This window comes from Mucilaginibacter sp. A3364 (assembly GCF_059690715.1).
The window spans coordinates 1-46,037 of sequence record NZ_JCAWED010000005.1 but is presented as its reverse complement, the minus strand read 5'-3'; the positions used below and the strand labels follow the sequence as shown (position 1 = coordinate 46,037).

35 protein-coding genes are annotated in these 46,037 nt (G+C 44.7%); 21 read left to right on the top strand and 14 right to left on the bottom strand.

Annotated elements, in window-relative coordinates; all coding sequences use genetic code 11:
• Positions 1-644: 644 nt before the first annotated feature.
• Entirely contained in the window at positions 645-3,515 is a 2,871-nt protein-coding gene (locus AC59JT_RS20450; RefSeq protein ID WP_497402682.1) for a M16 family metallopeptidase, read from the bottom strand.
• 307 nt (positions 3,516-3,822) lie between these two features.
• Positions 3,823-5,766, bottom strand: a complete 1,944-nt coding sequence (gene nagB / locus AC59JT_RS20445) for a glucosamine-6-phosphate deaminase (protein ID WP_497402688.1) — start codon at positions 5,764-5,766, stop codon at positions 3,823-3,825.
• A 76-nt stretch (positions 5,767-5,842) separates the two neighbouring features.
• Here nagB and AC59JT_RS20440 point away from each other — a divergent pair, with 76 nt between their 5' ends.
• The 6 genes from AC59JT_RS20440 to hflX all read left to right on the top strand — a co-directional run bounded on the left by AC59JT_RS20440 (position 5,843) and on the right by hflX (position 12,109).
• A complete protein-coding gene (locus AC59JT_RS20440) occupies positions 5,843-7,033 on the top strand; it encodes an anhydro-N-acetylmuramic acid kinase (protein ID WP_497402680.1) in 1,191 nt (396 codons plus the stop codon).
• A 93-nt stretch (positions 7,034-7,126) separates the two neighbouring features.
• Positions 7,127-7,564: a cytochrome B gene (locus tag AC59JT_RS20435; protein ID WP_497402678.1), complete on the top strand. Its 438-nt coding sequence runs from the start codon at positions 7,127-7,129 to the stop codon at positions 7,562-7,564.
• 222 nt (positions 7,565-7,786) lie between these two features.
• Positions 7,787-9,196, top strand: a complete 1,410-nt coding sequence (locus tag AC59JT_RS20430) for an anthranilate synthase component I family protein (protein WP_497402676.1) — start codon at positions 7,787-7,789, stop codon at positions 9,194-9,196.
• A 109-nt stretch (positions 9,197-9,305) separates the two neighbouring features.
• Entirely contained in the window at positions 9,306-9,929 is a 624-nt protein-coding gene (locus AC59JT_RS20425) for an anthranilate synthase component II (RefSeq protein WP_497402674.1), read from the top strand.
• 56 nt (positions 9,930-9,985) lie between these two features.
• Positions 9,986-10,771 carry an indole-3-glycerol phosphate synthase TrpC gene (trpC, locus tag AC59JT_RS20420; protein WP_497402672.1) on the top strand — a complete coding sequence of 262 codons (786 nt, stop codon included), beginning with the start codon at positions 9,986-9,988 and terminating at the stop codon, positions 10,769-10,771.
• A 153-nt stretch (positions 10,772-10,924) separates the two neighbouring features.
• Positions 10,925-12,109 carry a GTPase HflX gene (gene hflX / locus AC59JT_RS20415; protein WP_497402670.1) on the top strand — a complete coding sequence of 395 codons (1,185 nt, stop codon included), beginning with the start codon at positions 10,925-10,927 and terminating at the stop codon, positions 12,107-12,109.
• 112 nt (positions 12,110-12,221) lie between these two features.
• On the opposite strand, the gene AC59JT_RS20410 is transcribed toward hflX, so the two are convergent.
• Complete coding sequence (locus AC59JT_RS20410) at positions 12,222-13,070, bottom strand: menaquinone biosynthesis family protein (RefSeq protein ID WP_497402668.1); 849 nt, start codon at positions 13,068-13,070, stop codon at positions 12,222-12,224.
• Positions 13,071-13,148: 78 nt separating this feature from the next.
• Positions 13,149-13,817, bottom strand: a complete 669-nt coding sequence (mqnB, locus tag AC59JT_RS20405; protein WP_497402666.1) for a futalosine hydrolase — start codon at positions 13,815-13,817, stop codon at positions 13,149-13,151.
• A gap of 147 nt (positions 13,818-13,964) precedes the next feature.
• Between mqnB and AC59JT_RS20400 the strand changes: the two genes are divergently transcribed.
• The 8 genes from AC59JT_RS20400 to AC59JT_RS20365 all read left to right on the top strand — a co-directional run bounded on the left by AC59JT_RS20400 (position 13,965) and on the right by AC59JT_RS20365 (position 25,696).
• Positions 13,965-14,381, top strand: a complete 417-nt coding sequence (locus tag AC59JT_RS20400) for a 6-pyruvoyl trahydropterin synthase family protein (protein WP_497402686.1) — start codon at positions 13,965-13,967, stop codon at positions 14,379-14,381.
• 9 nt (positions 14,382-14,390) lie between these two features.
• Positions 14,391-15,035, top strand: coding sequence for a GTP cyclohydrolase I FolE (folE, locus tag AC59JT_RS20395; RefSeq protein ID WP_497402664.1), 645 nt, complete (start codon positions 14,391-14,393; stop codon positions 15,033-15,035).
• A 123-nt stretch (positions 15,036-15,158) separates the two neighbouring features.
• Positions 15,159-16,043 carry an ACP S-malonyltransferase gene (gene fabD, locus AC59JT_RS20390; protein WP_497402662.1) on the top strand — a complete coding sequence of 295 codons (885 nt, stop codon included), beginning with the start codon at positions 15,159-15,161 and terminating at the stop codon, positions 16,041-16,043.
• A 78-nt stretch (positions 16,044-16,121) separates the two neighbouring features.
• Positions 16,122-19,859 (top strand): sensor histidine kinase, encoded by a 3,738-nt coding sequence (locus AC59JT_RS20385; RefSeq protein WP_497402660.1) that lies wholly within the window; start codon positions 16,122-16,124, stop codon positions 19,857-19,859.
• A gap of 112 nt (positions 19,860-19,971) precedes the next feature.
• Positions 19,972-20,595, top strand: a complete 624-nt coding sequence (locus AC59JT_RS20380; RefSeq protein ID WP_497402658.1) for a hypothetical protein — start codon at positions 19,972-19,974, stop codon at positions 20,593-20,595.
• A gap of 201 nt (positions 20,596-20,796) precedes the next feature.
• Positions 20,797-22,926, top strand: a complete 2,130-nt coding sequence (locus AC59JT_RS20375; protein ID WP_497402656.1) for a carboxy terminal-processing peptidase — start codon at positions 20,797-20,799, stop codon at positions 22,924-22,926.
• Positions 22,927-23,027: 101 nt separating this feature from the next.
• Positions 23,028-24,080: a ligase-associated DNA damage response exonuclease gene (locus AC59JT_RS20370; protein ID WP_497402654.1), complete on the top strand. Its 1,053-nt coding sequence runs from the start codon at positions 23,028-23,030 to the stop codon at positions 24,078-24,080.
• Complete coding sequence (locus AC59JT_RS20365; protein ID WP_497402652.1) at positions 24,077-25,696, top strand: ATP-dependent DNA ligase; 1,620 nt, start codon at positions 24,077-24,079, stop codon at positions 25,694-25,696. Before AC59JT_RS20370 ends, AC59JT_RS20365 begins: the two co-directional genes overlap by 4 nt.
• 529 nt (positions 25,697-26,225) lie before the next feature.
• Here the strand turns inward: AC59JT_RS20365 and AC59JT_RS20360 are convergent.
• From AC59JT_RS20360 to AC59JT_RS20335, 6 genes are read right to left on the bottom strand one after another with little or no spacing between them, the layout of a single operon-like run.
• Positions 26,226-27,077, bottom strand: a complete 852-nt coding sequence (locus tag AC59JT_RS20360) for a 4-hydroxy-3-methylbut-2-enyl diphosphate reductase (RefSeq protein ID WP_497402648.1) — start codon at positions 27,075-27,077, stop codon at positions 26,226-26,228.
• Between the two features lie 35 nt (positions 27,078-27,112).
• Complete coding sequence (locus tag AC59JT_RS20355) at positions 27,113-27,772, bottom strand: carotenoid biosynthesis protein (RefSeq protein ID WP_497402644.1); 660 nt, start codon at positions 27,770-27,772, stop codon at positions 27,113-27,115.
• Positions 27,751-28,839 (bottom strand): glycosyltransferase family 2 protein, encoded by a 1,089-nt coding sequence (locus AC59JT_RS20350; RefSeq protein ID WP_497402640.1) that lies wholly within the window; start codon positions 28,837-28,839, stop codon positions 27,751-27,753. Before AC59JT_RS20350 ends, AC59JT_RS20355 begins: the two co-directional genes overlap by 22 nt.
• The gene (locus tag AC59JT_RS20345; RefSeq protein WP_497402636.1) at positions 28,839-29,459 is read right to left on the bottom strand and encodes a lysophospholipid acyltransferase family protein; all 621 of its coding nucleotides are present in this window, start codon (positions 29,457-29,459) and stop codon (positions 28,839-28,841) included. Before AC59JT_RS20345 ends, AC59JT_RS20350 begins: the two co-directional genes overlap by 1 nt.
• 1 nt (position 29,460) lies before the next feature.
• Positions 29,461-30,084: a lysophospholipid acyltransferase family protein gene (locus AC59JT_RS20340; protein ID WP_497402632.1), complete on the bottom strand. Its 624-nt coding sequence runs from the start codon at positions 30,082-30,084 to the stop codon at positions 29,461-29,463.
• Positions 30,081-30,899, bottom strand: coding sequence for an alpha/beta fold hydrolase (locus AC59JT_RS20335; RefSeq protein ID WP_497402629.1), 819 nt, complete (start codon positions 30,897-30,899; stop codon positions 30,081-30,083). Before AC59JT_RS20335 ends, AC59JT_RS20340 begins: the two co-directional genes overlap by 4 nt.
• Before the next feature lie 1,029 nt (positions 30,900-31,928).
• Here AC59JT_RS20335 and hemH point away from each other — a divergent pair.
• Positions 31,929-32,945: a ferrochelatase gene (gene hemH, locus AC59JT_RS20330; protein ID WP_497402684.1), complete on the top strand. Its 1,017-nt coding sequence runs from the start codon at positions 31,929-31,931 to the stop codon at positions 32,943-32,945.
• Positions 32,946-33,052: 107 nt separating this feature from the next.
• Here the strand turns inward: hemH and AC59JT_RS20325 are convergent, their stop codons facing one another.
• Positions 33,053-34,075: an aldo/keto reductase gene (locus tag AC59JT_RS20325; RefSeq protein ID WP_497402627.1), complete on the bottom strand. Its 1,023-nt coding sequence runs from the start codon at positions 34,073-34,075 to the stop codon at positions 33,053-33,055.
• Between the two features lie 137 nt (positions 34,076-34,212).
• On the opposite strand from AC59JT_RS20325, the gene AC59JT_RS20320 reads away from it, so the two are divergent.
• Positions 34,213-34,542: a hypothetical protein gene (locus tag AC59JT_RS20320; protein ID WP_497402625.1), complete on the top strand. Its 330-nt coding sequence runs from the start codon at positions 34,213-34,215 to the stop codon at positions 34,540-34,542.
• 59 nt (positions 34,543-34,601) lie between these two features.
• On the opposite strand, the gene AC59JT_RS20315 is transcribed toward AC59JT_RS20320, so the two are convergent.
• Both AC59JT_RS20315 and AC59JT_RS20310 read right to left on the bottom strand, forming a co-directional pair.
• Entirely contained in the window at positions 34,602-35,582 is a 981-nt protein-coding gene (locus tag AC59JT_RS20315; protein WP_497402623.1) for an acyl-ACP desaturase, read from the bottom strand.
• 52 nt (positions 35,583-35,634) lie between these two features.
• Positions 35,635-36,705: a glycoside hydrolase family 5 protein gene (locus tag AC59JT_RS20310; RefSeq protein WP_497402620.1), complete on the bottom strand. Its 1,071-nt coding sequence runs from the start codon at positions 36,703-36,705 to the stop codon at positions 35,635-35,637.
• A gap of 133 nt (positions 36,706-36,838) precedes the next feature.
• On the opposite strand from AC59JT_RS20310, the gene AC59JT_RS20305 reads away from it, so the two are divergent.
• The 5 genes from AC59JT_RS20305 to AC59JT_RS20285 all read left to right on the top strand — a co-directional run bounded on the left by AC59JT_RS20305 (position 36,839) and on the right by AC59JT_RS20285 (position 44,746).
• Positions 36,839-38,185: a sensor histidine kinase gene (locus AC59JT_RS20305; protein ID WP_497402618.1), complete on the top strand. Its 1,347-nt coding sequence runs from the start codon at positions 36,839-36,841 to the stop codon at positions 38,183-38,185.
• A gap of 15 nt (positions 38,186-38,200) precedes the next feature.
• Positions 38,201-40,282, top strand: coding sequence for a cellulose biosynthesis cyclic di-GMP-binding regulatory protein BcsB (locus AC59JT_RS20300; protein ID WP_497402615.1), 2,082 nt, complete (start codon positions 38,201-38,203; stop codon positions 40,280-40,282).
• 96 nt (positions 40,283-40,378) lie between these two features.
• On the top strand, positions 40,379-42,223 hold the full coding sequence (locus tag AC59JT_RS20295; protein WP_497402613.1) for a glycosyltransferase family 2 protein: 1,845 nt from the start codon (positions 40,379-40,381) through the stop codon (positions 42,221-42,223).
• Positions 42,210-43,784, top strand: coding sequence for a hypothetical protein (locus AC59JT_RS20290; protein WP_497402610.1), 1,575 nt, complete (start codon positions 42,210-42,212; stop codon positions 43,782-43,784). The genes AC59JT_RS20295 and AC59JT_RS20290 overlap by 14 nt, the downstream gene beginning before the upstream one ends.
• 134 nt (positions 43,785-43,918) lie before the next feature.
• Positions 43,919-44,746 carry a DUF3667 domain-containing protein gene (locus AC59JT_RS20285; protein ID WP_497402607.1) on the top strand — a complete coding sequence of 276 codons (828 nt, stop codon included), beginning with the start codon at positions 43,919-43,921 and terminating at the stop codon, positions 44,744-44,746.
• A 59-nt stretch (positions 44,747-44,805) separates the two neighbouring features.
• On the opposite strand, the gene AC59JT_RS20280 is transcribed toward AC59JT_RS20285, so the two are convergent.
• Positions 44,806-45,813, bottom strand: coding sequence for a DUF2167 domain-containing protein (locus AC59JT_RS20280; protein WP_497402605.1), 1,008 nt, complete (start codon positions 45,811-45,813; stop codon positions 44,806-44,808).
• Positions 45,814-46,037 lie beyond the last annotated feature (224 nt).

Here is a 46,037-nt window from a genome sequence, read left to right as displayed (position 1 = left end):
ATGACGACTACTTGTAACCAAACCTGCTCCCGTTCCTTGTCGCTTGTTATCTTTTACAAACATAGGAGTAACCAAAAGATCAAGCAGCAAAAATCACTTCCGCCCACAAGGCCTGCGCGTTGGCAACGGTTTTGCTGCGGGGCCACTACGCTCTTTTTTTGACTCTCATTATTCTCCTGAATCTCGGGTAGCAACGGAACCGTCAGCCCATAGCTTCGGGCGAAAGCGGGCAGAAGAAGCTGGCCCTGTGCGGTGGGAAGGGCATTGCGTTTTTGGCGTGTGCGAGAGCCTGGTGCGTGCGAAGCGGCAGCCAATAATGCAGCCCGTGCTTCTGACCGATTTGCAGCGTAATGGCCCTGTGCGGCAAAGAAGCATTTGGGCTGACTAGGCCTTTTTGGTTACTTTTGTGGCTATGACAAAAGTAACAGCCGCCGCGGCTACTGAGCGGGGCAAGGTACGTGCGTGAAAGGCCTGTAAAAGCGACAAGTCAACGTGCGACCTGTCCTTCGTAGAGATTATTGATGTATTAATTATTTTCAAAGGAATCAATGAGCTCGCTACCGCTCGGTTGTCTTCGTTCCTCGCAATGACATAAAGAAGAAGGCCATGCAAAATGCACGGCCTTCTTCTATTAATTAAACCTTTTATTTCTTTTCAGGCGTAAATATCAGCTTGATCAGGTTGTTTCCTAAATATTTGTTGGCAGCATCTTTAACCGTAGCTATGGTTACTTTCTCTAACATAGATACGCGACTTAATATCCTGTCGGGATCCTCGCCGTTTTGGGCGGCGGCGCTTAGCAATATGCTCCAGTAAGTATTTTGGCGCAGTTGCGATTGTGTGGCTTTGGCTTCATTAAGCACAAAGGTGTTCACTTCTTTTTGCTCCGGACCGGCTTGCTTCATTTTGTTGATCTCTTCAAGCAACGCTGTTGTCAGTTTATCAACATCAGCCGGCGCACAGGTAAAGCTCAATGTTACTTTGTATTGCCCTTCTGGAAATTTTAAATAGCTAACGCGGGCACCGGGATTAACCATGCCGCTCTTCTCGTCAAACTTAATTCCTAAACGCAGGTTAAGCACCTCTTCCAGGGCGTCCATTTGCAGGTTGTTGGCCTCGTTGTAGGTATAAGCACCGCTGTACACCAGTTGTACGGCACTTTCGGTACCGGTACCTTTTTGTATCACTTTTGTAACCTGACCCGCCAACGGACGTATGCCCAGGTTTTTGAAAGTCTCTTTTTTATTAGTTGATGGCAATGAGCCTAAGTAAACTTCAAGGAAAGGAATGATATCCTCCACCGCGAAAGCACCGGTGAAGGTGAAAGTGAAGTTGCTTGCATCGGCAAAACGTTCTTTATAAAAAGCGTAGGCTTTATCAAAATTGGCAGCGTTTACCTGTGCCAGCGTGGTGGTCATGCCGCGCGGGTTATTACCGCTTAGCACAGCGGCAACGGTGTCCTGGTATAAATTATAAGGTTCGGTAGCACGGGTTACCAGTACGCCTTTGGTTTGTGCTACGGTTTTGTTCCAAACCTCAACATCCTTACGTGGCTGGGTAAAATACAAATGCAGCAGTTGCATAGCTACCTCAAAATCGGTTGCCGAGGCATAGCCCGACAGGCCCTGCGTTACATCGCCAATGTAAGGCGAAATGCTTAATGAACGGCCGCGCAGCATTTTCTCTAACTGCGTTTGGCTAAACCCGGCAACGCCGCTGCTGGTAACTACACCTGTGGCCATGTTTGCCGAAGGGAAGTCAGCATCGCTTGCTAATGAAGTTCCGCCGAAGGCGTAAGCATTGATCAAAATCTGGTTGCTTTGAAATTTGGTAGGCTTTAAAATAACCTTTACACCGTTTGACAGGGTTACGTTGGTAACCAGCAAAGTGCTGTCAACCTTGGTATCAACTACCTTACCCGCAACAGGACCCTTTGTCATTAAAGGCACTGCCGATAGGTTTTCATAAGCCGTTACATTTTTACCGGCTTCGGCTATCCATTGCAATAAAGTAGTTTCGTTTGGTAGCCTGGTTTTATCGGCTTCAGGGCCTTCAACCAGTATTACCCGGTTTTGGTCGGTTATTAAACGGGCCGCGAAGGCGTTCATATCCGCCAGGCTAATTTTGCTTATCTCGTTAATATAATAGTTATACTCGTAATCAATACCCGGTATAGCGTAACCGGTTAAAAAGTTGCGCTTATACTCGGCCGAAGCTTTGAAAGGCGACACATATTGCTTGCGGCTATATTCGTTTGATATTTGGTTCAGGGCATTTTGCTTTGCCGTCTCCAACTCTTCCGACAGGAAACCCAGTTTGCGCAAACGCTCCAACTCGGTAAACAATGTTTTCACGGCAACTTCCAGTCCGTTGTTGTTGGCCACTGCCATTGCCGAAAACACATCCTGCTTACCAATGTAATTAGCGTAGCTGGCTTGCCCGAACAGGATAGGCGCGTTTGACGTTTGCGAAACTTCATCGATACGGTTACCTACCATTTGGTTAAATAAACGTATACGTATGGTTTGCAATATATCCGACGGGCTTTTAACGATCATTTCGGGACGCTTTATCACCACCTCAACCAAATTATACGGCAATTGCGCATCACTAGCCGATTTAAAAACCGTACCCGGTGTAGCTGCAACAGTGTAGCTGCCAACTGGCTTTGGCACAGCCGGACCTTTTATCCCGCCAAATGCCTCTGTTATCTGTTTTAATACATTGGCCACGTCAACATCGCCCACTACAATAATAGCCTGCAGGTCGGGGCGGTACCAATCGGTATAAAAACTTTTTACGTTGGCCGCGGTGGCTGCTTTAATAGCCGCTTCGGTACCAATAGGCAAGCGCTGCGCATAGCGCGAATTGTTTAACAACACCGGCAAAGTTTGCGCCTGCATGCGTTCCTTAGGTGTTTTGCCGCCTTCGGCAATTTCCTTCAAAATAGTATTCTGCTCTTTGGTAAAGGCAGCTGCGTCAAACGTAACGCCGCCGGCAAAGTTGGCAAGCAGTTTAATGCCACGCTCAAACTGGCTTAGGGTATCGGTACGCACCAGCAGTTGGTAGGCGGCTTCGTCATAATTAGTATAGGCATTGCTATCAGCATTTAACGATGCGCCTGTTTGCTTCAGTAAAGTACCAATATCACCCTGGCTAAAATCGCGCGTACCGGCAAAAGCAAGGTGGGTTATCAAATGCGCGTAACCGCGTTGCGCGTCGGTTTCAACGGTCGACCCGGCTTTGTTAACCAAAATAAGCTGCGCCGCTTTAGGCGCCGCGGGGGTACTGCGTATATAATAAGTTAAGCCGTTGGGCAATTTACCGGTAAGCAGGTCAGGGTCAACAGGCAGGCGCTCAATAGAAAGGCTTGGTGTTTTTACCTGCCGGGTGGCTGCCGCGGCCGGTTTAGGTTTAGCCGTAGTAGCAGGTTTTTTCTTTACCTGGGCCATTGCCGCACCACTACCAATCAACAGCGCTGCCGTAGCTAAAGAAATAGTATGTTTAAAATTCATGTTTGGGTTTAAAATAATTATGCTAAGATGCAAAACGAAAAGGCTAGTTAAAAATTATTTTAATTAAGGTTTTAGGTTGTATTTATTTATAATGAGGGCGTTTCCCTGTCGGGCCGGGCTGTACGCTCATACGCCTACAGGCATTACGCACGGGCCGGTATCCGCTCCCATCCCTAACGCATAGTTAAACCATGATTTGTAGGATTTAAAGATTTTCTTGATGCTGCTTTAATAATACATCACATTAAAAATCCTGTAATCCTTAAATCCTATTAATCATGGTTCAAAACAAGGAAGCAACTATTTCCTAGAAATGGTAACGTTTAAAAGCTTCCATTGCCGCGTATTCCGCAAATCCTAGCTGATCATAACTCTCGGCAGTTTCCCTGTTACGATCCTCGGCTCTAACCCAAAACTCCCTTGCATCTTCTCCCGGGAAAACAGCCGGGTCTTTTTGCGATTGGTGTTTGAATATTGCCATACGCTTACGCAGTACTTCCTGCGGCGATAGCGGTACGGCCATTTCAATTTCGTGGGTGGCAAACTCAAACCAGGCGCCGCGGTACATCCACAGCCAGCAATCTTTCACCCATTCTTCCGTAGCTTTTAGGCGGCTTAGCGCGGCTACTATAATATTAAAGCAAACAATGTGCGTACCATGCGGATCGGCAAAATCGCCTGCGGCGAAAACCTGTTGGGGTTTTACTTTTTGCAGTAGTTGCATGGTAAGTTCAATGTCCTCATCACTTACCGAGTTCTTTTTCACCTTACCGGTTTCATAAAATGGCAAGGCCATAAAGTGGATGTGATCATCGTGTAGTCCGGCGTAGCGGGCGCCGGCAATAGCTTCGGTTTTGCGGATAAAACCTTTTACATCGCGTATGGCCTGGGTATCAATTTCGTTAGGTTTCTTTTGTTCGATAAAAGTGCGGGCATCGTGGTAGATGGTTTTCAGTCTGCCGGCATCGCCGCCCATTTTTTGTTCAAAGTCGATAGCAAACTCCATGTAGCGCAGCACATCGTCATCCCACACCGCCGTATTGCCCGATGTTTGGTAGGCCACATGCACATCATGCCCCTGGTCAACCAAACGAATGAACGTACCCCCCATTGATATCACATCATCATCCGGGTGCGGCGAAAATATGATCGACCGCTTTTTAGCCGGCAAGGCCCGCTCAGGTCGCTGGCTGTCATCCGCATCCGGCTTGCCGCCCGGCCAGCCGGTTATGGTATGTTGTATTTGGTTAAATATGTCAATATTGATCTGGTAAACTGGTCCTTGCTCGGTGGCTAGTTGCGCCATACCATTGTTGTTATAATCTTCTTCAACCAGTTTTAGTATAGGTTTATTTACGGCGCGGGATAGCCATATAACAGCTTTCTTTTTTAAATCGTTATCCCACACACAATCCTTCACCAGCCACGGGGTATCAAAGCGGGTAAGTTCTGAAGCGGCGGGAGCATCCAGGATAAACTCCACATTGTCGCTCAATTGCAAAAAGGTGGCGGGTACTTCGCCGGATAGTTCACCCTCTACCGCTTTTTTAATGATGGGTGCTTTTTTACTGCTCCAGGCCATCAACACAATTTCGCGGGCTTTGAATATGGTACCAATGCCCATGGTGATGGCTTTGGTGGGCACATTTTTCTTACCCCCAAAATCGCGCGATGCATCGTTGCGGGTCAGGTCATCCAAAGTAACCAAACGCGTACCCGAGTTTGGCGCCGAGCCCGGCTCATTAAAACCAATGTGACCGGTACGGCCAATGCCTAGTATTTGTAAGTCGAGTCCGCCGAGCATTTCAATCTGCTTTTCATAATTCAAACAAAAAGCGGCAATATCTTCTATCGGCAACGTACCATCAGGTATGTGGATATTCTGGCGCTCAATATCAATATGATCAAACAGGTTTTGATTCATGAACGTAACATAGCTTTGCACCGCGTTGGGCTGCATGGGGTAGTACTCGTCCAGGTTAAAAGTTATTACGTTTTTAAAGCTTAGGCCTTCTTCTTTGTGCATACGCACCAATTCGGCATAAACCGCTATGGGGGTAACGCCCGTGGCCAGGCCAAGCACCGCTTTTTCGCCCGCGGCTTGTTTATCGCGAATGAGTTTGGCTATGCGTTTTGCTACCGCGATGGAGCCTGCGGCCGGGGTTTCGTATACAGTAACGGGAAGTTTTTCGTAGCGGGTTTCTTCTAATAAATTTAATCTGGCCATAGTAGTATGTTTATGATGGGCGATGTATTGGCTTGAACAAATATGAGGATTTATTGCTTTAAGTTTTGTTCATGGCGATGTAAATTGTTACCTTGAAACCATGGCACAGTTCAACCAAAATCTCCAGAAATTATTCAACATTGCTCAAAAAACAACACGTGTGGGCATAGGCTTAATGTCGGGCACATCGTTGGATGGTTTGGATATTGCCCTGTGCGAATTTACCGGCACCGGCCTGCAAACGCGGTTTAAGTTGCTCAACTTCGTTACCATTCCCTACCAGGATAATTTTAAAACGGATGTACGCTCGATATTCTCCCGTCGCCAGGTTGACCTGGAAAAGGTTTGCCTGCTGAACGAACTGATAGGCATCTACCACGCCGAACTGGTGCTGCAAGCCCTGAACGATTGGAACATCAGCCCTTCTGAAGTCGATTTTATAGCTAGCCATGGCCAAACCATATACCATGCCCCCAAACGCCTGCACAAACAGGAGGGCTACCTCAACGCCACCCTGCAAATTGGAGACGGTGACCACCTGGCCGTAAAAAGCGGCATATTCACTATTAGTGATTTCCGCCAGAAAAACATAGCAGCCGGTGGAGAGGGTGCGCCCTTAGCTTTATATGGTGATGTGTTATTCGGCAGCAAACCCGGCGAGGAACGCATACTCGTTAACATGGGTGGCATATCAAACCTTACCTATTTACCTGCTGATGGCGATAACAATAAAGTATTGTGCAGCGATATTGGACCTGGCAACACGCTGATAGACGCCTTCGCGCGCAAGTATTTTGATAAGGCTTTTGATGAGGATTCGGCTATCGCGTTTTCTGGGGAAGTTAATGAGGCGCTGTTAAACTCATTATTAAAGCATCCCTTCTTCGGTGAAACCGCTCCAAAAACCACCGGACCTGAACTGTTTAACGAAGAATATGTCCGCGCGGCGCAAGAGCGCTCGGGGACCAGCCATATAGCGCCTAATGATATCATCGCTACGCTGAGTGCCTTTACAGGCAAAGCCATTGCCGATTTTATTGAAGCATACCTCCCGGCAGGTGCCAAATTATTTGTAAGCGGCGGCGGCGCTAAAAACCCTTTCGTTATTAAATACTTAAAAGACAAACTCCCGCAAACCACTATTGCCGATACGGCGGAGTTAGGTATTAACCCGGATGCTAAAGAGGCCATTCTATTCGCCCTGCTGGGCAATGAAGCCATTGCCGGTAACGCCCTTACCATTGGCAATAGCCCGGCGGTGTTGATGGGGAAATTTTGTTTCGCGGGCTAGCGTATTTATACCATTTCTAAATAACGCAAAACGTTTGGGGCATAGCGTACAACAAAAATCATCTAATCGTATATTGCACAAAATTTTAAACCAATGAGCTTATATAACATTTTTTTACACCTGCACTCGGGGTTCAGGTATATAGTAATGGTGCTGGTTGTGGTGGCTATACTGGTGGCTTTTGCCGGCTGGTTTGGTAAACGCGCCTACACCGAGGGCAACCGTAAACTAAACATGTTTGCCATGATATCGGCACATACGCAGTTTTTGTTTGGTATAGTGCTGTATTTCGTTAGTCCGTTTGTGCAGTTTAGCAGCCAAACCATGAAGGTGGCCGAAACCCGTTACTGGACCATGGAGCATGCGGTAATGATGCTTTTTGCCATCGCTTTATTAACTGTAGGTCATTCACGCTCGAAAAAGATCATTGTACATACCGACAAACACCGCGTAATAGCGATAACGTATTCGTTAGCCTTACTCATTATCGTAGTGGCGATTATGCAAAGCGGCCGTGGCCTGGTAGGCTAATGCGAAAAAGTTTCAGAAAAAATTTGTAAATCCAAATTTCTTTCTAAATTTGTGACCACAATGATCAAAAACAACCATAAAAACTACTGGTGGCACCAATTAAATTTGGCAGCCGGAGTTATTTTTGATCAGCAAGACTAAACAATTGTAAACCTAATACAAAAACCCGGCGACCCTCATTCGCTGGGTTTTTTGTTTTACGGCTATTTTGAAAATATAAAAATGAACACTTATAAAATTACTACCACTTATAAAAAGCTACTTGCCGATACCACTACACCGGTTAGCATTTATTTACGCTTACGCGATGTTTTCCCTAATTCGTTATTGCTGGAAAGCTCAGACTACCACAGTCGCGAAAACAGTGTGAGCTACGTTTGCTGCGACCCGATTGGCGGCCTTACGCTGGATAACGGTGCCTTAAACGTACGCTACCCCGATGGCAAGCAGGAAAACTTTGCCGAAGGCGAGTTTGAACTCATTAGCTATATCAACGACTTTTTGAACAACTTTGAGACCAATAAAGTTGAGCCTAAAATAACCTCGAACGGTTTATTCGGTTACTTTACGCATGAGGCGGTGGAACATTTTGAAACAATCCGTTTAAAAAAGAGCGACGATACCACCCGCAAGATCCCGGTAATGCAGTACAACCTTTATCGCTTCATTATCGCTATCGACCACTTTAAAAACGAACTGTACATATTTCAAAACCAGCCGGAGGGACAGGACGAAGGCAGAGGTATCTCTAAAATAGAAGACCTCATCAAAAACAAGAATTTCCCTGAGTACAGCTTTAAAAGTTCTGCAGCCGAAAAATCAAACCTTACTGACGAAGGCTTTATTGCCATTGTTGAGAAAATGAAGCAGCATATTTACCGTGGCGATGTTTTCCAGATCGTGCCTTCGCGTGCTTTTTCAAAAGAATTTACGGGTGATGAATTTAACGTTTATCGTGCGCTGCGTTCTATTAACCCATCGCCGTATTTGTTTTATTTTGACTACGGCAACTTCCGCATCTTCGGTTCATCGCCCGAGGCACAGATCACTATTAAAGACCGTAAGGCGACCATCTTCCCTATCGCGGGCACGTTTAAACGCAGCGGCGATGATGAGAAGGATGCCGAGATAGCACACAACTTAAAAAACGACCCCAAAGAATCGGCCGAACACGTGATGCTGGTTGACCTGGCTCGTAACGACCTGAGTCGTCATTGTGAGCATGTGGAAGTTAAGGCTTTCAAAGAGGTACAATACTACTCGCACCTCATCCACCTGGTATCTATGGTGAGCGGCAAACTGCTGCCCGGCGTACCAAGTTTTAAAGTAGTGGCCGATACTTTCCCGGCAGGCACCCTGAGCGGCGCGCCAAAATACCGCGCTATGGAAATTATTGACGAGAACGAGAATATTAAACGCAGTTTTTATAGTGGAGCGATAGGCTTCCTGGGTTTTAACGGCGACTTTAATCATGCTATCATGATCCGTTCTTTCCTGAGCAAAAACAACACGTTGCACTACCAGGCCGGTGCCGGTATTGTGGCAGGTTCGGTAGCCGAAAGTGAGTTAAATGAAGTAAATAATAAAATTGCCGCGTTACGCAGGGCATTGGAATTAGCTGAAGAATTGTAGCAAAAGAGCTAATTGGAGTAAAATCGTAACAAAACAGAAACAAACAAATCAAAATAACGTAATAAGCAATTATCCCCTATTAATTTAAAAAGAGGTTGGGAGGTGAAATATGGAAAATAAAGTATTGATTATTGACAACTACGACTCGTTTACGTACAACCTTGTACACCTGGTTAACGAAATTGGCATGCAGTGCGAAGTATGGCGCAATGACCAGTTTAAACTGGAAGATGTAGACGCTTTTGATAAGATCATCCTGTCACCTGGCCCGGGCATACCATCAGAAGCCGGTTTGTTGTTAGACGTGATCAGGAAATATGCCCCCACTAAAAGTATGTTTGGTGTATGCCTTGGTCAGCAAGCTATTGCCGAAGTATTTGGCGGCACGCTGTATAACCTGAAACAACCTATGCACGGCATTGCTACGCCTATAAAAGTTACTGATAGCGAAGAAATATTATTTGCCGGCCTGCCCGAAACCTTTAACGTTGGCCGCTACCACTCATGGGTGGTTGACGAAAAAAGTATTCCAGATACCTTAAAAATTACGGCTATTGACGAAACCGATAATTCGGCCATGGCTTTAAGGCACAAGGAGTATGATGTGCGTGGCGTACAGTTTCACCCGGAATCAATCCTGACCGAATTTGGCAAAGAAATGATGAGAAACTGGTTAGCATCGCAGCCGGCAGAAGGCGCAGCTATTGAAAAATTAGCTACTTTAGCCCACTAATTTATTTTACACATTAAACCATGCGTTTCTTCGCCTTTAGCGGAGACTGAGGGGTTATGAATATACTTGATAAAATTGTCCTCAACAAAAAAGCTGAGGTAGCCGAAGCCAAAAAACGTACATCGCGCCGCGAACTGGAAAAAACCGAGCTTTTTGCCAGCGATTGTTATTCATTTAAAGATTTCCTGCTGGCGCCGGATCGTACCAGTATCATTGCCGAGTTTAAGCGCAAATCGCCCTCAAAAGGCATCATCAACGATAAGGTAAGCGTAGAAGATGTAACTACGGCCTATGCTGCGGCAGGCGCGTCGGCCTTATCGGTATTGACAGACACCGTATTTTTTGGCGGAAGCAAAGTTGATCTGATCAAGGCCCGCAAGGCTAACCAGATCCCGGTTTTGCGTAAGGATTTTATGATAGACGAATTCCAGGTACTGGAAGCAAAATCATTAGGTGCCGATATTATTTTGCTAATAGCAGCCATCCTTACCCCTGCCGAAATACAGAACCTGGCCTCGTTTGCCAAAAGTTTAGGACTAAATGTTTTGTTAGAAGTGCACAACCTGGAAGAACTGCAACGCAGCATAAACCCAAACGTGGATGCCATAGGCGTAAACAACCGCAACCTGGCTGATTTTACCGTTTCGGTACAAACCTCATTTGAACTGGCTAAACATATCCCCGACGAGTTTTTAAAGATCTCTGAAAGCGCCATCAGTAACACTACCGTTATTAACGAGCTTAAGCAAGCCGGCTTCAGCGGCTTTTTAATTGGCGAGAATTTTATGAAGGATCAAGATCCGGGCGCTTCGATCAGGGAGTTTGTGAAGGGGTTGAGGTAGGTTTCACTTCCTTGTCATTGCGAGCGTAGCGTGGCAATCGCGAACTTCGCATATCGCAGACTGTTCTCCGTGCGATTGCTTCGTCGTTCCTCCTCGCAATGACAAAACGGCGACTTTTCGTAACTTGGCACTCTGATTGTTAAATCAATTTTAATGAAGCAAAAATTTTATGATACTGCTGTGAAGCAGGAGCGTGCCGTGTTGGTTGGCGTTATTACCGCTAACGAAACGGAAGAACGCGCCAAAGAATACTTAGAAGAATTACAATTTTTGGTGGATACCGCCGGTGCCGAAACCGTTAAAATTTTCACCCAAAAACTAGCCAAACCGGATAGAGCCACATTTGTGGGTTCGGGTCGTTTGGAGGATATACGCGCGTTTGTTAAGCAGGAAGAAATTGATATTGTGGTGTTTGATGATGAGCTTACGCCATCGCAACTACGCAACATTGAGAATGAATTACAGGTTAAAATATTGGACCGCAATAACCTGATACTGGATATTTTTGCTAACCGCGCGCAAACGGCGCAGGCTAAAACCCAGGTGGAGCTGGCACAACTACAATACCTGCTGCCCCGCCTAACCCGCCTTTGGACCCACTTGGAGCGCCAGAAAGGTGGTATTGGTATGCGCGGCCCGGGTGAGAGCCAGATAGAGACTGACCGTCGGTTGATCCTGAATAAAATTGACTTGCTAAGGGACCGACTTAAAACGATAGATAAGCAAAACGCTACACAACGCAAAAACCGTACAGCCATGGTGCGCGCCGCGCTGGTGGGTTATACCAACGTGGGTAAATCAACCATCATGAACATGATCTCTAAATCAGAAGTGTTTGCGGAGAACAAGTTATTTGCTACGCTGGATACAACGGTGCGTAAAGTGGTGATTGAGAATGTACCGTTTTTGCTATCGGATACGGTAGGATTTATCCGCAAGTTACCGCACGATTTGGTGGAGTGTTTTAAATCGACATTGGATGAAGTGCGTGAGGCAGATCTGTTGATACACGTGGTTGACGTATCGCACCCCAGCTTTGAGGACCACATACGCGCGGTGAACGATACGCTGAAAGATATTGGCGCAAGTGATAAGCAAACCATCACCGTGTTCAACAAAATTGATGCCTTTAAGCCAATGCAAATGAACCCCGATGAAGAAGTTGAACCTGTAACGCTGGAAGATTTTAAAAACAGCTGGATGGCAAAAAACAACAGTCCGGCCATATTTATATCGGCCACTCAAAAAGAAAACATAGACGAGTTTAGGGCGCTGATCTATAAATATGTAATGGAATTACATGTGGATAGGTATCCTTATGATAATTTGTTGTATTAAAGCTAATCATTAAATACATACAAAACAGGGTGTCACCCTGAGGCACTCGAAGGGTGAGCGCAGAGGCCTTTGCCCGCATGGTTCGAGTGCCTCAGCATGACACCCTTTTTACTTACGTCAAAAATATACTATCCTTTATCTCCGGAATTATTCCCTTCTCCAAAGCCGTATCAAATAACAACTGTACCGCTTTACGTCCTTCTTCGCCCAGATCAATCGAGTATTTATTTACGTAAAGCTCAATGTGCTTGTACATCACCTCCTCGCTCATTTCCTGCGCGTGGCTGCGGATGAAGTCCAATCCCGATTTTGGGTTGGCAAAAGCATACTCTACTGATTTACGCAACACCCGGCTTATTTTATGCTGAACATCAACAGGTAAACTACGGTTGGCTACAATACCACCAAGCGGTATAGCACAGCCGGTTTCTTTCTCCCAGTAGTCACCAAGGTCAATTATTTTTTTTAAACCTTTATCTTGGTAGGTGAAACGGTTTTCGTGAATAATAAGTCCGGCGTCAACACGGCCTTCCAGTACGGCATTTTCAATATCTGAAAATACCAGCTCAATTTTATTGGTTGCCTGCGGGAAAGCTAAGCCGAGTAAAAAATTGGCGGTGGTATATTTACCGGGGATGCCGATTTTGAGTTGTGAGTTGTGGGTTGTAAGTTGTAAACGAAGGGCATCAGGATCGCCTTTGCATATCAGCATCGGGCCAACACCGAAACCCAGCGCGCTACCGGCATCCAGCAGCACATATTGATCAACCATATAGGCGTAAGCATGGTAGCTTAGCTTGGTAATATCCAGTTCGCCGCGGAAGGCTTTTTGGTTGAGGGTTTCTACGTCATCATAAAACACCTCAAAGTTCAGACCTTCGGTATCAATTTTATGGTGAATAAGGGCGTCGAAAATAAAAGTGTCGTTAGGGCAGGGCGAAAAGCCGAGAGTCAATTTCATGTTGTACGTTTTACGTTGGACGTTTTACGTGAAGAGAATAACGTGCAACGTAAAACGTATAACGTAAAACCTCACCACCTATAAAGTCCTCACCAGATCCAGCGCAAATGTATTCAGATTTTTTACAGCAAGCCCTATCTCCCAGTTGTCGCGGTTACGTTTTTCAACGTAATTTGACACTGCCCTGATCTGTATGCCCGGCACCTTCAGTTCGCGGCAGGCGTAAAAGAAAGCCGCGCCTTCCATGCTTTCCAGTTGAGGTTTTTTAAAGCGCTCGCTGATAGTGGCTATGGTTGCTTCGTTGCCGTGCACCGTGTTTACAGTGATCGCGGTAGCCTTAGCCAGTTTTGTTTGCGGGGCGAAATGGCTTAAAGTAGTAGTAGGTGCAAATATCCCGGCGCCCAGGCCCAGTTGTTCAATGCTGATGAAGCGGGCATCGTCTTCAGCACCCAGTTCGGAGAAGGTGTCCTGGGTAATTTCCAAAACATCACCCAGTTTAATATCCCGGTCAAAACTGCCCGCGATACCCAGATTAATTACCAGGTTGTACACATTATGCGGCAGGTGCTTACCCAGCGCGAAAGCCGTAGGCACCATACCCGCGCCTGTTACCAGCACCGAGCAATTAGCCACCGAAATATGGCGGGGCACAAACAGGTTTTCGGCCTCGTCGCTAGGCTGCATACCCAGCGCATCCATCAGGGGCTGCACTTCGCCTTGAGTAGCTACTACAATTAATATCCGCATGTCGTCATTTTATTTTATAAACTAAGATAATTAAATAAAGTTTAAGGTTGGCAGTTTACCCAGTACAGGGCAATCATCAAGTTGCGACTTAAACTCAAAACTCCCAACTCAAAACTAGTTTGTATATTTGCCCCACTAAATATTATGATGATACACATAACACGCAAGGAGCATTTTAACGCAGCGCATAAAATGTACCGCGATGAGTGGAGCGCCGAAAAAAACTTCGAAATGTTTGGCAAATGTGCCAACCCAAACTGGCACGGCCATAACTATAACCTGTTTGTAACCGTTAAAGGCGAAGTAACTCATGCAACCGGCTACCTCATTGATCTGAAAGAGCTAAAAACAATCATCCACGAATATGTTATTGAAAAGCTTGATCATAAAAACATCAACCTTGATGTTGAATTTATGAAAGGCAAAATGGCATCAACCGAATTGCTTTGCATTGAGATATTTAACCAGCTAAAAGCCCCTATTGAGGCTTACAAAGGCGTGTTTTTACACTCGGTGCGCCTGCATGAAACCGAAAATAACTCGGCCGAGTATTTTGGCGACTAACTCCTTACCATGATCTACGACGACGACGATAACATCCCCGACAGGAACGACGACATTAACGGCTACGAAAAAATAGACCGCTACAATCCCGAGCTTATTGAAAGCCTATCGGGCCACTATAAACAAGTATTAAAGCAACTGGGCGAAAACCCCGAACGCGAGGGCCTGCTAAAAACCCCCGAGCGTGTTGCCAAAGCCATGTTGTATTTAACACATGGCTATGATCTTAACCCGAAAGAGATCCTAAATTCGGCTTTATTTAAAGAAGAATACAGCCAGATGGTAGTGGTGAAAGACATTGAAGTGTATTCTATGTGCGAGCACCATATGCTGCCTTTCTTCGGTAAGGCGCATATTGCCTATATACCAAACGGCCACGTAGTGGGATTGAGCAAAATACCACGTGTAGTTGACGCTTACGCCCGCCGCCTGCAAGTTCAGGAACGTTTAACCAACGAAATTCGCGACTGTATCCAGGAAGCCCTACAGCCTATTGGCGTGGGTGTAGTTATGGAGTGCCGTCACTTATGTATGTGCATGCGTGGTGTACAAAAACAGAACTCGGTTACTACTACCTCGGCATTCTCGGGCGGTTTCTTCCAGGAGAAAACCAGGGCGGAGTTTTTACATTTAATTTCATCGAAGTTAAGCTAGTGATTAGAGATTAGTTGATCAGAGATTAGTTGGCTATCGGCAAACACAAATCTTTGGTTAACTTGTTATTCTCTAATCGCAATTAACTATTCACTAATTAACCAATCACTAATCTCTAACACAGTGAAAGCATACATTTTTCCGGGACAAGGCGCGCAATTTGTTGGTATGGGTAAAGACCTTTACGAACAATCAGACAAAGCGCGCGAGTTATTTGAGCAAGCCAACGAAATACTGGGCTTCCGCATTACTGATATTATGTTTAACGGTACCGACGAGGACCTGAAACAAACCAGGGTTACCCAACCTGCCATATTTTTACACTCGGTTATTTTAGCCAAAGTACTGCCTGACTTTGCACCGGACATGACCGCCGGTCACTCATTGGGCGAGTTCTCTGCTTTGGTATCAGCCAACGCTTTATCATTTGAGGATGGTTTACGCTTGGTTGCCGCACGTGCCAACGCCATGCAAAAAGCCTGCGAATTGCAGCCATCAACTATGGCGGCTATTTTAGGCTTGGATGATTTTACGGTTGAGGACGTTTGCCAGCGCGTAAGCGATGTGGTAGTTCCGGCTAATTACAATTGCCCGGGCCAGTTGGTTATATCGGGCACTATTGCCGGTATTGACAAGGCTTGCGAGCTGATGACCGAAGCCGGTGCCAAACGCGCTTTAAAATTAAACGTGGGCGGCGCATTCCACTCACCTTTGATGGAATCGGCACGTGTGGAATTGGAGCATGCTATTGTTAATACCGTTATCAATGCGCCTATATGCCCTGTTTACCAAAACATAGATGCCAAACCATATACCGATCCGGAGAAAATTAAGCATAACCTGATATCCCAGCTTACCGGCGCCGTTAGGTGGACACAAACCGTAATGCACATGATTGAAGACGGTGCCACCTCATTTACCGAGGTTGGCCCGGGCAATGTGCTGCAGGGTCTGGTCAAAAAAGTTGACCGCGCCATGCCAACGGCAAGTGCCGCCATCCAGCAATAAAATTTTAAAAGCCGCAAACTAAAGCGGCTTTTTTTTATTGTAGCTTTACGTGATCGACAAATACCATATCTAAAACATTTGAGCTACTCGGGTAAAATACGTTTAATGCTGGCGCTGCTGGCTGCCAGTTTACTGTTAACGGCAGTAATTGTACGTAAAACCTACACCCCGCAAAATAGCCTGCGCCAGGCTGCCCGCTTACTTGAAGATAACCTGCATGAAAAGGAAGAACTGGCTTACAGCCTTTTTGATACCAAGCCCAAGTTTGACCGCTTTAAAAACATGGCCATTTTTGAAATGGCCGGCCTCAAATTTGTCCAGGAAATTACTACCGATAAGCGCATATGGTTTATCACCCTCAGAAACAACCAGGTAACTTTTTGGAGCGGTATAAGGGTGTTGCCCGAAACCAACCGCTTGATTTCTATTAAAGAAGGATCATCCTTTATCAAACAGCCTAATGGTTATTATGAAGCCATCCGCAAAAATGAGGGCGATTTTTCGCTTATATTTTTCATCCCCATAAAAACAGAATATTCCTTTCAAAACAAATACCTGCAAAACACTTTTGATAAGGACCTGCTACAAACCAATAACATCGCGATAGCTGATATTACTGATAAAAATGTTCATAACATCCATACGGTAAATAACAGTTACCTGTTCTCGGTAAAAACAAACAGTAACGAAATTGACTACGGCTTTTTTTATTTCGAACTAACCATTTGGCTGCTTACGTTTTTGGTGCTGGCTATACTGGCGCAAAGTATTTGCAACTACTTTGCGTACCGTGGCTATGTATACGTTTCGTTGTTGATATTGGCGGCATTTATCGTCGGTGTGCGTTTTATTAACCTTAATTACAACTGGCCCGATCTTTCATCCCGACTCAGCATTTTTAGCCCCGCGCATTTTGCATCAAGCGCAATTTATCCTTCGCTGGGCGATCTGTGTATCAATATCCTGTTGTTAAGTTGGTTCGTTACCTTTTTGTACCAGCAACGTAGCAGGCTATTAAAATTTACCCCTAAAGCCTTTTGGGGCTACCTTATATTTATTGCAAGCATAGGTGCGCTTATAGCCATATCAACCTCATTGCTTACCCTGTTTTATGGCCTGGTGGTAAACTCAAAAATAAACTTTGACGTAACCAATGTGCTTAGCCTGTCGGGATTTAGTATTTGGGGGCTGTTAATGCTCTGCTTCGCTTTTTACATATTTCATTTGCTTAACGAGGTACTGCTAACTATTTGCAGCAAGCTAAATATCAGCGCCAAAGCCAAGCTTATCATTTTCATCACCATCATAATTGCCGTTACTGTAGCACGCGCGGTTACTGATGGATTTACACTATTCTATATCTTCTGGGCCATTATTGTATACATCCGCGCACGGGCCTACCAATATGATGATGCAAGGCTTACCTCAACCTCATTCGCCGGTATTGTATTTGTTTGCGCACTCATTTCAGCCGTATCCTTAACCAATTTTGAAGCCGCCAAAGAACAGGACACCCGTAAAGCGCTTATCCAAAAACTGGAAACACCGGATGACGTTACGGCCGATTACCTTTTCCGGAAAATTGAGGACGATATTGTAAAAGATAAAGTGGTACTGCGTTATTTTCATGATACGCTATACACCAGCAACTATCTTAAAAATCATTTTCAGAAACTGTACTTTGACGGCTACCTGTCAAAATACGATTTTGAGATACATGAGTTTAATACGCGTGGCGAAGCGCTATCGGCCGATAAAAGCTACTCGTTGGATGTGTTTAAGGACATGGTACTTTACAGCGCGTTTAAAGTATCAAAATACTTCTATCGCGAAAACGAATCGTTCGGTTTCCAGAGTTATTTTGCCATTTTACCTATTTTTAACGATAGCGAGAATATTGGCTCCATCGTGATCAGGCTTCGCTCAAAAGCGCTGCAAACGGCCACATCTTTCCCGGAGCTATTAATTGACGAGAACGTTAAAATAGATAACGACTTTAAAAACTACTCGTTTGCCTTTTACAGCGATGATAAATTACTTACCCAAAGCGGCAGCTATGTTTACAGTCTGGTAAATACCATTTTTAAAGGCGATGTTAAAAAGTATACCGTTAAAACTACCCGCACCATTAACGCGGCATGGTATAATCCTTTTGATACCTACAGCCATTTAATACATAAAACTAACCAGCGTAATCTTATTGTGGTAAGCAAGGAGCAAAACCCGGTGTTTTACAGTATAGCGGCACTTACCTTCTTTTTTGTAATACTGCTGGCCTTTAGCGGCCTGGTTATTTTGGTGATGTGGGCGTGGATGCGTATTAAAATTTTAACTATAACCAACAACCGTATTAAATGGGGCTTAAGGCTAAATTTTGATAAGCTGCTTTACAAAACCCGCATCCAGTTTTCGATGGTATCGGCGGTGGTAATTACGTTGATACTGGTAGGTATAGTAACTACGGTGTCCATCAGCACGCAATATCAAAGCCAGCAGGATAAAATGATCCGCGATAAAATATTACACATTACATCGCTTATTGAAAACAGTCTGCTGGATAAATACCTGAACGAAACCGAAGAGAACCGCATTAGCTTTGATGCCCTGGCCAGTTCGTTTTCAACCGACCTTGTGATGTTTGACCGTAATGGCCGCTTGCTATACACCACCCAGCCGCGCATTTATGAGGACGGACTGATTGTAAAGCGTATGAACGCGCGTGCCTTTATTAACATGCGTCGGCTACAACGGTCAGAATATATCAGTTCAGAGATCATTGGCTTGCTTACTTACAAAGCCGTTTATGCGCCTTTACGTAATGTTAACGGCGAAACGGTAGCTTATTTGCAGTTACCTTACTTCTCTAACCAGTTAGACTACAGCGAGCGTATTGGTTCATTACTTAATGTAATGATCAATATTTACACTATCATATTTATTGCCATTGGTTTGCTGGCGGTTATCATCGCAAGGCAAATCACCAATCCCCTAAACTTTATACAGCAAAGTTTAAGTAAAACCATGTATGGTAAAAAGAACGAGCCGATAAACTGGGACAGGGATGATGAAATTGGCGCCATGGTGAAGGAATACAATAACATGATTGCCGCCCTGGAGGACAGCGCGCAACGGCTGGCCCAAAGCGAACGTGAAAGCGCCTGGCGCGAAATGGCCAAGCAGGTGGCGCACGAGATCAAGAACCCGCTTACCCCGCTTAAACTGGGCTTGCAGCTGTTAGAAAAATCCTGGCGGGAAAAAGACCCTAAATTTGATCAGAAATTTGAGCGTTTCAGCAAATCATTTGTTGAGCAGATAGAAAGCCTTTCATCTATCGCGTCGGAGTTTTCGGCCTTTGCCAAGATGCCGGACACAAGGATGGAGAAATTCAACATTTTTGATGCTTTGAACCAGGCCGTTACCATTTTTAAACAGATGGACAACTTCGTGATATCCTATCATCCGCCAGAAGAGGGCTTTATCATCAATGCCGACCGCGACCAGCTTTTACGCTGTTTTAATAACCTGCTTAAAAACGCTATTGAAGCCACTCCGCCCGAAAGATACGGCCAGATTGATATCACCTTTGAAATGAACAGCACCAATATCCTGCTGGTGATTAAAGACAATGGTAACGGCATACCCGAAGGCATGCGCGAAAAAATATTCGAGCCTAACTTTACCACAAAAAGCTCGGGCACCGGGCTGGGCCTTGCCTTCGTGAAAAATTCGATAGAAAACGCGGGCGGTAAGGTATGGTTCAAAACTTTCACTAACGAAGGCACCACGTTTTACCTGAGCTTGCCGGGTGCACAGTAAACTCTACAGTTATTCTGCACATTGTCAGATATTTATTTGGATGCTGATTACTTAAATTATATATTTACTTTTGCATATAAATTAATTAATTTAAACTAAGAAAAAAAGATTGATGAGATATTTTATACTTGTTTTCTTGTGCGCGCTTAATTTTACTGCATCAGCCCAGTTCTGGCAAAGCTCACCAAAACCTGTTCGTGTTGACCTTGCGCCCATAGCATCACACGTTTATAACGATAATATTACACTCACTTTTACCCCGGCCGTTTTAACAACCGTCGAATTACCAAAAAAACATCTGAACGTAATGAATATTGTTGAAGCGGCTTTACTTAAAGAAGCTAAACACAATATGCGTTTCAGGATATATGATGTAGCCAGCTATAACTTTGCCGATCTGGCCGCTTTATACATTCAGCAAAACCGTTTTTCTGAAGCTAAATGGTACCTGTTACAAAGCACTACCATATCGCGCAAGCAAAACAATAATAAACTTACCCTGTCAAACCTGCTTTCCCTGGCCAAAATTAAAACCGAGCTGGGCGAATTTGCTTTAGCTAAAGCCGATTTGCAGGAAGCACATGAAATTGCACTTGCCATTGGTTTAAATACCGATGTTCTGGATATCAACAAAAAATTAAACCTGCTAGCCAACACCAAACCGGCTGCTGTTAAAACAGAAACTCGTTACGCTGAAGCTGTAGAAATTGCTAACGCAAAACCACCTGTTAACTAAACATTATTTTGCTGTTTTATAACAATAAAGTAAAATACATCGGGTTTATATAAAAGAGTAAAACATTATTGTAATATTGTTACTTGTTATTAGTCTAATGAGGCAGAGGGATATTCTGTCTCTTTTTTTACATTAGCATTTTAATAAAAGGCACAAGTATTGATGTTTTGTTTAACACCTGATTTAAAGACAGTAAAAGATATGTTTAAGAGATTTTATTTTGTACTAGCCCTGGGTGCTGCTTTGGCTTGCAACGCGGCTCCGTCAAAACCGCTACCGGTTGATGGCTCATCAAACTTGCAACCTACAGATCAGCAAACTTTGGTTTGTAAAACAGTGGCCGGTCTTATATCAAATTATAACTATAAAAAAGTACCGCTTAATGATTCGCTTTCGGCCGAGATCTATAAACGCTATTTAAAAAGCCTTGACGAAAACCATAACTACCTGTTAGCATCAGACGTTAAGGAGTTTGAAAAATTTAAAACTGTGTTGGATGATGACATTAAAGCCGGTAACCTGGCTAACGTGTTTTACATGTTCAACGTGTTTCAAAAACGCTATGCCGAACGCATAAAATACTCGTTGGCCCAGCTAAACAAAACTTATGATTTTACCCAGAACGACGCGTTTACTTATGACCGTGCCGAATTGCCATGGGCAAACTCAACCGCCGACCTTGACCGCGATTGGAGCAAACGTGTTAAATACGATTTGCTTAACCTGAAGATGGCTACGCCGGATATGGCAAAAAATAAAGAGACGCTGAAAAAACGTTACGAGAACCTGTTAACTCAAAATGACAAGCTGGTTAGCGATGACGTTTTCCAGATGTTTATGGATGATTTTACACAGGCTATTGATCCACATACCAATTACTTTAACCCGTTTAACGCGGCGCAGTTTGGTATGGAAATGAAACGATCGTTAGAAGGTATAGGCGCTACGTTGGAAAGCAAGAACGAATACATTTGCATTAACAGCCTGGTAGCCGGCGGCCCTGCCGATAAAAGCCACCAGATAAACAATGGCGACCGTATAGTAGCCGTAGCTCAAGGTAAAGACGGCGAGTTTCAGGATATTATTGGCTGGAGAATTGACAACGCCATTAAACTGATACGTGGCACCAAAGGTACTTTGGTTAAACTTAAAATTCTTCCGCAAGGTAAAGCAGTGTCTGATCAGCCTAAAGTGGTTGAGATCATCCGCGAAAAAATTGTGTTGAAAGATCAGTTAGTGAAACGCGAAGTACGCAACTACAACAGCAATGGCAAAAATATTAAAATAGGTATTATCAATGTACCTGCTTTCTACGCAGATTTTGACGCCTACAAAGCCGGCGACCCTAACTACCAAAGCACCACCCGCGATATGAAACTGATCATAGACAGCCTGAAACGCGAGAATGTTGACGGTATCGTGGTGGATTTGCGCCAAAACGGCGGTGGCTCGTTAAACGAGGCTATTTCACTTACCGGTTTGTTTGTTAAAATGGGCCCGGTAGTACAGGTTAAAGATACCAATGGCGAAATTGATGTAGATAAAGACAATGATCCGTCGGTTGCTTATTCTGGTCCGCTGGCAGTATTGATCGATAGATTTAGCGCTTCGGCTTCTGAGATATTTTCGGGCGCGATACAGGATTATGGTCGTGGTATCGTGATCGGTACCCAATCATACGGTAAAGGTACCGTACAAAGCCAGATAGATATGGATAAGTATATCAACTCGTCTATTGCCAACCGCATATCATCAGCTTTGAAACCGGCTCCAAAAACTACCAATACCGGTAGTGTAACCAATTACGGTCAGCTAAATTTAACTATAGCTAAGTTTTACCGTATTAGTGGTAGCTCAACCCAGCATAAAGGCGTATTACCGGATATTAATTTCCCATCGTACATCCCGCTGGATAAATATGGCGAAGACACCGAACCATCGGCACTGCCTTATGACATGATACCAAAAAGCGAATATGCCGCCGTAGGTAGTTTTGCTACCGTAATACCTGAGTTGACCAAACTACACGATCAGCGTATGTTAACCAACCCGGGCTTTAAAAGTATCACTCAATCTATCGCCGATTACAAAAAGAACGACAAAGAAAAATCGGTAACGCTAAACGAGGCCAAACTGAAAAAACAACGTTCGGACGACGAGCAAAAAACTTTAGATCGTGATAACGCAATCCGTACATCATTAGGCAGACCGGCCCTAACCAAAGGCCAAACTAAACCTAAAAAAGAAGATCTGGACATTTTTAAGGTAGAAGCCGGCCAGATATTAACCGACTATATCACTTTAGAAAATAAAGTAAGCCGCGTTAATTAAACCGGCCTTATAATCAAATATTTGAAGATCCCGCGCTTGCAAAAGACGCGGGATCTTTGCTTTTAAAACTAATTACGCCCTCGACTGGTTGTTAGTTAAGTATGGCACGAAAACCACTGTTAACATTCACCGACAAAGGCATCTATTGCGCACAAGGCAAGTTTTACATCGACCCATGGAAACCGGTAAACGACGCCGTGATCACCCACGCCCACGCCGACCATGCGTACTGGGGGCATAAAAATTACCTGGCGCATCACCTGTCCAAAGAAGTATTACTTTACCGCCTGGGCGATATTAACCTGCGAACTATTGAATACAACGAAACGGTAGTTAAAAACGGTGTAAGTATTTCCTTATTTCCTGCCGGACATGTAATCGGCTCTGCACAGATCAGGGTGGAATATAAAGGCGAGGTATGGGTAGTATCCGGCGACTACAAAACAGAGGACGACGGCGTATGTACGCCTTTTGAGCCGGTACGGTGCCATCACTTTATATCCGAGTGTACCTTCGGAATGCCCGTGTACCAATGGAAACCCCAAGTGCAGATATTTGATGAAGTAAACAACTGGTGGCGGCAAAATGTAAACAACGGTGTGGCCACGGTTATTGTGGGCTACTCGCTTGGCAAGGCGCAGCGCATTTTGCAAAACCTTGATCTATCTATCGGCAAAGTTTATACACACGGCGTAATTGAAAACACCAATGAGGCGCTGCGTCGCAATGGAATCATATTAAATCCAACGTATCGAATTACACAAGACTCTGTTAAAGAAGAAGTACGCAGAGGCATCATCATTGCCCCGCCATCATCGGTAGGTACGCCGTGGATGCGTAAGTTTGGGCCATACAGTTTTGGCTACTGCTCGGGATGGATGGCTATCCGTGGTGCAAAACGCAGGCGTGCCGCCGATCGCGGTTTCGTCATGTCTGACCATGCCGATTGGGATGGCCTCATCAGTGCTATTGACGCCACCGGCTGCGAGAGCGTTTATTTGACACATGGTTATACAGCAACCTTTGCGCGTTATTTAAGTGAGATAGGTTTTGATGCGCATGAAGTGCATACGCTGTATGGTAATGATGAAGCCATAGAATTAGCACCAACCGAAGAACCGGAAACTGAAAACGCGGAAGGAGTTACGGTATGAAAGCCTTCGCCCAACTCTTCCTCTCGCTTGACGAAACCAACAAAACCAATGAAAAAGTTAAGGTTTTAAAGGACTATTTTAACTGCGTACCCGATACCGATAAAATGCATATGCTGGCTTTATTCACCGGTCGCAAACCCAAACGGGGCATCAATGCTACTCAAATACGTACCTGGGCAACCGAGGTGAGTAACATCCCCATCTGGCTGTTTGAAGAAAGTTATCACGTGGTAGGCGACCTTGCCGAAACCATGGCCCTGCTCATGCCCCAAAACACCACCGGCACCAGCAGCAAAAACCTGACGGAGTGGATAGCCGAGCTCAACAACCTCAGCACCAAAACCGAGGAAGAACGCAAGCTATGGCTCATGGAAAGCTGGGCCGTGTTGGATACCCAGGAACGCTTTGTTTTTAACAAATTGCTTACCGGCAGTTTCCGGGTGGGAGTTTCTCAGAATTTGGTAATTAAAGCTTTGGCGGATATCACCAAACTGGATGCCGCCACCCTAACCCACCGCATTATGGGCAACTGGATGCCGGAGACCTATACCTACGAACAACTGGTACAGGAACAAGGCGCGTCGGATGATATCTCGCGGCCATATCCTTTTTTCCTGGCTTACCCGATTCAGGAAACTTCTGAGAAACAAAAATCTGCGGATGACCTTAAATCCGCTTTAGGCGATGCCGCAGATTGGCAGGCCGAATGGAAATGGGACGGCATACGCGCGCAGCTCATTAAGCGGGATGGGCAGATCTTCATCTGGACCCGGGGCGAGGACCTGGCTACGGATAAATTCCCGGAGCTACACCCGTTTTTGAACGAACTGCCCGACGGCACCGTGCTGGATGGCGAGATTCTCAGCTTTCAGAATGGCTTGCCGATGCCGTTCAATGTTCTGCAAACCCGCATAGGGCGGAAGAATTTAAGTAAGAAAATTTTGCAGGACAGTCCCGTGGTACTCATTGCCTACGATTGCCTGGAATACGCCGGCAACGACATTCGCACCAAAACGCAGAGTGAACGGCGGGTGGTTTTGGAACACCTGCAGTCGGCTACCAGCTATCCGGACATATTCCGCATTTCGGCGCTGATCGGGTTTGGGAGCTGGGATGAGTTGGCCACAGTGCGCGAACAATCACGAGCCATGATAGCCGAGGGCATTATGCTGAAACGCAAAAGCGCAACTTACCAGGTGGGCCGCAAGCGTGGCGATTGGTGGAAATGGAAAATTGACCCACTATCCGTGGATGCCGTAATGATCTACGCGCAGAAGGGTCATGGCAGGCGGGCGGACCTATATACCGATTACACCTTCGCCGTTTGGGATGGCGATAAGCTGGTCCCTTTTGCTAAGGCTTACTCGGGACTTACGGATGCCGAGATCAACAAGGTTGACTATTTTATTAAGCGCAATACGCTTGAAAAATTCGGGCCGGTACGTACGGTTAAGCCTGAGCTGGTTTTTGAGATCGGTTTTGAGGGGATCAACCGGTCAACGCGGCATAAATCGGGCATCGCGCTGCGGTTTCCGAGGATACTGCGGTGGCGGCAGGATAAGCCGAAAGAGGAGGCTGATACGCTTGATAATTTAAAGGCCCTGCTGGGCGACTAACGTGGCGCAGTGTAGCGCTGTATGCGTAGCACGCTACACTGCTACACCAGGTGTAGCAGCGCTACAGCACTTGTTATCAGGTGGTTGAATTTTTTGGTGGCGATGTTTTGTCAGTAATTGTTGCTACACCCGGAATCGTTATTTATTCACAACACCTTTGTTCCTGTCCCGACTTCTGAAATTGGGGTTCTTGTCGCTTGTATAGGCCCTTCACGCACGTCTTGCCCCGCTCTTCGCCGCGGAGGCGCATTTCTTTTGTCATAGCCACAAAAGTAACAGCCATCCGCGGCGATTGAGCGGCCGATGTTAGCGGCTGGATAAGGAACAAATGTGATGAACGATAAAAACGATATAGTGCGACAGTCGGGCAAGCCACGTGCATGAAGGGCCTGTAAAAGCAATATGCGAATAGGCTACATGTCTAAAGGGGATTATTAATGTTTTATTTTTTAAGTTATTAATGAGCTCCCTACGGTCGGTTTCCTACACTCGTGCCTCGTTCATAATGACGAGCGGATATGAGTGAGAATTAAAACGTCTCCAACCGTGCTTTCACCATTTCCATCAACCACATCGGCGTGGAAGTAGCACCGGCAATGCCAACAGTTTCATTGGCGCCGAATAACATCGGGTCCAACTCATCCACAGAAGAAATGAAATAAGTATTAGGATTATGTTTGCGGCAAACTTCGTAAAGCACTTTACCGTTTGATGATTTTACGCCGGAAACGAATACCACCTTATCTACACTTTTGGCAAATACCGGCAGATCCTTGTCGCGGTTAGATACCTGGCGACAAATGGTGTCATTAGCATTCAGTTCATACCCGCGAGCGATGAGTTCATCCTTCACCTGGTAAAACTTGTCCATACTTTTGGTGGTTTGGCTGTATAGGGTGATGTTATGCGGAAGCTCCACGTTATCCAGCTCGGCAATATCCTGGAAAACCAGGGCCTCGTTATTGGTTTGGCCCTGCAGGCCAATAACCTCGGCATGCCCATGCTTACCAAATATCAATATCTTCTGGTTATCGTCATACGACGTTTTGATGCGGTTTTGCAGTTTAAGCACTACCGGGCATGAGGCATCAATAAGGGTGATGTTGTTTTCTAAAGCGGTGCGATAGGTATCCGGAGCTTCGCCATGGGCGCGGATGAGGACCTTTTCGTTATGTAGGTCTTTGAGCTGGCTATGGTCAATAATGCGCAAACCGCGGTCTTTCAACCGTTGTACCTCTTCGTCATTATGTACAATATCGCCCAGGCAATACAGGTAGCCATCTTCGGTCAGGATATCTTCGGCCATATCAATAGCGTAAATCACCCCGAAGCAAAAGCCCGAATCCTTATCAATGGTAACTTGTAAATTGCGTTCGCTCATATCGTTTACAAAAATACAGATTTATTTAATTGCTATTACTGCTGCAGGGCCGCAAAAAATATAAACTGACAAGCTAATAACACCGCACCTGTTATACTTTGTTTTTTAAAGCCAAATTTTTCAAAGGCAAACAGCATCGCGGTGCTGATGAAAAACCAGCTGCCATAGTTTTTTGAAGGTACTTCGCCACCCACCCAGTGCCAGTAATCAAACTTTCCGGCCACCGCCTCAATTAAAATATCCAGCGTAACCATAATAAGGGCACCACCCAATACGCGCCACCAAATACTATCAAACTCCAATAAAGCCAAGGCACTACCTGTTGCGTATACCAACAGAAACCAGTTTACGCCTATAATAAGCGGCACACCGCCTGTTTTTATACCTAGTGTTGCGCCATAATGGTATTTGCCAAAAAGCCATTCCTTGTTAATGCCTATCCATTCTACGCCATAACCGGCAACAAATACTAATGCAAAAAACAGGATGAATTTTTTATCGAAGGGTTTATGCTCAACCCCTAATAATACCAGCATCAGCAATAAATGATAGGGCACTATCTGTAAAAACCAGGGTTTTAACGCCGGTACCGAAAAACCGATCAATCCCACCAAATGAAATACCATTACCAGCAATGCCGTTACAGGCATGCGGCGTTTGTAGGTGGGTATCTCTATATCTTTCGGCCTTTCCATACGTTGGTTTTGGTGAGGTGTTTTTGTATAGCGGTAAATGCGATAAGCGCCAGGCTAAACATTTGCAGCGGGTGCAAAAATACATTATAAAGGGCATTTTGTTCGGCCGAAAGCGAAACCATAACCCGGCTTAAAATAATTAAGGCCAGCATAAAAAATATCAGCTGGTAATCCATCGTCATGATAACGATCATGGGGCCGCCAATGATCAATACGATATACACCAAAAACCAGATGATATTATAATTAAATGCCGCCAAAAAATTTTTACTGAAGCCATTCACAGCTTCCCGGTAGTTATTATACATGCGGCAGCTGATCATGCCATTGGCCAGCAAGGCTTCGCCATTATGCTTACCGGCTTTAACCAGGCGCATAATTTCCACATCCTCCACCACTTTTTCTTTAACCTGCTCATGCCACCGGTGCTTACGGTATAGCCCGGCATCAAACAACATAAACTGACCGCTGGCCGCCGCCACCGTATAGTTTTTTACCAGGTATACAAGGCGCAGGGGCAATAAAGTAAGCAATATTAAATGCATTAGCGGTACTACCAGGTGCTCGCCCTGGGTAAGCATTTGTTGGTTGGTAAACAGGCTTAGCAAGCCAAGCTTACGAAAATACATACGATGCACCGCGCTGTTGATCAGTCCGTTTTCAAGCTGCTCGTCCGCATCAACAAATAACAAAAAATCGCCATGTGCCTGTTTGGCCAACTGGTGACAGGCCCAGTTTTTACCTATCCAGCCTTTAGGTAATGGCTCGCCTTTAATTACGCTAAAACCGGCATGCTTTGCGGCATAATCAGCGCATAGCCGGTAGGTGTTATCGGTAGAGTCATCATCCAAAATAGTAACCTCATAATTACTATAATCCTGCGCGGAGATTGATTGCAGCAGGCTTAAAATATTATCTTCCTCATTGCGGGCCGGAATCAGGATAGAGACCCTGTCCTGGTAATGATGCGCCACGCGCCGCAGCTTTGGGTCCGACAGAAAATTGAACAGCGTTACCGTAAAGCGCAGTATTATAAAGAAAAAAATAACGGCAATGGCTATGATCACTATTTTACTATTTGGGTTTGCTGCAGCCGGGCCGCATGGTAATGTTGCTGGTAGGCCGCTTGCAATTGGTCGATAGTGGTGTAATTGCTTTCGGCACTTTTTATATAAACGTAAGCAGTTGGTTTTTTGTACTCAAAATACTCTATAAAAGTAGCACAAAATATCAATTGATGCTTACCTGCCGCCTGTTCTATTATGCGCATCACACCCTTTTCAAACACTACCTCATCAACAAAATTAGAATACAGTTTTCCTTGCGGAAACATCAGCACCAGGTTATCCGGCTCGCTTAATAATTGCGCCGCATAATCTAAGGACTCCATAATACTTCTGGAATTTTTATCAACAGAAAAAGCCCCGCCATATTTCAATATAGGCACCCGCCGGGCAGTTTCTTCCAACAACATGCCGTAAAAAGCTTTATTAAACAACTCGCGGTTAACATGATGCAGCACAACACCATCCCACCAACCAAAATGATTGGCAATTAACAGTACCGATTTGCCGGGGGCGATAGCAATTTCGTTAAAATTTATAGCCCTAAAATGGCTACGCGTAGTAAAGCGCAAATAGGTTTTTAATACCCAACCGATGAGGAAATTTCGCTTCGGGCGTATCATTTTAATGCTCCATTTTTATCTGGTCTTTCAAAGCCTGTTGGTGGGCCTTGTTAATGTTGGCTTTCAACTCCTCAAAAGTAAGCTCGCCGGCTACACCCAAATCAAACAGGTGCACGTAGGCGCGGGGTTTCAGCGCCTCAAAATAATCTATCAATATGCAGTGGTAAACTATCTGGCAGGGGCCCTTAACCTGCTGCATCAGCTTGTAAACGCCTTTCTCCACATGGATATGCGTTTCGTGGTTAGAGTATAATTCGCCCTGCGGGAAAATAACGATCAGGTTATCGGGGTTATCCAAAATGCCGGCCGAGTAGGTGAGCGATTCCAGCATCTCGCGCGAACCTTTTTTTATAGAGTACGCGCCTATGAATTTCAGGTACCAGCGTTTTAAAAACTGGTCGTGCTGCATCATTACGTAATACTTTTTTTTCAGGTTGTAAACTGCCGTCCAGTTGGCAATAAAGCCATCCCACCAGCTAAAGTGGTTGCTTAGCAATAGCACAGAATGCCCCGGTCGCGGTTCAAAAGGCTGCACATTAACTTCCTTAAAATTGCGGCTTATCCACCACCGCACGTAGCTGATGTAGAGTTTACTGGCGAAAGTTTTTTTGCGCGAAGGGATCATGCGTCTAATTTAGCTAAATATTCGTCGAGCGCCGGTATAACCAGCCAATGCCCCAAAGGTAACTCATGCACCTGCGCATTGTTTAATTTTTGTATAAATGGCATGGCTCCCTTTTTAGGGAACAAGCCATCATGCTGCCCGAAAATCAAGGTGCAGGGAATGTTATGTTGATTGATCAGCGCCGCAATTTTATCCGTATCGGGCCTTAGCAAACGTATCAGGTTAAGCGTGTAATAAACGTCCAGTCGCTTTTTAGGTGTATCCATTTCGCTGTAAGCTATCTGGTGCAGGCTATCGTCAATAAAACGTACGCGTTTTAAATTGTTTAATAGCGAGGTAGCCAGCCAGTTGCTTTTAGTAACCCGTTTAAAAAGCAGCCTGCCCAGCGTTTTGTTCTGTATAATATCAAAGCCTTTAAAAACCGACAGCCCATCCGGAGCCATCAATATCACCTCGTCAATCATATCGGCAAATTCCTCCACCAATATCAAAGCCAAATTGGCCCCGATAGAATACCCCAAAACCGAAAACCGCTGCCTGCCAAACTGCTCAAACCAATGTTCTACATATAAACGCATCAATTCTTTAGGCATCCCGGCCAGTATCTGTTGCTCCGTCCAACCCTCCAAAGCGCTCTCATCATGAAAAAAATGATCGAAGCCGTAAACATGAAACTTTTTGAGCAACGACTGCCCCAGTACATGAAACTGCCTGCCCGTCATGCCATACCCATGAAAGGCCAACAAGGGTTTATTGCCCGCACCATACTCATGAAAATGTACCTTACCCAGTTGGGGGATGTGTAAAAAGCCCATTATGGCAAATGTAGTAAATTAGTGATTAGTGATTAGTGATTAGTGATTAGTGATTAGAGAACAGTGACTGGTGATTAGTTGTTTTGAGATGGCATGTTCTATATTGATTATTCAACTAATCACTAATCACTATCCCTCGACTTGCTTATCGCTCGTTCAGGCCCTTCACGCACGTACCTTGCCCCGCTCTAGGCCGCGGTGGCCGTTAGTTTTTCGTGTGTTTAATTTGTTTTTACGGTACTCAAGAGGGCCTCGCCGTTTGTCATAGCCACAAAAGTAACCCAAAAGGCCTAGTCATCCCCTAGGCTTCTTTGCGCACAGGGCCACTGCGCTGCAAAGCGGGCAGAAGCACGGGCTGCATTATTGGCTGCCGCTTCGCACGCTCTTGGCCGTCGCACACGCCAACAACGCTATGCCCTTCCCATCGCACCGCCCGACGCCTTCTGCCCGCTTTCGCCTGAAGCTTGGGGCCGACGTTCCGTTGCTTCCCGAAATCCCGGAAAATAATGAGAGTTAAAAAAAATCTTGTAAGTGTCCCAAATGCAAGGGGCTGTCCCGAACCGTTGGCCGAGTGAGCTTCGGGTAAAGCGGGCAGAAGGCGTCGGGCGGTGCGATGGGAAGGGCATAGCGTTTTTGGCCCAAGTGCGTAATAGCCAAGCGTGCAGGCGGGCCAATAATGCAGCCCGTGCTTCTGCCCGCTGTGCGATGTGGCCAATGTGCGCAGAAGCCTTTCGGCCAACTAGGCATTTTTGTTTCTTTTGTTGCTATGACAAAAGAAATGCGCCTCCGCGGCGAAGAGCGGGGCAAGGTAGGTGTGTGAAGGACCTAACGAAGCGACGGGCCTAACGTGTCTTGTCGCATGAATAAACCCCTCCCTGCCCCTCTCAATGGAGGGAATCGTACGGGCTTGGCTCTGTTGGTGGATAGCGACAAGTTTAACCTTTTTAATCTTATCGTAATAAATTCTCCCCAAAGGGAATATCCACCAAAAAGCCCAAACTTTATTTTATTTTTGCGACCGTAATTATGATGGCGAAAAAGGGAATTTTACTGGTAAACCTGGGCACTCCGGATAGCCCAAGCACTGCAGATGTACGTAAATATTTGAACGAATTTTTAATGGATGGGCGCGTTATTGACGTTAACCCTACCTGGCGCGCCATTTTGGTGCAGGGCATTATCGTTCCGTTTCGTGCACCTAAATCGGCCAAATTATATCAAGAGATCTGGAGTGATGAAACCGGTTCGCCCCTGTTACATTACAGCAAATTACAACATCAACTGTTAAGCGAACGCCTGGGTGATGAATACCAGGTAGAGCTGGCCATGCGTTATCAAAGCCCTTCTATCGAGTCGGCATTGGAGCGTTTAAAGGCTAATTTGGTGAGCGATATTAAGGTTATCCCTTTGTTTCCGCAATATGCATCGGCCAGTACAGGTTCTGTGCAGGAAAAGGTGATGGAGCTGGTGAGCAAATGGCAAACTATCCCGAATATCACGTTCGTTAACTCGTTTCATGATAATGAGCTGATGATCGAAACCTTTGCGCAGAACGCCCGCAAGCACGATATCGCGAGTTATGATCATATCCTGTTCAGCTTTCACGGCTTGCCGCAGCGCCAGATCGTTAAATGCGACCATACCGGTAGCTACTGCCTGAAGGTTGACGGCTGCTGCGATACCTTGAACGATACGAACAAGTTTTGCTATTCGGCACAATCTTACGATACCGCGCGCCTGATAGCTGAAAAGCTGGGTGTTGCAAAAGAAAATTATACCGTTTGTTTCCAATCGCGCCTGGGTAACGACCCTTGGGTGCAGCCTTACACCAGCAAAGTAATTGAGGAACTGGCCCACCAGGGCAAAAAACGCCTGTTGGTATTCTGCCCGGCATTTGTGGCCGACTGCCTGGAAACGGTTTACGAAGTTACCGAAGAATACGGCGCCGAATTCAAGACCCTGGGCGGCGAGCACGTGCAACTGGTGGAAAGTTTGAACGATAATCCGTTGTTTATTGATGCGTTGGAGGGAATGGCGAGAGGGTAAGCTCAAAACTTGTCATTGCGAGGAGGAACGACGAAGCAATCGCACGCTGCTAAGCCGGCGACTTTTCTCCGTGCGATTGCCACGCTACGCTCGCAATGACATAATGGTTAACTTCTCTTCTCCACCCTGTCATAAAAACCACCAAACGAGTTCATCCGCACCGCATCTTCTTTAAAAAATTCACCCGGGAAACCGAGGTCTATTGCTGATGCTTCGTCCAGTTTTTGGAGGTGCTCCGGGCTTAGGGTTACGTTGATGGTCTTCAAGTTTTCTTCAACCTGGCTCACTTTGGTAGCACCCACAATGGGGATAGACGAAAAGCCCTGGCTCATCGTCCACTGCAAGGCTATGTGGCTTGGTGATACGCCCAGTTCTTCCGCAATTTCAACAACCACTTTAGTGATGGCCACGCTGCGGTCGTCAAGTCGGCGGCTTTCGGGTTTGATTCGGCCTTGTTCGCCGCGCAGGTATTTGCCGCTGAGCACGCCGCCGCCGAGGGGCGCCCATGGGGTAACGGTCATACCGTAATGTTTGGCCATGGGGATAAGCTCCCGCTCGGGAGTGCGTTGGATGAGGCTGTATTCTACCTGCAGGACAATAAACTGGCTCCAGCCCATCAGTTCGGCCATGGTATTGCCTTTGGCTACCTGCCAGGCCGGGGTGTCGCTTATGGCAGCGTAAGTTATTTTACCCTGGCGGATGAGGTCGTCCAGTCCGCGGAGCACTTCATCCATTGGGGTTATATCGTCCCAGATGTGGAGGTATAGCACGTCGATGAAATCAGTTCTCAGGCGCTTCAGACTTTCTTCTACACTGCGCATCATGTTTTTGCGGCTATTGCCTGATGCGTTGGGGTTGGTCAGGTTATCTTTTAGCGAGTATTTGGTAGCGAGGACGAAATAATCGCGGTCGTGATTTTGCACGTAGTCGCCGATGATCTTTTCGCTGGTGCCTAGTTTGTATACGTTGGCCGTGTCAAGGAAATTGCCGCCGGCATTGGCAAAGGCATCCATGATGGCGAAGCTGGTATCTTTATCGGCGCCCCAGCCGGCCTCGGTGCCAAAGCCCATGGTGCCTAAACATAATTCAGAAACTTTAAGGCCCGAGCGACCCAGTAATTTGTATTTCATGGTTGATGCTGTTTGAAGCTAAATTAGGTAATTTTTCATGGCTTCACAACGCAGGGTCCTCTTTGAGAGACCCTGCTGGGACGGGGTTTATATCTGCTTTATATTAAACAAATCCCATCCCCAACAGTTATCTCTATATGAAAATCATCACCCTACACACCCCCATCAACGCCGACCAATTGTTGGAGCGCCTACAGGATAAACTAAACCCTTACTTTAAACAGCAAAGGCAAGAAGAGATCATTTTCAAAATTGAAAAGGTGGGCACCGCCATCGAAATTTCGCAGCCTGAAATGTATGAAGGCGTGCTGTTTAAAATTGAAGTGAACGGCGAACAGCTGCACATCACCCGCAACGAGCATTACGTAGATGATGTAAACTCCCTCACCATCGAATCCATTCTGAACAGCTTGTTTGAAGATGTTACGGACGATGCCCGCGGTACCGACCTGGTGCAGGAGGGCTAGCATTTGAAACAAAAAAGCACCGCTGTTATAGCGATGCTTCATATTTTGATTGGATTTAATTATCCGTGTATCCAGCTGAATTTGTATTCCATTTCGGGGTTTTTCATGCGTTCCGCTACACGTAATAAACGGGCAGGGAGGGCAAGGATGTAATCGCGGGCTTTTTCGCCTTGTTCGTTAAGGCCGCCTACGCTTTCTATCTTCCAGTCTTGTATCAGGTCTTTTAGTATATCTACGTAGTCAACCGCGGTGTAAATACCCAGGCGTTGTGCCGCATCGGTAAAGTGGCCGAAGGTTTGGCCGATCTTTAAGCCCATTTCGCGCAGGAAGTGGGCGGGCATTACGATTTTTTTGCGCATCATGTCATCAAACGCTAACATGGCTTCGTTAGGGTCTACTTCAAATATTTTTTCGATGAAAAATTTGTAGGCTTTGGCATGGCGCATTTCGTCGGCAGCAATTACGCCACACATTTTAGATAATAATATATCACCATCTTTTTTAGCTTGCGATGCTACCCTGCGGTGCGATATATTGGTTGCCAGCTCCTGGAAAGAAGTATAGATAAAGTTACGATACGGATCATGACCGGTACCTATATCAAAACCATCGGCAATTAAATATTGAGTTGATACCTCCATGGCGCGCATATTTACGCGTTTAGATAGGTACAGGTATTTGTTCAGCAGATCGCCGTGGCGGTTTTCTTCGGCGGTCCAGTGGCGGGTCCATTTCATCCAGCCACCTTCTTCGTTATCGCTAACACCTTCTACCATGGTTAACCATGACTCATAGGTAGGCAGGGCCTCTTCGGTAATGGTATCGCCTACCAAAACAGCCACCAGGTCGTACGACAAGCCGGCGGCACTTTCCTGCAGTTCTTTAATTTCTTCGAAAAAAGTATCCCTGGTCGAGTCAGGTAAATAATCAGATGGCTGCCAGATCGTATCAACAGGCTTCAGGTACTCGAACATTTTGTCGAGCATGGCCTGTTCAATATGGCCCATCACTTCGCGTCTTTTTTCAAAAAAAAATCTCATACAGAATAGTTATGTGGCAAAGGTAATGATTTTTATAATTTTAATACACCTATCAATTTTTGCCGGTGTAGCCAATAGCATCACGCATACAGGCCGGTAAATTTTGTAACGAAGGCGCGCCGTCAAATAAGGAAAACGTACCGTTATAATCCCATAACATACCAGGTATACCTAATGTTTTTAAAGTTTGGCGCATTGATTTTATGTATAAGCATCGGCTGTTAATGTCGGCATACTTATTATACACCCCATACTCGCCGCAAATTATGGGGATACCGTATTTATCGGCCCATTTTTTAACGATCATTATCTTATGAGTTAATGAAGGTATGTTACCATCGTTGCGGTACTGGTAGTAATTGGTTTCGCCCCAGGTGCCTTTTGCTTTAGCGTTAATAGCGGGAAATTTTTCCGCACTATAAGGAAAAGGCACCCCGGTTGTAGCTACCTGCGCGCCTACCCATTCGGCACCCTGGTGGGTAAATAAAAAAGGTTCGTAAAAGTGGAAAGTGTAGATAATATTCTCATCCGCCAGGCGCACCATACGGCTCAATTCGTATATGCTGTTAAAATTTGATGCGCCTACTATCAGCGTACGCTTTTTATCCAGTTTACGTATGGCAGTAACGATGTTATAAGCCGCGTCTTTCCATGTATTGGTATTCATGTGTGGCGGTTCGTTGTATAGCTCGAATAGCAGATCGTCGGCACTTATTTTTTGATAACGTTTGGTTAAAATAAGCCACGTATTGATGATACGACCCGTTTCTGTAGCAAAATTATTATCATTTATATTACCATAATGGTAATCAATTACCAGCTTCATTCCGTGTACACGGCATAGTTGTACGATTTTGTCTATGCGTTTCAGAACATCTTCCTGCGGTATCTGTTGTGTTTCTAAAAAGTTAAAAGCTACCGGGAGCCGTATGCTTTTAAAACCTAAAGTTTTCAGCAGTTCAAAGTCGTTTTTGGTGATAATATCGTCTTTTAATATATCTTTACTCCACGTTTGCTCTAACCATGAAACACTTATGCCATTATCTAAACTTTTGGCTCGTTTAAACGCTAACTGTCGCTCGGTTACTTCACTTGGAGTACTTTTTGCTATACTTGCCTGCATTGTGGCAGGCAATAGTGTAAAAAGCATGCATATTAGCGCCGGAAAAGATTTTTTTATCGCTTTTATTTTCACTTATTTAATTATAAGTTTAATTAACCAAAGTTTAACGTTTTTGCCAGTAAAAACTAACTAAATGTTTGTTCAAATTACGAAAGAAGAATTTGCAAAAGAAATTCTAAAAAAGGCCTGGTACCAGACCAACAACATCATCTGGACAATTATCTTTCTTTACCCCCTTATCAGTATTATCGATTTTATTTACGGTAACGAGATATGGGTGCAGTTTTTAATTGTGCGCATTATAACCGTGCTGGTTATTTTGGGCCTGTACACCTTCTTCCGCAACAGTAAATATAACTATCGCATATTACTGCACGCTACATTCTTTTTAATATCCTGTACTTCGGCCATACTGTGTAACATTGTTAGCCAGTCGGAGTACCAGGTTTATTTCCTGGTTTACTCTGCCATTATCCTGTTTTTTAACCTGCAGGTATTTTGGGAGCCGGTACACTCTATCATCCAATCGTTACTGGCGCTGGTACTGTTGGCCGTATTTTTTCAAACACTGAACGAGAATACTGCCGATACTTTCGTTACTAACGGCGGGCAGTTCTTCTTTATTATCGCATCCATTTCATGCCTTATACCAAGCGCGCGCTACAAGGTGATGGAGCGTGAAGTGAAATCGAACTTGCTGATAGAAAAATCAAACGAGCAACTTAAAACGCAAAACACCGATATTGTTGAAAAGAACGCAATTATTGATATGCAGTATGAGCGTTTGCTTAAAATGGACGAGCAGAAAAATTCATTCATCAACATTGCCGGTCACGATTTGAAAAACCTGATCGGCTCTATCGTGATGAGTAATAACATGATCAAGGAGGAAGATTACCGACTTAGCACCGATCAGAAAGAGTTTGTTGACTATATAAGCGAGGCTGCCGAAAAAATGCAGTACATGCTGAACAAACTGATGGATGTGAAGGAGATCGAATCGCCGGAGATGAAGTTTAATAACGAGATATTCGATATAAACGTGGAAGTGCGCCGCATCTTCCGTGGTTTGATTGAGACCGCGCAGATGAAGAATATCCACCTGACGGATAATATCCTTAAACTGCCCTTAAACGTAAAACTGGATAAAGTTTTCGCGGGGCAGATATTCCAGAATTTGATATCAAACGCCATCAAGTTTTCGCAAACCAATAACACCATTAAAATATCAACCAATCTGCAACGCCAAAAATTTGTGTTCGAGATCATTGACGAGGGCATAGCTATTGGCCAGGAAGAACTGGATATGATGTTTAACAAGCTTAAAACCTTAAACGAGGCATCAACCAGTAAAGAAAGCCGCCTGGGCTTAGGCTTATCCATCGCCAAATTAATAACCCAGGAAATGGGCGGCGAGCTGTTTTACCGCAGCGATGATAATGGCAACTATTTTAGAGTAGAATTCAACGTAATTAACTAATATACCAACAAACCGATGAACAAATTTTTAAGTTTATTAGCCCTTACTTTTTTATTAAGCACGGCAAGCTTTGCACAAAAGATATTAACTTTTAGGGCAATGGGCCACGAGGATGACGCTATACAAGGTATGAGCGGCAGCAGCGCTTATTACCTTAAGGTTGACCCGCTTATTGAAATGAACGGAAGTAAGCTGGTATTATTTTTGGAGCCATCGCAAGCGCTTATCCGCAACTTATCATACGTAAACGTTATTATTAATGATAAGCCTGCTTACAGCGCCCGCCTTACCCAGGATTCGATAATACAGGTTACGCTTAACTTAAGCCGTAACGACGTATCAAGCGATAAATTCCTAAAAATACAGGTTAAAACGTTGCTTACGGTAACTGATCAAAAATGTAAAGACCTTGATAACCCGGCTATGTGGTTAAAGGTTAAATCATTCTCATACCTATCGTTAGTTAAAAGCAATTCAAACTTTTTTAATAATGTAAACATTGGCAATTGCTTTGAAACTATGCGTGCCATTGTTCACCCGGCTAACCCTAACCTGCATGATTTGAAAGCGGTAGCATGGGCTTACTCTCGTTTAAAAAAAGCTGACGTTAGAAACATCCGTGTTTATGCCGAAGGCCAATTGCCTGATACCGTTAAAAACTACATTGTTGTTGGTAACATGTCGCGTTTATCCGCTGCGCGTAAATCATTACTAAAAGTTAAACCACAAAGCGGCGAAGGTTTGTTTTACCTGAATAAAGCGGTGGTTGAAACGGTTGATACCGTAATGCGTTTGGTTAATGTTAAAGGCAAGGTGGTTACTGTAAAATCATTGGCATCAAGCGTTGTTCCTTCAGAAATTTTATATGTTACCGGTGGCGACGATGTGGGTTACGAAAAAAGTATAACCGCTTTAGGCAACATCAACATTTTAAATTCAACCTTCGGCGATTACCTGTTGATCAGCAAAGCTGAAAACACTTTCTTTAAAACTATTGACGAAAACCGCTCGAAATTAACCTTCCGCCAAATTGGTGGTACTACCAACTTCATGTCGGGTATTGGTAACTTAAAAAGCGTTTACAACTTTAAAAACTCCGACTTTAGCTTTACCCCTAAAGAGGTGGAGATACGCGTTATTGCTAACTATAGCAGCTTAGCGCAAGGCGACCGTGGTTACCTGAACATCTACCTGAACGGTATGTTGATCCAATCAGAAAAATTGGATAATACCGGCAAGCTAAATACAGCCGTTACCATTAACCGTTACCAGCACCATAAATACAATACGCTTGAAACCGAGTTCCGTTTTTACTCAAGCGGTGGTAACTGTTTAAACAGCTTTAGCGGTTTCTTTGCCGAGGTTGACGTTGATAAATCATACCTGGAATCAAAAAATCCGTTCATTACGTCTGACTTGAGCTTTTACCAATACCCGGAAGCGTTTAACAGTGGTACTACCAAAATTGTAGTAAGTAAAAAATACGCGCCATTTGCTGCTGCAGCTATGGGCGAGATCATTTACGAGTTGAACAATAACATCAACGCTAATAACTTCCCTGAGTTTATTTATGCTGATGGCATGGATCCGAACGAGTTGAAAAAGAACAACATCATTGCGCTGCTATCGCATGATGATCCGTTGATGGATGATTTCCCGGACGCGCCGATCAAATTCAACAAAAAATTCCGCCTGTATAATAACGAGAATAATAAGATAGTTTACTCGCTGTCCGACTCGGTATCAAACGGCCTGGCCCAGATATTTTATGGCCGAAGCAATAACGCGGTGCTGGTAATTACCGGTACGGGTAAACACCTGGCCGATGCCTTCCTATCGGCATCGCGCTCTATTACCGAGCAGCTGTCGACCCTGTCAAGCAACGTAGCTATATCAGATGTTAACAACAATAAATACCTGTTCAACATCAGCAAATCAAGCGAAAACTTACAATATATTGATACCAAGAGCGTGCTTACCCGTTTCTGGGAAAGCTATAACCTGTACATCTTGTTAGGCTTACTGGTATTGATATTGTTAGCGTTCCTTTACATCCGCGCCAAGGTTCAAAAATCGCAGGATATATTTACAGAGTAATTTGTAACAACAGTATTAAGGCATTGTATGGTTTACCCCATACAATGCTTTATCAAAAAATTTATATATAAAACTGTTTAACAATTATTGCCATTTATGAAGCTATCGATCCCTGAGTTATTGATACAAGATGGGTTTATAACCCAGGCCGATCAGGAAAAGATCGATGATTTTTCGCGCCGGTCGGGCTTATCTTACATAAAAATAGTACTCAACTTTGGTTATATATCCCGCAAAAACTATGAGCGCTCGCTGTTAAACGCAGGCTACGAGTTCAAACAGATACGCGAGGAAGCTTTTGACCAGGAAGTACTGGATAAAATTGAATTAAAGTTTGCCGATGAGCACCTGGCTTTGCCTTTGCGTGTTCAGGACGGTAAAATAGTGACGTTGATGGCTAACCCCAGCGACGAACTGTTTATAGACTACATAAAGTTTACCTATGATATGGAGCCCGAGATCATCGTGGCTTCCGATTTGGACATTACCTGGTACAGCCACGTTTTGTTGGGCGAAAAGTATGTAAAATCGGCCGTGTTTGAGTTGCTTAACCGCGACCCTACCAGTTCGGCCCTGGTAACTTTCACCACGCCTCAGCTTATATTTACTTTTTCACTATTGGCGCTTGTTGCCGGTGGTTTGATATTGAGCTTTAAAAACACCTCAATTATTATTAACGTAATACTGAGTTCGTTTTTTCTGGTATCTATTGTATTTAAGCTGTTTTTGGCTTTGGTGGGATCGAGGTTTGAGCTGCACCAGGCCGTTACCAAGCAGGAAGTACGCGATGTTGTTGACGATGACCTGCCGATATACACCATTCACTTACCGGTTTACAAAGAAGATAAACTGATCAAGAAACTGATTTGGAACCTGCAGAGTATTGATTACCCACGCGAAAAACTGGATATTAAACTGCTGATAGAAGAGGATGACGACAAAACTTTAAATGCCGTACGTAACCTGGATTTCCCGGCCGTATTTGAGGTTATTGTGGTGCCTTTCCACATGCCTAAAACCAAGCCTAAAGCTTGTAACTACGGTCTGCACTTTTCGCGCGGTAAGTTTTTAACTATTTACGATGCGGAGGACGTGCCCGATACCGATCAGCTTAAAAAAGTAGTAGCGTTGTTTACCAAACTGCCCGAGAACTACATTTGTATACAGTGCGCGCTAAATTATTTCAATCGTAACGAGAACTTTTTGACCCGTATGTTTACCCTGGAGTATTCGTACTGGTTTGATTATATGCTGCCGGGTTTGGATACCTTCGATATCCCTATCCCGCTGGGCGGCACCAGCAACCACTTTAAGTTTGAGTACCTGATGGAGCTGGCCGGCTGGGATCCGTTTAACGTTACCGAGGATGCCGACTTAGGTGTGCGCGCTTATGATAAAGGTTATAAAGTGGCCATTATCAACTCCACCACCTACGAGGAAGCCAACAACGAGATGTTTAACTGGGTGCGCCAACGTTCGCGCTGGATAAAGGGCTACATGCAAACCCACCTGGTACACATGCGCGACCCGGTTGCCTTATGGAAGAAAATTGGCTGGAAAGGTTTCCTAGGCTTTAACTTCTTTATCGGGGCCACACCTATTACCTTCCTGGTGTACCCGCTGTTACTCAGCATATTTGTGTGCTACCTGATATTTGATTTGGAGACCATTCGTACGCTGTTCCCGGATTGGGTGTTGTTCATGTCGATAATTAACCTGATGGTGGGTAATATATTGATGATCTACGTGAATATGATGGCCGTATTTAAGCGCCGTTATTACGAGTTAATATTATTTGCCATTGCCAACCCTATTTATTGGCTGTTACACTCGTGGGCGGCTTATAAAGGGTTATATCAATTAGTTGTTAAGCCTTTTTATTGGGAAAAAACCAACCATGGGCTAAGTAAAGTAAACAATTCTACAAATGTGGTTGAGTAAGGTTAAAATAACCAAAAGCCGATCGATACTGATTATCACCATTTTACTGGCGATATATTACCTTTTTTGTGCTTATTACCTGCACGGCTTAGGTTATAACACGCAGGAGTCGCTTTTTTATGTAGAGAAAGTGCGCATTATATTTGAGGGCCTTGGTTATAAGCTAAAAATTATTGGTCTTACGGCGCCCATCATACCGTTTTTCGCCACGTTTGCATTTGCTTCTATAAGTCCGTTGATGGCGCCGGTTATAGCCTCGGCCCTGGGTACTGCCGCCTTTTTTTACATTATGGCCAGCACGCTTAACAACAAAATAAACGATGATTTTTATTTGTTTTTGCTAATAGCGGTATTCCTGTTCCATCCGGGCATTTTGTATATGGCCTGTTCGGGCAAATCCATTTACATGGCCTGTATATTCTTCTTCATGTTTTTTTTAAACCTGTTCAAGTTTTATACATCTAATACCACGTTCCACATATCTATTGCCAGTATATGCCTGGTAATGCTGCTGTTTTGCGATTATAAGTTTATCTGGCTTACCATATTCTTTATACCGCTGGTGTTCTCCATCGCCGTGCAAACACTTAACCTGGCGGAAAAGGAATCCATATTCAGGATGACATTGAGCTTTAATAACCCATCGCTGCGCCGTAAGCTGATCAATAAAACATTCGCGTTGTATGTGATCCTGTTTGTGCTGCCTATAGCGGCAATGACCTGCTATAAGCTGTTAAACCTAACCAACGCTAACGACGTTGACTACTTTTTACAAAGCCCCTATGCCACGTGGACAGTTTTAGCCGAACGCGTAAACTACGACCTGATGGCGCAAAACCCGACGCTTAAAGTGCAGGAAATATCGTTGCTGATATCAGGCAAAATGCTATTGTATTGCCCGATGATGTTGCTGGCGATGTATCTTTTCCGCGACAGCAATTACCAGATATTAACACTGGTGACGCCGTTTGCCTTCGTTGAGTTTTTACACCTTAAATATGAGCGTGTATTTTTGGTGCAGCAGTACTACATTATATTTGTGATACTGGCGCTGCTATGTTTGATATTTAAGGCAGACACCATACGTAACCAACTTGCCTTTAAAATTGTGCTGGGCGTGCTACTGGTTGTGCAGATTGGTACCGGGTTTTATTTCTTTAAAACATCGCAGGTAGAAGAAGAGAAAAGCTTTATCACCTTCCTGACCGAGCGTACCGCCAGCGATGCCTTGGACGAAGACAGAGACATGGCCGATTACATAAATGGCCTGCCGGACGATTCGCGTATACTGATGGACGATGCGGTGGCCTACCGCGTGGTTGCCTACACCAACAACATTAAAGGACTAATATTGCCATACCAGGATACTTTTTTAGGAGCTATTGAGCGCCCGGGCGATTATGCCAACTATATACTCATAGCAACTACAAAAAACCCGTTAAACTCCTACAGTATTTTAAGCCCGAAATATCCGCCTATTGTTTACCAGTCGGCTAATACCTTCTCCAACCTGCAAAAGGTTTACGAAACCGAGAATTGGGCCCTGTACAGGTTTTTATAACAACGAACTATCGAATGATCTTGTAGAGACGCAATATATTGCGTCTCTTTTTTTGTAGGAATTTATCGTCTAAAAGCCAAGGCCTATTGCGTTTTAGGTAAATTTTTTATATTTGGTTTATAACACCTTAACTGATGACCCCCACAATTTGCAAAAACTGCGAAGCAGATCTGTCGCTAACCTATTGCCCTAACTGCGGCGAGAAACGGTTCGACAAAAAACAACTCACCATAAAACACTTCGCCGAAGAAACCTTTGAAGGCATGGCGCATTTTGACACTAAGTTTTTGCGCACGCTTAAAACATTGTTTACCCGGCCCGGTCAACTGGCGCTTGATTTTGTCGAGGGCCGTCAAACCAGGTACATGAAGCCCATTGCCTTTTTCCTGGTGATCAACTTGTTGTTTTTTTTGTTAATGGTTTTTAATCCTTATAGTTTATCCCTGGTAAACTATATTACCTATAAACCCTTTATTAATTATGATACCCAGCGTATTGTGGCCGAGAAGATAGCCCACCTACATACCAGCAAGGAAGATTACATGCATGTATTTGATGCCCGAATAAAAAGTGAATCAAAGGCTTATATATTCACTTTCATACCCGTTTACGGGTTGATATGCAGTTTGCTGTTTATTGCCTATAAACGAATGTTTGTTGAACACCTGATATTTGCCCTGCATTTTGTAGCTTTTGTTTTGTGTTTATTCTTTTTAGAGATATACCTGGTTACCTTCCCGCTTCAGATTTACTTTAAAGGTACGCACCAAAATGATGTTGAACAATTGATAGGAATACTGATGGTGATATTGGTAGGTATATATTTCTTTTTCGCCGCGCGTCGTTTTTACCGCTCAAATATTTGGTGGAGTGTCTTGGCCAGCTGCCTGATCGCCTATACCTTTTTTGATCTGGTGCAAGGTTATAGGATGTTGTTATTTTTTAAATTGATTTACTTGTAAGCATAAAAAAAGCCTATGCCGGTTTGTATACGGCATAGGCTTTTAAAACTCTTGTATAATTAAAGCACTGGTGGCTCTTCTTTCTTTTCGTTTGTAGTTTCAGCTTGATCTTCCGGTAAGGCTACAGGCCCGGCTTCCTGAAGCTCGGCAACAGGTTCAGTTTCTTCGGAAAATGTTTCTTCGCCAGCCGGCTCTTGTTTATTTTTCTTGCCAGTGAAAAACCTGCGTACTGCGGTCCAGGCACCTACAACGGCTACTGCCAGCAGTTTCCAGAATTTTAGTAACAGGGCAAAGAAACCCACTTTAGCCAATACTTTACCCGCCACTAAACCACCGATGGTCCAGGCGGCAACGTTGTCTACGCTTGAATCAAATTCGGTATATTTATAGCCATCTTCAAAACGCACGCTACCTAAAACCTGCGGTATGCTGGCTTTAACCGCCGGCAAATCGTTCATGGTAGCAATGGCATTTAAAATCAATACGCCTTTACGGCCCAACACGCGTACATTATAGTTAAGCGTGTTTACACTATCGGTACCAAAACGGATCTCTTTAGCCCAATGCAATATATGTTGATCAGCCTCATAATACGGTTTTGAGGCCCAGCCTACCATATCAATAGAAGGATAACCGTTTTTTACGCGTTCGGCGCTTCCTTCTTTCACCTCTTTCTTTATATCAGCTAACAGGTCGTCATAGTTTATGTCATCCGCATCATCATCCTTTACGTAGCCAATAGCATCATACTGTATGTTAAAAACATAACCCGACTGACCAAGAATACTCTGGCTCTCGGGCAAAATAAAACCCATAGATGAACTGGACTCTTTAGGATTACCCCATAGATCGGTAAGTACTTTTTGCGCTTGTGTTGAATCAAGATACTTGAAACCCAAAGGAACAGTAATAACACCTATACCGTTGCCAATTTTAATTGTTCCGTGTTGGTATTTAAGGGATGCTTCAAAAGCCAGCATTTGCTTAGCAAGGCTATCTGTTTGTGCCCATGTGGCTGATGTGAAACAGCAAATAGTTAGAATAACCAGGAAGTAGAATTTTTTCATGTAATAAAATTAAGGTTAACAGCTAAAGATAATTAACTACTGTTAAGTTGCAATAAAGCCAGGTACATTACTCTGTAACAAAAAGACGATAATGTAGGTTATCAGAAACCTCCCCTAAACGCAAAAACCCCATAAGCAATTGCTTACAGGGTTTCTTGTAAAATTTGGCACCGACCTACTCTCCCACGTTTTACCGCAGTACCATCGGCTCTGGCGGGCTTGAC

What these genes read in the sequence shown, in the direction of transcription:
- AC59JT_RS20450 (WP_497402682.1), bottom strand. Translation starts at nt 3,515, where the DNA reads ATGAATTTTAAACATACTATTTCTTTAGCTACGGCAGCGCTGTTGATT.
- AC59JT_RS20440 (WP_497402680.1), top strand. Translation starts at nt 5,843, where the DNA reads ATGGCACAGTTCAACCAAAATCTCCAGAAATTATTCAACATTGCTCAA.
- AC59JT_RS20435 (WP_497402678.1), top strand. Translation starts at nt 7,127, where the DNA reads ATGAGCTTATATAACATTTTTTTACACCTGCACTCGGGGTTCAGGTAT.
- AC59JT_RS20430 (WP_497402676.1), top strand. Translation starts at nt 7,787, where the DNA reads ATGAACACTTATAAAATTACTACCACTTATAAAAAGCTACTTGCCGAT.
- AC59JT_RS20425 (WP_497402674.1), top strand. Translation starts at nt 9,306, where the DNA reads ATGGAAAATAAAGTATTGATTATTGACAACTACGACTCGTTTACGTAC.
- trpC (WP_497402672.1), top strand. Translation starts at nt 9,986, where the DNA reads ATGAATATACTTGATAAAATTGTCCTCAACAAAAAAGCTGAGGTAGCC.
- hflX (WP_497402670.1), top strand. Translation starts at nt 10,925, where the DNA reads ATGAAGCAAAAATTTTATGATACTGCTGTGAAGCAGGAGCGTGCCGTG.
- AC59JT_RS20410 (WP_497402668.1), bottom strand. Translation starts at nt 13,070, where the DNA reads ATGAAATTGACTCTCGGCTTTTCGCCCTGCCCTAACGACACTTTTATT.
- mqnB (WP_497402666.1), bottom strand. Translation starts at nt 13,817, where the DNA reads ATGCGGATATTAATTGTAGTAGCTACTCAAGGCGAAGTGCAGCCCCTG.
- AC59JT_RS20400 (WP_497402686.1), top strand. Translation starts at nt 13,965, where the DNA reads ATGATACACATAACACGCAAGGAGCATTTTAACGCAGCGCATAAAATG.
- folE (WP_497402664.1), top strand. Translation starts at nt 14,391, where the DNA reads ATGATCTACGACGACGACGATAACATCCCCGACAGGAACGACGACATT.
- AC59JT_RS20380 (WP_497402658.1), top strand. Translation starts at nt 19,972, where the DNA reads ATGAGATATTTTATACTTGTTTTCTTGTGCGCGCTTAATTTTACTGCA.
- AC59JT_RS20375 (WP_497402656.1), top strand. Translation starts at nt 20,797, where the DNA reads ATGTTTAAGAGATTTTATTTTGTACTAGCCCTGGGTGCTGCTTTGGCT.
- AC59JT_RS20370 (WP_497402654.1), top strand. Translation starts at nt 23,028, where the DNA reads ATGGCACGAAAACCACTGTTAACATTCACCGACAAAGGCATCTATTGC.
- AC59JT_RS20365 (WP_497402652.1), top strand. Translation starts at nt 24,077, where the DNA reads ATGAAAGCCTTCGCCCAACTCTTCCTCTCGCTTGACGAAACCAACAAA.
- AC59JT_RS20360 (WP_497402648.1), bottom strand. Translation starts at nt 27,077, where the DNA reads ATGAGCGAACGCAATTTACAAGTTACCATTGATAAGGATTCGGGCTTT.
- AC59JT_RS20355 (WP_497402644.1), bottom strand. Translation starts at nt 27,772, where the DNA reads ATGGAAAGGCCGAAAGATATAGAGATACCCACCTACAAACGCCGCATG.
- AC59JT_RS20345 (WP_497402636.1), bottom strand. Translation starts at nt 29,459, where the DNA reads ATGATACGCCCGAAGCGAAATTTCCTCATCGGTTGGGTATTAAAAACC.
- AC59JT_RS20340 (WP_497402632.1), bottom strand. Translation starts at nt 30,084, where the DNA reads ATGATCCCTTCGCGCAAAAAAACTTTCGCCAGTAAACTCTACATCAGC.
- AC59JT_RS20335 (WP_497402629.1), bottom strand. Translation starts at nt 30,899, where the DNA reads ATGGGCTTTTTACACATCCCCCAACTGGGTAAGGTACATTTTCATGAG.
- hemH (WP_497402684.1), top strand. Translation starts at nt 31,929, where the DNA reads ATGGCGAAAAAGGGAATTTTACTGGTAAACCTGGGCACTCCGGATAGC.
- AC59JT_RS20325 (WP_497402627.1), bottom strand. Translation starts at nt 34,075, where the DNA reads ATGAAATACAAATTACTGGGTCGCTCGGGCCTTAAAGTTTCTGAATTA.
- AC59JT_RS20320 (WP_497402625.1), top strand. Translation starts at nt 34,213, where the DNA reads ATGAAAATCATCACCCTACACACCCCCATCAACGCCGACCAATTGTTG.
- AC59JT_RS20315 (WP_497402623.1), bottom strand. Translation starts at nt 35,582, where the DNA reads ATGAGATTTTTTTTTGAAAAAAGACGCGAAGTGATGGGCCATATTGAA.
- AC59JT_RS20310 (WP_497402620.1), bottom strand. Translation starts at nt 36,705, where the DNA reads ATGCAGGCAAGTATAGCAAAAAGTACTCCAAGTGAAGTAACCGAGCGA.
- AC59JT_RS20305 (WP_497402618.1), top strand. Translation starts at nt 36,839, where the DNA reads ATGTTTGTTCAAATTACGAAAGAAGAATTTGCAAAAGAAATTCTAAAA.
- AC59JT_RS20300 (WP_497402615.1), top strand. Translation starts at nt 38,201, where the DNA reads ATGAACAAATTTTTAAGTTTATTAGCCCTTACTTTTTTATTAAGCACG.
- AC59JT_RS20295 (WP_497402613.1), top strand. Translation starts at nt 40,379, where the DNA reads ATGAAGCTATCGATCCCTGAGTTATTGATACAAGATGGGTTTATAACC.
- AC59JT_RS20290 (WP_497402610.1), top strand. Translation starts at nt 42,210, where the DNA reads ATGTGGTTGAGTAAGGTTAAAATAACCAAAAGCCGATCGATACTGATT.
- AC59JT_RS20285 (WP_497402607.1), top strand. Translation starts at nt 43,919, where the DNA reads ATGACCCCCACAATTTGCAAAAACTGCGAAGCAGATCTGTCGCTAACC.
- AC59JT_RS20280 (WP_497402605.1), bottom strand. Translation starts at nt 45,813, where the DNA reads ATGAAAAAATTCTACTTCCTGGTTATTCTAACTATTTGCTGTTTCACA.